A 57,671-nucleotide genomic window follows, 5' to 3' on the forward strand; every position below is an offset into this window, starting at 1 on the left:
GCGTATATTACGCTTTCCTCATTCAGAGTCAAGCGTTTATTTTCGCTTTTCTCTGCCGAAGTGCCCGGAGGCGCCTCGCTGACCGGCCGGCTTATTCGCCGTTGTTCCGTGTCAGTGGTGGCGCATTATAGGGAGTTATTCCGGGCTGACAACCCCTAATTTTAAAAAATCTTTCAAGCGTCTCTTTTTTGTGCAAACCCGCTGTCCATTGCCAGTTTTTCGAGCGATTTAAAGCCGTATCGCTGTAAAACGGGCAGTAACTGTACAGTCTCCGGCGTCACGTCCATGCAATATGCGATATTTTCATCGGAAGATTTCGCATCGGGCGCGTCGTGCTCAAGAAGCCATGCCGTTCGGCGGGCAATCGCCGCCCCGGAATCCACCAGTCGGGTTCCTTCCGGCAACACCTGCAGCAGCTCCTCATGAAGAAGCGGAAAATGGGTACAGCCAAGCACAACGGTATCCGGCGGCTCCGCCATCCGTAACCACGGGCGAAGAATACGGCGCAGCCTGTCGAGGGAGACCGGTTCACCATGCAGCTTCGCCTCAGCTATCTCTACCAGTTCAGACGAGCCCAGCAGTTCAAAATGGCACTCATTAGCAAAACGCTGAATAAGCTCGTGCGTATAAGGACGCTTTACCGTACCGCGGGTTGCCAACAGGCCAACGACGCGGTTGGCGGTGAGGCGTGCCGCAGGCTTAATGGCGGGCACTACGCCCACCACCGGGAAGCCGAACTTCTCGCGCAGGGCAGGAAGCGAGACGGTGCTGGCAGTATTACAGGCAATCACCGCCAGAGAGAGCGGATAGCGCGCCTGAACGGCGGTAACAATCTCTACCACGCGCTCAACGATAAACGCCTCTGATTTCTCCCCGTAGGGGAAAGCAACGTTATCAAACGCATAGATATAATGGAGGTCCGGCAGGAGATGCCGGATCTCATCATAGACGGATAGCCCGCCGACGCCGGAGTCAAACACCAGCACGGTGGGCCTTGGATCAGAAGGTGTAGCTGCCAGAGACGGTGTATTCTCGTCCTGCAGTATGGTAGCCATAAACTGTCTCGTAATCTTTATCGAACAGGTTAGCTATTTTACCACGAACGGTGAACTGTGAGGTGATTGGATACGACACAGCTGCATCCCATAAACTGACGCCGCCCATCTTCACCGTCTGATAGGTGGTGTAGTCCGTATCGTAGCGCGTGCCCAGATAGTGATAGGTTACGCTCCAGTCCAGATCGTAGATCTGCCAGTCGAGCTGATACTTCACCTGCTGCTTCGCACGGCGTGCCAGCGGCTCGTCAGTAAGCGCATTACGCGAATCGACGTAGTCGTAGCTCAGGCTGTGTTCCAGCGGGCCGGTATCGAAGGATGCCGTTGCTTCCACGCCTTTGATACGTGCCTTGCCTACGTTATAGTACTTCATCGCCTGATCGTCATAGTCAATCAGGTTATCTACGTCGTTACGGTAGCCAGAGACGCGCCAGTTCACGCCCGCCGTCAGGCCTTCAAAGGCCCCTTCCCACTGCTTGCTCTCTTCCGGGTTGAGATCGTCATTACCATAGAAGCCATAGAGCTGGCCGAGGTTAGGTGCTTTATACGCCGTGCCGTAGGAGGCGATGAAGCGATAGCCCTCAATAAACTCCCAGCCCGCACTGCTCTGCCAGGTGCCGTGACGGCCAAACTGCGAGTTATCATCACTACGCACCGCGCCTTCCAGCGTAAAGTCACCCAGCTGCTGCAGTCCGGTCAGATAGACGCCAGTGTTGCGCTGGTCATAGCCCTCTTCGACATAGTTGGTTCCCGGTTCGGTGCTCTGCTTCTGCCAGTCGATACCTGCGCCAATGTTGCCCTGGCCGACATCAACGGTATTTGCCCACTGTACGTTGTACTGTTTGATCTCATCCAGCGTGGCGCTGGAGTCGTAGCGGCCGAGGTGCGGATCGTAGTTGAAATCCTTACTGTGGCCATAGCTGGTCAGCAACTGAGAGCGGAAGATATCGCGGTTAAAGCGCAGCCCTGCGTCCCAGGTCTGGCTGTAGAGCTGACGTGTATCTACCAGCACGCCTGGCGTGTAAGCACTGCCATCGTAGTCGGTGCGGTTGTCATAGCCGTAGCCGCGCACGAAGCCGCTCCACTCTTCAGAGAAGCTATGCTCCAGCGCGCCATACAGCGTTTTACTCATAAACCCGTCGCGATCGGGCTGCGCCAGGCCGCCGGTGTTTCCTTCCGCGCCGATATCAAAGCCTTTGGTATAGGTGTAGTCACCTGCCAGCGTCACGCGGGTGCTGTCGCCCAGATCCTGCTGCGTGCTGGCTTCGTAGTTCTGGTAGCCTTTCGACCCGATGCCAGCCGACAGCGTCGTGCCGATTTTCTCGCGTGTAGTGATGATATTCACCACCCCACCGATAGCGTCGGAGCCGTACACTGCTGAACGCGGGCCACGGATGTACTCAATACGCTGCACCAGCGCCAGCGGGAACTGGCTGAGATCGGACGAGCCGCTAACGCCGGCCTGGTTGAGACGCACGCCATCGACCAGAATCAGCACGTGGCTGGAGTTAGTACCGCGAATGAAGAGAGAGGAGGTCTGCCCCATACCGCCGCTCTGTGAGATATCTACCCCAGGCAGACGACGCATCACATCGGTTAAGGAGGTTGACTGCCAGCGATCGATATCCTGGCGGGTGACAATGCTGACCGGCGCCAGTACCGTTTTTACCGGTTGCTGAAAACGGTTTGCGGTGATGACCAACGTGTCCGGATTGCTGTCCTGCGCCCAGCCGGAAAATGCCGTGACGGAGAGCGCCGTCATCAGCGAAGCTTTTTTTATCATTGTAAAAGCATCCACAATATAAGAAGGATGCCGCAGGCCCCATCAATAGCACGCGATGATATGAGCCAAGTGCGACGTATACCGGCAGGTCTTCGGGCTTGGAGATTTTCCGGAGTGATGACTTCCCGCCTTGCAGCAGTGTCTGCTTTCGCTATCACTCCAACTCTCCTTACCGCTGCGCGTCAGCCCCAGATTTTCACTGGATTCCCTTTTAACTCACAGGACCGGAGCGTGGATGCTACCTGTAGGTAGTTATAGATGTCCAGACTGCTAAGATAAGAAAACGCAAAACGTCGGGGCTGGACAATACGCGCACAATCCCTACAATCCCCGCGTAATCTATTTTCACTCAGGACGCATCATGACCCCCGAACACCTTCCGATAGAACAGTACGACGCTCAGCTGGACGAAAAAGTGGTCCGTCTGCAAAAGATGATGACGCCATTTTCCGCGCCTGCGCCGGAGGTGTTTCGTTCTCCTGTTAGTCATTACCGGATGCGGGCCGAGTTTCGTATCTGGCACGACGGAGATGATCTGTACCACATCATCTTCGATCAGCAGACCAAAAGTCGGATCCGCGTGGATAGTTTCCCAGCCGCCAGCGCGCTGATCAACCAGTTAATGGCTGCAATAATGGACAGCGTACGGGGTAATAATGTCCTGCGCTTCAAGCTGTTCCAGATCGATTACCTGAGCACCCTTAGCGGTCAGGCCATCGTGACGCTGCTGTACCATAAAAAGCTGGACGAGGCGTGGCAGGCCGAGGCGCAGGCGCTGCGTGATGCGCTGCGCGAACAGGGTTTAAACGTGCATATCATTGGCCGGGCGACCAAAACCAAGGTCATGCTGGATCAAGATTATGTTGATGAGCGCCTGCCGGTGGCGGGCCGGGAGATGATCTACCGTCAGGTCGAGAACAGCTTTACCCAGCCTAACGCAGCGATGAACATCCAGATGCTGGAGTGGGCGCTGGACGTGACCACCGATTCAACCGGTGACCTGCTGGAGCTTTACTGTGGCAACGGCAACTTCTCCCTGGCGCTGGCGCGCAACTTCGACCGTGTGCTGGCGACCGAAATCGCCAAGCCGTCGGTGGCGGCGGCGCAGTACAACATCGCGGCCAACCAGATCGATAACGTGCAGATTATCCGCATGGCGGCAGAGGAGTTTACCCAGGCGATGAACGGGGTACGTGAGTTTAATCGCCTGCAGGGTGTCGACCTGAAGGGCTATCGCTGCGAGACGATTTTTGTCGATCCGCCGCGCAGCGGGCTGGATAGCGAAACAGAGAAGATGGTGCAGGCCTATCCGCGTATTCTGTACATCTCCTGCAACCCGGAGACGCTGTGCCAGAACCTGGAGACCTTCAGCCAGACGCATCAGGTGGAACGCCTGGCGCTGTTCGATCAGTTCCCCTACACGCACCATATGGAGTGCGGGGTGCTGCTGACCAGAAAATAACCCTGCCACCCGCCGAAAACGCCGGATGGCGCTACGCTTATCCGGCCTACGTGCTTATCTATTCCGTCAGCTCATGCTTGCGGTTACGCAGGCGGTAGCCAATCCAGAATACCAGCACCACCGACAGCACGGCAGGAACAAAGTTAGAGCCAATGGCCGGATACTCGGCCCGTACCACCGCACTGTAGAGCAGCACGCCTAAAATAAAGCAGGCGGCGGCCAGCGCTGGCAGCCCCAGCGGCATGGTGCGATTTTGATAGCGCTGATGCAGGCAGTAGACCGCCAGCACCAGAGAGATAACCGGGAACAGCGAAAACGGCACGATTGAGCTGAAAATCGCCGTAAACGTACCGTTAATCGATAAGCCAGCGATCAGCGCCAGCAGCAACGTACCTTTATCTTGACCTGACTGTTTCATTACTCGTCCTTCACTCATCGGGTTGATGCGACATTCTTTCCTGCTCACGGCGATACCAGTAGTACGCGCCCTTCGAAATCATCCTCAATTGCAGCACCAGGCGCTCTTCCAGCTGGCGGCGCTGCTCTGGACCCACGTCCAGCGCTTCTGCGCCAGCGCTGAATACAATAGTGACCATCGCTTCGGCCTGGGCCTCGGTGAACGCCCGCGGCATATGGCTTTCGATTTCCAGATAGTCGGCGAGTTCCGCGATAAAGTGCTGGATCTCACGGGCAACGGCGGCGCGAAAAGCGCTGGAGGTGCCTGAACGTTCGCGCAGCAGCAGACGAAACGCGTTGGGGTTATTGCCGATAAACTCCATAAAGGTGGAGACGGAGGTGCGGATCACGCTACCGCCTTTGGCAATACGCTGGCGCGCCTGGCGCATCAGCTGGCGCAGCATCAGGCCGCTCTCGTCGACCATCGTCAGGCCAAGCTCATCCACATCGCGGAAATGGCGATAGAATGACGTTGGGGCAATGCCCGCCTCGCGCGCCACTTCGCGCAGACTCAGGCTGGCAAAACTACGCTCAGCGCTTAGCTGACTAAATGCCGCTTCCACCAGCGAACGCCGGGTTCGTTCTTTTTGTTGCGCTCTAACGCCCATCACGATGTCTGAATCCTTCCAAAGGCCTGCTGGCACTATACCAGAGATAAGCTAATCGGTTTGCCTGGCTTTGTGAATGATTGTTTACATGCTGTTGCACCTTTAATGACGTCACTACGGGCGAAAGCAGAATAAAAAAATAGTACGGCAAAAAAACAGAGCGATAATTGGGTTATCCCCTTAACGATGTTACTATTATGTTGTTTTTATGTATAAGAACAGGTAAGCCCTACCATGCCACACACTTACGATTACGATGCAATAGTGATAGGTTCCGGTCCCGGTGGCGAAGGCGCTGCTATGGGGCTGGTAAAACAAGGTGCCAAAGTCGCCGTTCTTGAGCGATACCATAACGTGGGCGGCGGATGCACCCACTGGGGCACCATCCCTTCGAAGGCGCTTCGCCACGCGGTCAGCCGTATTATCGAATTTAATCAAAACCCTCTGTACAGTGACCACTCCCGCCTTCTCCGTTCCTCCTTTGCCGACATCCTTAACCATGCCGACAGCGTGATCAATCAGCAGACGCGAATGCGCCAGGGATTTTATGAGCGTAACCGCTGTGAAATTCTGCAGGGCGACGCCCACTTTGTTGATGCGCATACGCTGGCGCTGGAGTGCCATGACGGTACGGTAGAGACGCTGACAGCGGAGAAGTTTGTTATCGCCTGCGGCTCTCGCCCCTACCATCCGGCAGATGTCGATTTTGCCCATCCTCGCGTCTATGACAGCGACTCAATCCTCAGCATGCAGCATGAGCCACGCCACGTGATCATCTATGGTGCCGGGGTGATTGGCTGTGAGTATGCGTCGATCTTTCGAGGAATGGATGTCAAAGTCGATCTGATCAACACCCGCGACCGCCTGCTGGCGTTTCTTGACCAGGAGATGTCGGACTCGCTCTCCTACCACTTCTGGAATAACGGCGTGGTGATACGCCACAACGAAGAGTATGAGCAGATTGAGGGCACGGACGACGGGGTGATTATGCACCTGAAATCAGGCAAAAAGCTTAAGGCCGACTGCCTGCTCTACGCCAACGGACGCACCGGCAACACCGATAGCCTGCAGCTGGCCAACGTTGGCCTGGAGGCCGACGGTCGCGGGCTGTTGAAGGTCAACAGCATGTACCAGACCGCACAGCCGCATATCTACGCCGTGGGCGATGTCATCGGCTACCCAAGCCTGGCCTCTGCCGCCTACGATCAGGGACGCATTGCAGCTCAGGCGATGGTTAAAGGTGAAGCAACGGCGCATCTGGTGGAAGATATCCCCACCGGGATCTACACCATTCCGGAGATCAGCTCGGTTGGTAAAACAGAGCAGCAGCTGACGGCAATGAAGGTGCCCTACGAAGTGGGTCGGGCGCAGTTTAAGCACCTGGCGCGGGCGCAGATTGTCGGGATGAGCGTCGGTACGCTGAAGATTCTGTTCCACCGCGAGACGAAAGAGATTTTGGGGATCCACTGCTTTGGCGAGCGCGCGGCTGAAATTATTCACATCGGCCAGGCGATTATGGAGCAGAAAGGCGGCGGTAACACCATCGAGTACTTCGTTAACACCACCTTTAACTACCCGACTATGGCGGAAGCCTATCGGGTAGCGGCACTAAATGGCTTAAACCGCCTCTTTTAACGCTCTGTCGAAATGGCCATCCATTGTAGTACGGATGGCCTCAGCCAGCTGCTCATAGCGGCTGCGCAGCGGCGATCCCGGACGGTAGACCAGACCGATGGTGCGCTTCGGCTCCGGCTTGATGCACGGCAGGTAGATAACCCCGTCGCGCTTGCGTTCAGAGGGCACGGCCAGCGCAGGCAGCAGGGTAATGCCGCTACCGGCAGCTACCATGTTACGCAGCGTTTCAAGGCTGGTGGCACGGAAGTGGGTATCTTCGTCAGCGCCTGCCTCAAAGCAGAAGCCCATCGCCTGATCGCGCAGGCAGTGGCCATCCTCCAGCATCAGCAGCTTTTCACCCGCCAGATCGGCCATCGGGACGCGGTCGCGGTTCGCCCACGGGTGATCCTCATAGATCGCCAGCATCATCGGCTCATCAAACAGCGGAACTTCGATAAAGGCTTCGCTCTCTTTCACCAGCGCCAGAATGGCACAGTCCAGCTTGCCGCTGTCCAGCTGAGCCAGCAGCTGTTGAGTCTGCGCTTCATGCAGGTACATCTCTAGCTTAGGGAAAGTTTGGTGCAGCAGCGGAATAATCTGCGGCAGCAGGTAGGGTCCAACGGTCGGGATCAGGCCAATATGCAGCGGTCCAGACATGGTCTCCCCCTGCTGGCTTGCCATCTCCTTGAGCACTTTGACCTCGCGCAGCACCGTGCGCGCCTGATCCACCAGCAGCAGGCCAGCCTGGGTAAACAGCACCTTGCGGCTGGTGCGCTCCAGCAGCATCACGCCCAGCTCATCTTCCAGCTTGCGGATCTGCCCGCTGAGCGTGGGCTGGCTAACGTGGCAAGAGTCGGCCGCCCGGCGGAAATGACGGTGTTCGGCTAACGCTACCAGGTATTCAAGATCACGAATATTCATTATTCATCCTCCGGCGCCACGATAGTTCATGGCGATAGATAGAATAGCAATCAATGATTATCCCTATCAAGCACTCTCTGGCTCCACAGGCCATTTTTTGTATAAAAAAAAGCCGGGTCCAGGCCCGGCGTCGCTGGCTACAGCGTGATTAAATCAGGCGCGTTCTGGCGTCGTTAATGGCCTGGGCGACCTGCGTTGGCGATACGCCGCCTTTCGCCGCACGCTTATCCAGACAGGATTGCAGGGAGAGGATCGGATAGACGTCGTCGCCAATCACGCTGCTGAATTTTTGCAGATCGGCCAGGGCCAGATCCTCCAGCGGTTTACCCTGGGCGATGGCCTCTACAACGGCTTCACCCACAATATGGTGCGCTTCACGGAACGGTACGCCCTTCGCCACCAGATAGTCCGCCAGCTCGGTAGCGTTAGCGTAGCCCTGCTGCGCCGCTTCCTGACAGCGCGGACGTTTCACCTGAATGCCGTCCAGCACCAGCGCGGCCATGTGCAGGCAGTCCAGCCAGGTGTCGAGAGCATCAAACAGCCCCTCTTTGTCTTCCTGCATATCTTTGTTGTAGGCCAGCGGCAGCCCTTTCAGGGTCATCATCATGCCGGTCAGGGCACCCTGCACGCGACCGCATTTACCCCGGATCAGCTCCAGCGCATCCGGGTTTTTCTTCTGCGGCATCAGCGAGGAGCCGGAGGTGACACGGTCGGAGAGCTCAACAAAGCCTGCTTCACCGGTGTTGAAGAAGATAAGATCTTCGGCAAAGCGCGACAGATGTACCATGCCGATAGAGGCGTCAGAGAGCAGCTCCAGCACGTGGTCGCGGTCGGATACGGTATCGAGGCTGTTGCGGGTCGCGCTGGCAAAGCCCAGCCAGCCCGCCAGCTGCTCGCGGTCGATCTCATAGGCCGTTCCGGCCAGCGCGCCGCATCCCAGCGGGCTAACGTCCAGACGCTTCAGGGCATCCTGCAGACGGCTTTCATCACGGGCTAACATCTCAACGTAGGCCAGGCACCAGTGAGCAAAAGTCACCGGCTGCGCACGCTGCAGGTGGGTATAGCCCGGCATCACCGCATCCTGGTTAGCCTGTGCGGTCTCGACCAGCGCGCCCTGCAGCTGACGGTTTGCCGCCAGCAGCTCGGCCACGGTGTCTTTACACCACAGTTTCAGATCGGTCGCCACCTGGTCGTTACGGCTACGGCCGGTGTGCAGTTTTTTACCCAGCGGGCCAACTTTGTCGATCAGCTTGCCTTCCACCCAGCTATGGATGTCTTCGGCGTCGCTCTCGAGGATCTGCTCTGGGTTAAGGCGCACCTCTTCCAGCAGGTTGTTCAGCGCCTCTTCTAGCTGTACTTGCTCATCGGCGGTCAGCACGCCCACCGTTACCAGCGCTTTGGACCAGGCCACAGAGCCGACAATATCCTGCTCGGCCAGGCGGTAGTCGAAGCGCAAAGAGTCGTTGAACTGTTTGAACCGCTGATCCGCTGCCTGTGTAAAACGCCCACCCCAAAGTGCCATAACATCGTTCCTTTATACGTTAGTTCCGCCGGGTGGCGCTGCGCTTACCCGGCCTACGGTCATTCAATAAAAGTTTACGCTAAAATACGCGTGCCAATCGGCGTGCCGTTGAACAGCGCCGGAAGTTGCTCCGCGTGACGCCAGGAGGCGATATCCACCGGGCGGCCCAGCGTGCGGGCGGCGTCCAGCGCGGCGTTGACCTTGACGATCATGCCATCGGTAATAATGCCCTGAGCGATCAGCTGCTCGGCTTTCGCCGCCGTCATCTCAGCGATGCGCTGGCCCTTACCGTCCAGAATGCCGCTCACGTCGGAGAGCAGGATCAGATCCGCGCCGAGCGTTGCCGCCAGCGCCGTCGCTGCCTGGTCGGCGTTGACGTTCATCAGCAGACCATCGTCGGTCACGCCGATAGAGCTGATGACCGGCAGGAAGCCACCTTCCAGCAGCGTGTTAATCAGCGTAGGCGAACCGGGCTGCGCCTGGCCCACGTGACCCAGATCGTCATCAAGCTGGGTGACCTTCACGCTATCGCCGTCGCCGAGGAACAGGCCCACCGAAGCAATCTTATGCTTCTTCGCCCAGGCCAGCAGCGTTTTGTTAGCGGTACCCGCCAGCGCGCCGGTAATAATGTCGATCTGGTCGGCAGGCGTGACGCGCAGGCCATTTTTCTTGGTCACCGGCAGGTTAAGCTGCTTCATCAGCTCATCGACCACGCAGCCGCCGCCGTGAACGATCACCAGCGGACGCTGATGCGACTCACGATAGTTAACCAGGGCGGTAAACAGACGCGCCAGCGCCTCTTCGCTATCCAGCAGTACACCACCGAGTTTGATAATTAATGGATTCATCATCACACCTTAAATAAGAGACTGCGTTTCAGGATAGCCGAAACGAATATTTGCACACTGCATTGCCTGGGCGGCAGCGCCTTTGAGTAGGTTATCCTCTGCGGCGACGATAATCAGATGCGCATCCTGCACGGCAAAGCCGATGTCACAAAACGGTAGCCCGACCACGTTTTTCAGCGCTGGAACGCCTTTGTCATAGAGACGTACCAGCGGCTTATCGGCATACGCCTGCAGGAACGTGCCCGCAACCTGCTCTTTGGTCACGCCCGGCTTCAGGCGACAGGTAATGGTTTCGAGGATCCCACGCGGGAAGCTGCCCAGATGCGGGGTAAAAATCACATCCGTACCGAGATGAGTCGTAATTTCCGGATGATGGCGATGGTTAAAGATGCCGTACGGCTGCAGGCTCACTTCACAGAAGCTGTTTGAGATCGCCGCCTTGCGCCCGGCACCGCTGACGCCGCTGGTGGCGTTGATCACCGGCCACTGGTTAAGATCCAGCAGCCCGGCGTCGATCAGCGGCTTCAGCGACAGCTGCGCCGCCGTCGGGTAGCAGCCCGGTACCGCCACCAGCTGCGCCTCTTTCAGTTTGTCAGCGCTCCACTCCGCCAGGCCGTACACCGCCTGCTCAAGCAGCTGCGGGTGCTGGTGAGTGAAGCCATAGAATTTTTCATAGAACGCAGCATCGTTAACGCGGAACGCGCCGGAGAGGTCAAACACCACACAGCCTGCCGCTAAAAACTGCGGGGCCAGGTCGTGACTCACCTCGTGAGCGGTCGCCAGGAATACCACGTCAACACCCGCAACAAACTCACTGATATCGGACATCGGCTGCAGAGGCAGGTCGACAATGCCTTTCAGCTGCGGGTGCAGATCGGAGATTAATTTTCCTGCATCATTGCTTTGCGCTGACACGGTCAAAGCGGTTATGGTCATATGAGGATGGCGATTCACGTAGCTTACAAGCTCTGCGCCCGCATAACCGCTAGCGCCTACAATCAGCGTATTCAACATCGGGTTCCTTTATGCTCAACGTTAATGTATTTTTATTCACATTTACTGCATGAATATTGATACTATCACGACCTAAGGTGTGTCAACAATGAAAATGAATTTACCGCCATTTATCGAGATCTACCGCGCCCTGATAGCCACGCCGTCCATCAGCGCGACGGAAGAATCGCTGGATCAGAGCAATGCGTCTTTAATCAATCTGCTTGGCGGGTGGTTTGGCGACCTCGGGTTTAACGTAGAGATCCAGCCGGTACCCGACACGCGCAACAAATTCAACATGCTGGCCAGCATTGGCGAAGGCGCAGGCGGCCTGCTGCTGGCTGGGCATACCGATACGGTGCCCTTCGACGATGGTCGCTGGACCCGCGATCCCTTTACCCTGACCGAGCACGATAACAAACTCTACGGCCTCGGCACGGCGGACATGAAGGGCTTTTTCGCCTTTATTCTTGATGCGCTGCGTGACGTGGACGTGACCAAGCTGAAAAAGCCGCTCTACATTCTGGCGACCGCCGATGAAGAGACCAGCATGGCGGGGGCGCGCTACTTCTCTGAGAACGCCGCCATTCGTCCGGACTGCGCGATCATTGGCGAGCCGACCTCGCTGCAGCCGATCCGTGCTCACAAAGGCCATATCTCTACGGCGGTACGGGTGCTGGGCCAGTCGGGCCACTCCAGCGATCCGGCGCGCGGCGTTAACGCCATCGAACTAATGCACGACGCCATTGGCCGCCTGATGCAGCTGCGTGATTCTCTGAAAGAGCGCTATCACTTTGACGCCTTTACCGTACCTTATCCGACGTTGAACCTCGGCAGCCTGCACGGCGGCGATGCCTCAAACCGCATCTGCGCCTGCTGCGAGCTGCACATGGACATTCGTCCCCTGCCGGGCATGACGCTGAACGATCTCAACGGCCTGGTAAACGACGCGCTGGCCCCGGTGAGCGAACGCTGGCCGGGACGTCTGAACGTCGCCGAGCTGCATCCACCAATTCCGGGCTATGAATGCCCGCCGGATCACCAGCTGGTTCAGGTGGTGGAAAAGCTGCTCGGCACCAAGACCGACGTGGTGAACTACTGCACTGAAGCGCCGTTTATCCAGACGCTCTGCCCAACTCTGGTGCTCGGCCCCGGCTCAATCAACCAGGCCCACCAGCCGGATGAGTACCTGGAGACGCGCTTTATCAAGCCCACCCGGGAGCTAATTACCCAGGTCGTGCACCACTTTTGCTGGCACTAAATGCGCTACCCTCTTCTACGGGAGAGGGTAAAACGTCGTCGTTAACATAAGTTCTACTTATCTTCTTTAAAGCGAATTAAATTTCGTAAATTACGCACATTTATTCGTTTGCTGAACCGATTTCGCCGCAATTGACGCACGGGTTTTTACGTGGCTTTATAAAGGACAACTGAGAAAAATGTCCGGCAGATTTCAGATACAGGACATTTATAATTGAGATGGGGTGTCTGGGTTAACATGAACGAACAATATTCCGCTTTGCGTAGTAATGTCAGTATGCTCGGCAAGCTGCTGGGAGAGACCATCAAAGAGGCGCTGGGAGAGAACATTCTCGATCGCGTCGAAACGATCCGTAAGCTGTCTAAATCCTCACGGGCGGGCAACGAAGCCAACCGCCAGGAGCTGCTCACCACGCTGCAAAATCTGTCGAATGACGAGCTGCTGCCGGTCGCCCGCGCCTTTAGCCAGTTTCTGAACCTGGCCAATACCGCCGAGCAGTACCACAGCATTTCGCCGCAGGGCGAAGCGGCCAGCAACCCGGAAGTGATCGCCCGCACCCTTAGAAAGCTGAAGGATCAGCCCGATCTCAATGAAGGCATTATTAAAAAAGCGGTGGAGTCGCTGTCGCTGGAGCTAGTCCTCACCGCCCATCCGACAGAGATCACCCGCCGGACCCTGATCCACAAGATGGTAGAGGTCAACAACTGCCTCAAACAGTTAGATAATAAAGAGATTGCTGATTATGAACGCAACCAGCTGATGCGCCGTCTGCGCCAGCTGATTGCCCAGTCCTGGCATACTGACGAGATCCGCAAGCACCGTCCCAGCCCGGTTGACGAGGCCAAGTGGGGCTTTGCGGTGGTGGAAAACAGCCTGTGGGAAGGGGTGCCGAACTACCTGCGTGAGCTGAACGAGCAGCTCGACGAAAACCTTGGCTATAAGCTGCCGGTGGATTTCGTTCCGGTGCGCTTCACCTCCTGGATGGGCGGCGACCGCGACGGCAACCCGAACGTCACCGCAGAGATCACCCGCCACGTTCTGCTGCTGAGCCGCTGGAAAGCGACCGATCTGTTCCTGAAGGATATTCAGGTGCTCATCTCCGAGCTGTCGATGGTGGAGTGTACCGATGAGCTGAGCGAGCTGGTTGGCGAAGCCGGGGCAAGCGAACCGTACCGCTACCTGCTGAAGGGGCTGCGCGGCCAGCTGATGGCGACCCAGGCCTGGCTGGAAGCGCGCCTGAAGGGCCAGCGTCTGCCGAAGCCGGCTGGCCTGATTAGCCAGAACGAGCAGCTATGGGGGCCGCTCTACGCCTGCTATAAATCACTTCAGGCCTGCGGCATGGGCATTATCGCTAACGGCGAACTGCTGGATACCCTGCGCCGCGTGAAATGTTTTGGCGTGCCGCTGGTGCGTATCGACGTCCGCCAGGAGAGCACCCGCCACACCGAAGCGCTGGGCGAGCTGACCCGCTATCTCGGTATTGGCGACTATGAAAGCTGGTCGGAAGCCGACAAACAGGCATTCCTGATCCGCGAACTGAACTCTAAGCGTCCCCTGCTGCCGCGTAGCTGGGAACCAAGCAACGAAACCCGTGAAGTACTCAACACCTGTAAAGCGATCGTTGATGCGCCGCAAGGCTCCGTTGCCGCCTACGTCATCTCGATGGCGAAAACCCCGTCCGACGTGCTGGCCGTGCACCTGCTGCTGAAAGAGGCCGGGATCACTTTTGCCCTGCCGGTCGCGCCGCTGTTCGAAACCCTTGATGACCTGAACAATGCCAATGACGTGATGACCCAGCTACTGAATATCGACTGGTATCGCGGCTTTATTCAGGGCAAACAGATGGTCATGATCGGCTATTCCGACTCGGCGAAAGACGCGGGCGTAATGGCGGCCTCCTGGGCGCAGTACCAGGCGCAGGATGCGCTAATCAAGACCTGTGAAAAAGCGGGCATTGAACTGACGCTGTTCCACGGTCGCGGCGGCTCCATCGGTCGCGGCGGCGCTCCGGCCCATGCGGCGCTGCTCTCCCAGCCGCCGGGTAGCCTGAAAGGCGGTCTGCGCGTCACCGAGCAGGGTGAGATGATTCGCTTCAAGTACGGCCTGCCGGAAATTACCGTCAGCAGCCTGTCGCTCTACACCAGCGCCATTCTGGAAGCTAACCTGCTGCCGCCGCCGGAGCCAAAAGAGGAGTGGCGTCATATCATGGACGAGCTGTCAGACATCTCCTGCGAGATGTATCGCGGCTACGTACGTGAAAATGAAGATTTCGTCCCCTACTTCCGCTCCGCTACGCCCGAGCAGGAGCTGGGCAAGCTGCCGCTCGGATCGCGTCCGGCAAAACGTCGTGCCACCGGCGGCGTAGAGTCCCTGCGCGCAATTCCGTGGATCTTTGCCTGGACGCAGAACCGTCTGATGCTGCCGGCCTGGTTAGGCGCGGGTGCGGCACTGCAAAAGGTGATGAAAGAGGGTAAACAGAGCGATCTGGAAACCATGTGCCGCGACTGGCCGTTCTTCTCCACCCGTCTGGGCATGCTGGAGATGGTCTTTGCCAAAGCCGACCTCTGGCTGGCAGATTACTACGACCGCCGCCTGGTGAAACAGGCGCTGTGGCCGCTGGGCAGCGAACTACGCCAGCTGCTGGAAGATGACATCAAAGCCGTGCTGGCTATCGCCAACGACTCGCATCTGATGGCCGATCTGCCGTGGATCGCCGAGTCCATCCAGCTGCGTAACATCTACACCGATCCGCTCAACGTACTGCAGGCCGAGCTGCTGCATCGCTCGCGCCAGGCGGAAGAGGAGGGGCGAGAGCCGGATCCTCGCGTTGAGCAGGCGCTGATGGTCACCATCGCCGGCGTCGCGGCCGGTATGCGTAACACCGGTTAATCTGCCCTCCTCTGCTTCCCCCGCTATCCGGTGGGGGAAGCGGTTATTTGCCTTATCCCTCGCCTCGTTAAGGTTAACTTAAGCAACGCTGCTTAATCTTTGCGCGCTACTCCAGCGACTTTGATAAGGCACGTTTTTGTTATGCTCTCTACATCCTCTTCGGCGAATGCCGCTTTTAGCTGGAAGGCCTTACTGTGGGCCTTGCTCTACGTCTGTTACTTCTCTTCCGTTCTGCAGGTCGCCATTATTATTACCGGCTACAGCGGCTCCGTGGGCCTGCGGGACTCTCTGCTGTTTAGTTCTCTGTGGCTTATTCCGCTGCTGCTCTTTCCCCGACAGATCCGCACGTTGGCAGCCATCATCGGCGTGATCCTGTGGCTTCCCTCGCTCGCCGCGCTGGGCTATTACGTTATTTACGGCCAGGAGTTCTCCCAGAGCGTTCTGTACGTCATGTTTGAGTCCAACACCAGCGAGGCCAGCGAATTCCTGAGCCAGTACTTCAGCCTGAAGCTGGTGCTGGTGGCGCTGGGCTATACGGCGGTGGCGATCGTCCTGTGGACGCGCCTGCGTCCGGTCACGGTCCCCACGCCGTGGCGCTGGCTGGTCTGCTTTGCCATCCTCTACGGGCTGATTATTAATCCAGTCGCACATAAGGTGCTGGTTCAGAAGAAGAGCGTCAAACGCGCGCTGATCAGCCTCTCAGGCCGTCTTGAACCTGCCGCGCCGTGGCAGTTTGTGGCGGGCTACGTTGAGTATCGCCACCAGTTGGCGAGCCTGACGAAACTATTAAACAGCAACAATGCCCTGCCGCCGCTGGCGAACCTGCAGGATAGCTCCGGCAATGCGCCGCGTACGCTGGTGCTGGTGATTGGTGAATCAACGCAGCGTAACCATATGAGCCTCTACGGCTACCCGCGTGAAACCACGCCGGAGCTGGACAAGATGCACAAAACCGACAAGAACCTGACGGTCTTCAACCACGTGGTCACCTCGCGCCCCTATACCATTGAGATCCTGCAGCAGGCGCTGACCTTTGCCGACGAGAAAAACCCGGATCTCTACCTGACAAAACCGTCGCTGATGAACCTGATGAAGCAGGCCGGGTACAAGACGTTCTGGATCACTAACCAGCAGACCATGACCGAACGCAACACCATGCTGACGGTGTTCTCGCAGCAGACAGACAAGCAGTTCTATATGAACCAGCAGCGCACCCAGAGCGCACGCGAGTACGACACCAACGTGCTGGAGCCGTTTAAAGAGGTGCTGGCCGATCCTGCACCGAAGAAGTTCATCATCGTGCATCTGCTGGGCACGCATATCAAATATGAGTACCGCTATCCGGAACAGTGGAGCGTCTTTGATGGTAAAACCGAGGGCGCCCCGGCAGGGTTAAGCCCAGAGCAGCTGGCATCGTATAACGACTACGACAATGCTAACCGCTTCAATGACCATGTGCTGGCCAGCCTGATCAATGACTACAAAGCCACCGATCCTAACGGCTTCCTGCTCTACTTCTCCGATCATGGAGAAGAGGTCTACGATACGCCGCCGCATAACATGCAGGGACGTAATGAAGAGGCCCCGACGCGGCATATGTACACTATCCCGTTTATTCTGTGGACCTCGCCGTCATGGCAGGAAGCGCACCCGCGCGACCTCACCGCCGACGTCGACCGCAAGTACAGCAGCTCGCAGCTGATCCACACCTGGTCCGATTTGGCAGGGCTGCGCTACGATGGCTTTGACCCGACACGGTCAATCACCAGCCCGCAGTTTGTACAGGCCACGCGCTGGATTGGTAACCCGTACAAGAAAAACGCTCTGCACGACTACGATGCGTTGCCGTTAGATATAACGCATTAAATAGAGCAGATCTGCCGGGTGGCGCTGCGCTTACCCGGCCTACACACTAAAAAAATCCCCGCACAAGCGGGGATTTTCATATTTAGCGTTTAGCGCAGATCGAAGCGGTCGAGATTCATCACCTTCACCCAGGCGTCGACGAAGGCTTTCACAAACCTCTCGTGGCCGTCATTGCTGGCGTAGACTTCCGCCAGCGCACGCAGGATAGAGTTAGAACCAAATACCAGATCGGCACGGGTAGCGGTATATTTCACCTCGCCACTCAGGCGATCCCGTCCCGCAAACAGCTCAGAGCTATCATCGGTCGCCTTCCACTCGGTGCGCATATCCAGCAGATTCACGAAGAAGTCATTGCTGAGTACGCCCACACGCTGGGTAAAGACGCCGTGCTGGCTGCCATCAAAATTAGCCCCCAACACGCGCAGGCCACCTACCAGCGCCGTCATTTCCGGCGCGGTCAGCGTTAGCTGCTGCGCTTTATCGATCAGCAGCGACTCCGTGGTCGAGGTGTCGAGCGCCGTGCGATAGTTACGGAAACCGTCGGCAATCGGCTTCATCAGTTCGAACATCTCGATGTCGGTCTGATCCTGACGGGCATCCACGCGACCCGGGGCAAACGGCACTTCGATAGCCACGCCCGCCTCTTTTGCCGCCAGCTCAACGCCAACAACCCCGGCCAGAACGATAATATCCGCCAGCGAGGCCTTGTTTGCCGTACGCTGAATGGCCTCCAGAACCGGCAGGGCACGAGTCGCCGTCGCGTTAACGTCCCAATCACGTTGCGGAGCCAGCGCTAAACGCGCCCCGTTCGCGCCGCCGCGCTTATCGCCACCGCGGAAGGTAGAGGCAGAGGCCCATGCCACCGACACCAGTTCGCTTACCGAGAGTCCAGAGGCGGCAATCTCGCCCTTCAGGCTGGCAATGTCCTCCTGAGAAGGATTAAAGATCGCCTGCGGCAGCGGGTCCTGCCAGATCAGATCTTCTTTCGGCACTTCCGGTCCGATGTAGCGCGCTTTTGGCCCCATATCACGGTGCGTCAGCTTGAACCAGGCTCGGGCAAAGGCTTCGTTGAAGGCCTGCGGATCGTTCAGGAAGCGACGGGAGATCTTCTCGAACTCAGGATCAAAACGCAGCGTTAGATCGGTCACCAGCATGGTGGGCTTACGCTTTTTCGCCGGATCGAAAGGATCGGGGATAATTTCCGGAGCATCAACCGCTTCGAACTGGATCGCACCGGCAGGGCTGCGGGTCTGCACCCACTCGTATTTGAACAGGTTCTCAAAGAAATAGTTGCTCCACTGGGTCGGGGTCTGCGTCCAGACTACTTCCAGCCCGGAGGTGATGGCATCCGCCCCGCTGCCGCTGCCGTAGCTGCTGCTCCAGCCCAGGCCCTGCGCTTCAATAGGCGCAGCCTCGGGATCGACATCAACGTGCGTGGCCGCCGCCGCACCGTGGGTTTTACCCAGCGTATGGCCGCCCGCAATCAGCGCCACGGTCTCTTCGTCATTCATACCCATATTGCCGAAGGTAGCGCGAATGGCGGCAGCAGCAGAGATCGGCTCGCCGCTATGGTCCGGACCTTCCGGGTTCACGTAGATCAGGCCCATCTCGGTTGCGCCCAAGGGCGCTTTCGCCAGCGCTTCAGGGTGGCGATGCTTCAGCCAGGTTTTTTCATCGCCCCAGTTAACGTCCAGATCCGGCTCCCAAACGTCTTCACGCCCGGCACCGAAACCAAAGGTGCGGAAGCCGGAGTTCTCCAGCGCCACGTTACCGGCGAGAATAAAGAGATCGGCCCAGGAGATTTTCTGGCCGTATTTCTGTTTGATCGGCCACAGCAGACGACGCGCCTTGTCGAGACTGACGTTATCTGGCCAGGAGTTAAGGGGGGCAAAACGCTGCTGGCCCCGGCCCGCGCCGCCGCGACCGTCGATAGAGCGGTAGGTCCCGGCGCTGTGCCATGCCATACGAATAAAGAGGCCAACGTAGCTGCCCCAGTCGGCAGGCCACCACGGCTGTGAATCGGTCAGCAGCGCTTTGAGATCGCCTTTCAGCGCAGAGTAGTCGAGTTTGCTGAATTCATTGCGGTAGTCAAAATCGTCGCCCAGCGGATTAGAGCGGTTTGAGTGCTGGTTCAGCAGGTCGACGCGGAGCTGTTTCGGCCACCAGTCGCGGCTGGTTGTTCCTGCGCCGGCGCTGCGGTCGGCACCGCCCTGGTGAAACGGACATTTGCCTGTGGAAAGTGTGTTATGGATATCGTCTGATGCACTCATCTATCTGCTCCCAATATGATGTTACCGCTACGATATACACCACTCTTAATGAGAGATAGTTGAATTCATCCACAGATTTGATAGTTAAATCCGTCTGTTTTTATTAGTAATTAAGTGGCAGATATGGGTCCTGACAATGGCATTCATCACCCGAATCAATTGGACAATAAAAAACCGCCGAAGCGGTTTTTTTACAGCGCGGGACGTACGCCCAACGTGTGGCAGATAGCGTAGCTCATTTCAGCGCGGTTCAGGGTATAGAAGTGGAAATCTTTTACCCCTTCGCGGCTCAGGATCTTCACCATATCCATCGCGATGCTTGCCCCTACCAGCTTGCGGGTTTCGGCATCGTCATCGAGGCCGTTAAACATCTGCGACATCCAGGCCGGAATACGCACGTTGGTCATGTCGGCAAACTTCTTCGCCTGCTTGAAGTTAGAGACCGGCAAAATGCCTGGAATGATCTCGACATCAATGCCGGTAGCTGCGCAGCGGTCGCGAAAACGCAGATAGCTCTCAACGTCAAAAAAGAACTGGGTGATGGCCCGACTCGCACCGGCGTCGACTTTGCGCTTCAGGTTGAGCAGATCTGCCTGGGCGCTTTTGGCCTCTGGATGCACTTCTGGATAGGCGGCCACGGAGATATCAAAATCAGCGACCTCTTTTAACAGCGCAACCAGATCGGCGGCGTACATCTCTGGTTTACCGCCGTTTGGCGGCAGATCGCCGCGCAGGGCCACAATATGGCGAATACCGTTGTTCCAGTAATCCTGGGCAATAGCGCGCAGTTCGTTGCGGGTGGCGTCGATACAGGTCAGATGCGGCACGGCCTCAAGGCCGGTACGATCTTTAATGCCCTTGATGATGCTGTGCGTGCGGTCACGCTCGCCGGAGTTCGCGCCGTAGGTCACCGAAACAAACTTTGGCTTCAGGCTGCTTAAGCGATCGATGGAGTGCCAGAGGGTCTGTTCCATTTCACTGGTGCGCGGCGGGAAAAACTCAAAGGATACGTTAATCTGCCCCTGCACTTCTGCCAGGCTCTGATTCAGGGCTTCCCGCTGGTTGGCGTGAAAAAAGCTCATACCTTACCTCATCAATCGCATATCTGGGTTGTTGTTGTGTGAACTTCTATACGTTTAGACGTCCAGATGCCAAAATGACGTAAAAGCCGGATAACGTCAACAGAAATATCGCGGTTATTGGTGAGGAATGTTCAGGGAAGATGAAAAAAGTTCATGCCGGAGGCAGAAGGCCCCTCTCCTGGCAGAGAGGGGATAAATATAAACTACAGCAGCTGCGCCAGACGGTTGATGTCCGACTGAATAGCGCCCGCAGTAACGTCACGCCCCGCGCCTGGGCCACGGATCACCAGCGGGTTATCGCGATACCAGCGGCTCTCAATGGCGAAGACGTTATCGCACGGCAGCAGGGCCGCCAGCGGATGCTCGGGACGCACCGCCTCTACGCCCACGCGCGCTTTGCCGTTGGCGTCAAAACGTGCCACGTAGCGCAGCACCAGGCCCATCTCGCGCGCCGCTTCCAGACGCTGCACCATCTGCTCATTCAGCACGTCGCCGTTTTCAAAGAAGTGATCCACCGATCCCTCTTCGCATCCGGCGGGCACCAGCGACTCAACGCGCACCTGATCCGGCTCGATGTCATATCCCGCCTCACGGGCCAGGATCACCAGCTTGCGCATGACGTCCTTACCGGCGAGATCCACGCGCGGATCCGGCTCGGTCAGCCCCTGCTGCCAGGCCTGATCGACCAGGTCAGTAAAGGGCACCGTACCGTCAAACTGCAGGAACAGCCACGACAACGTTCCAGAGAAGATGCCGCTGATAGAGAGAATTGAGTCACCGCTGTCGATGAGATCGCGCACGGTATGGTTCACCGGCAGGCCCGCGCCCACGGTGGCGTTGTAGAGCCAGCGACGGCCCGTTTTTTCGAAGGCGTCGTGGATCTGGCGATACTTGTCGCTGGTGCTCGCGCCAGCCAGCTTGTTGGCGCTGATAACGTGAAAACCGTGGCTGGCAAAGTCGAGGTACTGATCGGCCAGCTGCTCGCTGGCAGTGACGTCGAGCACCACCAGATCGTCATAGGGGTGCGCCCGCATCCACAGGAACAGGGAGTCCTCTTCGTGCTCCACCGCGTCGTCATTAAAAAAAGCCAGCGCGCGGCTGGCGTCCAGCCCGTCATAGCTCAGCAGGCTGCGGCGACTGTCCACGACCCCTGCCAGGACAAATTCAAAGCCGGTGCGGGCCGAAAGCGCGCTCTGCTCGCGGGCAAACAGCTCCAGCCAGCGCGAACCGATATTGCCTTTGCCGAACAGCACCAGGCCAATGCGCTTCTCGGCGCGGAACAACGACTGGTGCAGGCCCTGGATCAGACTTTCGGTGGGGCCCACGCGCAGCACCGCCACCAGGCTAATGCTGTCGTCAGACTGCCAGATAAACTCTACCGGCTGGCCCTTCAGCTGCTGCCAGAAGCGATGGCTATGAAGTGGATTACGGCACACGCCCGCGCCAACCAGCGCCACCAAGGCTAGCCCCTGACGCAGGCGCAGCTCGCCCGGCAGCCCGGCTTCATCAAGCAGCTTAAGGGCGCTGTCGACGACCTCTGAGGTGTAGCAGAGCTGGAGCAGGTTGCGATCGGTATGCACGCCTACCGCCAGCGGACGCAGCTGGGCGCGCTTAAGGATCAGATCGATCTCTTTATGCGCCAGCTTAAAATCCTGGCTCGGCGGGACCTGGAACTCAATCAGGCAGACGTCGTCGTGGCTGGTAACGATGCGCGCGCCCGTCCCGGAAGCCAGCACGCGCTCAATACGCGTAGAGCCCTGTTCCGGGTTGTAGCTGCAGCGCAGCTGAAGATCGATATCGCTGCCGGAGACCGGCTGGAGCGTGCGGGCATGGAGCACCGGGGCGGCCAGGCGTGCCAGTTCGCTGGCTTCGTCCAGACGCAGCAGCGGCAGCAGGCAGGCATCTTTTACCTTACGCGGGTCGGCACTGTAGACCCCGGCCACGTCGCTCCAGATAGTCACGCGGGAGACGCCGCCCAGCGCGCCAATCTGCGTTGCCGAGTAGTCGGAGCCGTTACGGCCCAGCAGTACGGTCTCACCCGCATCGTTGCGGCAGATAAAGCCGGTCACCACCAGCCGTTTACCCGGGTGCTGCACCATCAGCTGTTGCAGCAGCGGATAAGAGAGGCCTTCGTTAACCTGCGGCTGGGCAGAGCGCTCGGCGCGTAAAAATTCCCGCGCGTCGAGCCAGGCAGCGTTCAGCCCCTGCAGATTAAGCACGGCGGACATCAGGCGTGCAGACCAGATCTCGCCGTGGCCGACCACCTCGGCATAGACCGCGTCGGTAATACCGCTGTCGAGCAGGCTAGCAAGACGCTCCAGGTCGTGAATAAATTCGCTGATTAACCCATCAGCTGTCTCAGGGGGTAATAATCCACTGATAAGCTCGGACTGATAGCGACGCAGCGCCTGTTGAACCTGATGCGCAGAGAGCCTGTCGGACTGGCTGAGCTTCAGCCAGCTGATCAACTGGTTGGTGGTGCTGCCGGCGGCCGAGACGACCATCATATCGCCAGGCTGTGAATACTCCGCCATGATACCGGCGACACGCAGGTAACACTTCACATCCGCCAGACTACTCCCACCAAATTTATGCAGTTGACGACCTTTCGCCCCTGCCTGCGCAATCACACTCATGTTTACCCCTTCGCTGCGATCCGGAATGCATTTTCCAAATCGGCAATTAAATCTTCACCATCTTCAATACCGGTCGAGATGCGTAGCAGCGTCTCGGAGATGCCGGCAGCGGCGCGTGCTTCTGCGGCCATGCCTGCGTGTGTCATGGTAGCCGCGTGGGAGATCAGGCTCTCAACGCCGCCCAGCGACTCCGCCAGCGTAAACAGCGACAGGCCGCTTAAGAAACGACGCAGCGTCTGCTCATCGCCGTCCAGCTCGAAGCTCAGCATCGCGCCGAAGCCTTTCTGCTGGCGGGCGGCAATCTCATGGCCCTGGTTTTCCGGCAGCGACGGGTGATAGAGCTTCTTCACCAGCGGCTGCGTCTTCAGGAACGCAACGATAGCCTGAGCGTTACGCTGGGCCACTTCCATGCGCGGCGACAGCGTACGCAGGCCGCGCAGCAGCAGGTAGCTATCAAACGCGCTACCGGTTACGCCAATATTATTCGCCCACCATGCCAGTTCGGTGACGGTGGCCTCCTCTTTGGCAATCACCACGCCCGCGACGACGTCGGAGTGACCGTTGAGGTACTTGGTACAGGAGTGCAGCACCAGATCCGCCCCCAGCGCCAACGGGTTTTGCAGCGCCGGGCTGAGGAAGGTGTTATCCACCACGCTTATTGCACCGGCTTCGCGGGCCAGCTGACAGATTTTCGCAATATCCACGACGCGCAACAATGGATTACTTGGACTTTCGATCAGCACCAGCTTCGGTTGCTCAGCCAGCGCCGCCTTCAGCGCCTGCTCATCGTTTTGATCGACAAAGAGAACACGATAGCAACCGCGCTTCGCCAGGCTGTCAAACAGACGGTAGCTGCCACCGTAGCAGTCGTGCGGAGCCACCAGCAGATCGCCAGGCTTCAGATAGACCGTCGTCACCAGGTGGATAGCGGACATGCCGGTATTGGTCAGCACCGCACCCGCCCCGCCTTCCAGCTCCGCCAGCGCACGCTGAACGACATCGCGCGTCGGGTTGCCACGGCGGGAGTAGTCATGCGCACGCGGCTCGTTGAAATCGGTGAAATTATAGGTGCTGGAGAGATGAATCGGCGGGACAACGCAGCCGTACTGCTCGTCATCGTTCAATCCGCTACGCACTGCAATGGTGGCCTGTTTACGCGTCATGTGAAGGCTTCCTGGCTTAATGGATGAAAAATCAGGCCACAGAATAGCATTGTGACAATAGACGTCAATACATCTGGACATCTAAACTTCTCTGCGTATAGATTGAGCAAACCGGGAATAGCCGTTAAAATTATCTGCATTAGCGCACATCTGCGGAGCCAATACTCCGTGTCACGGTGGCGTCTCTACGGTAAACTACGCGAGATTACGGCCCTGTCCCTGCGTTTAGTCGGGTTTTGGCCATTTATTAATGAGAAAGAGGATTAAGGTATCTCATGGCTGAATGGAGCGGCGAATATATCAGCCCCTACGCTGAGCACGGTAAGAAGAGTGAGCAAGTAAAAAAAATTACGGTTTCCATTCCTCTGAAGGTGTTAAAGATCCTCACCGATGAACGCACCCGTCGTCAGGTCAACAACCTGCGTCACGCCACGAACAGCGAGCTGCTGTGCGAAGCGTTCCTGCACGCGTTCACCGGTCAGCCTCTGCCAAACGATGAAGACCTGCGCAAAGAGCGCAGCGATGAAATCCCTGAAGAGGCAAAGATTATCATGCGCGAGCTGGGCATCGACCCGGACACATGGGAATACTGACAGAAAAGGGGCTTCGGCCCCTTTTTGCATGATGGCCTGCTATGCCGGGTGGCGGCTGACGCCTTACCCGGCCTACAAAAATTCAGGCACAAAAAAACCGCCCGAAGGCGGTTTTTTCTAAGCAGCGAATGATTACTTGCTGCCTGGGATGCTGAAGCGCTTGTTGAAGCGGTCAACACGGCCACCGGTAGCAACGTCACGCTGCTTGCCAGTGTAGAACGGGTGGCATTTGGCGCACACGTCCAGGTTCAGATCGTGACCCACGGTAGAGCGGGTTTTGATCACATTACCGCAAGAGCAGTTTGCAGTAATTTCAACGTAATTCGGGTGAATACCTTTTTTCATGGAAGAAACCTCAGTTAAGGCCGCGTCGCTCTTCCAGCCCTAACGCCGGACACCACGCGAGATGATTGATTAAGCTTTGGCGGCGGAATGCAACACCAAAGGCGGCGAATCATACAGAAATTAACCGCCGTATGCAAACAGATCCGCATCTGCTCTCTCACAATGTGTATACTATCCCGCCAGTTTCAAGTGCATGGATAAAAAAATGCCCGTTGCTCACGTTGCCCTGCCCGTTCCGCTGCCCCGCACCTTTGACTATCTGCTGCCCGCCGATCTGTCTGCCCGTGCGGGTTGCCGCGTGCGCGTGCCGTTCGGCAAGCAGCAGCGGGTGGGCATCGTGGTCTCGGTGAGTGACAGCAGCGAGCTGCCTCTGGCTGAGCTAAAGAGCGTAGTAGAGGTGCTGGACAGCGAGCCGGTCTTCTCGCCCTCGGTCTGGCGGCTGCTGCTGTGGGCGGCGGAGTATTACCACCATCCGCTGGGCGATGTATTGTTTCACGCCCTGCCCGTACTGCTGCGCCAGGGGAAGCCCGCCAGCGCTGCGCCGCTCTGGTACTGGTTTGCAACCGAACAGGGCCAGGCGGTGGATATCAACAGCCTGAAGCGCTCGCCAAAGCAGCAGCAGGCGCTCTCCGCCCTGCGTCAGGGAAAGATCTGGCGACACCAGGTAGCCGAGCTCGAATTTAACGATGCGGCGCTACAGGCGCTGCGCAGTAAAGGCCTGTGCGAGCTAAACAGCGAAGCGCCCGCCCCCCGCGACTGGCGCGAAGGCTATGCCGTCAGCGGCGAGCGTCTGCGGCTCAACACCGAGCAGGCGACGGCCGTGGGGGCGATCCACAGCGAAGCCAACACCTTCTCCGCCTGGCTGCTGGCGGGCGTGACCGGCTCCGGAAAGACTGAGGTCTACCTGAGCGTGCTGGAGAATATCCTGGCTCAGGGCAAGCAGGCGCTGGTGATGGTCCCGGAGATCGGCCTGACGCCACAAACCATTGCCCGATTCCGGGAGCGGTTTAACGCCCCGGTAGAGGTGTTGCACTCGGGACTGAACGACAGCGAGCGTCTGAGCAGCTGGCTGAAGGCCAAAAACGGCGAGGCGGCGATTGTGATTGGCACCCGCTCGTCGCTGTTCACCCCGTTTAAAAACCTCGGCGTCATTGTGATCGACGAGGAACACGACAGCTCCTATAAACAGCAGGAGGGGTGGCGTTACCACGCTCGCGATCTGGCGGTCTACCGCGCCCACAGCGAGCAGATCCCGATTATCCTCGGCTCGGCCACGCCCGCGCTGGAGACCCTGCACAACGTGCGGCAGAAGAAGTATCGCCTGCTGCGCCTCACTCGCCGGGCAGGCAACGCGCGACCGGCCAACCAGCATGTGCTCGATCTCAAGGGCCAGCAGCTGCAGGCAGGTCTCTCTCCGGCATTAATCAGCCGGATGCGCCAGCACCTGCAGGCCAATAACCAGGTGATCCTGTTTCTTAACCGTCGCGGCTTTGCCCCGGCGCTGCTGTGCCACGACTGCGGCTGGATCGCCGAGTGCCCGCGCTGCGATCACTACTACACGCTGCACCAGGCCCAGCACCAGCTGCGCTGCCACCACTGCGACAGCCAGCGTCCGGTGCCGCGCCAGTGCCCTGCCTGCGGCTCCACGCATATGGTCCCGGTGGGGCTGGGTACGGAGCAGCTTGAGCAGGCGCTCACCCCCCTCTTCCCCGGCGTGGCGATCTCGCGCATCGATCGCGATACCACCAGCCGTAAAGGGGCGCTGGAGCAGCATCTGGCAGAGGTGCATCGCGGCGGCGCGCGTATTCTGATCGGCACGCAGATGTTGGCCAAAGGGCACCACTTCCCGGACGTCACCCTGGTAGCGCTACTCGATGTCGACGGGGCGCTGTTCTCGGCCGACTTCCGCGCCGCCGAGCGTTTCGCCCAGCTCTACACCCAGGTCTCCGGACGGGCCGGGCGTGCGGGCAAACAGGGCGAGGTGATTTTACAGACCCACCATCCTGAGCACCCGCTTCTGCAAACGCTGCTCTATAAAGGCTACGATGCCTTTGCCGAGGAGGCGCTGGCGGAGCGGCAGACGCTTCAGCTGCCGCCGTGGACCAGCCACGTCATCATCCGCGCGGAAGATCATAACAATCAGCAGGCCCCGCTCTTTCTGCAGCAGCTGCGTAATTTGTTGCAGGCCAGCCCGCTGGTGGATAGCCACCTCTGGCTGCTCGGCCCGGTCCCCGCCCTTGCCCCGAAGCGCGGCGGCCGCTACCGTTGGCAGCTGCTGCTTCAGCACCCCTCGCGAATTCGCCTGCAGCATATCGTCAGCGGCGCGCTGGCGTTGATTAATACGCTGCCGGAGGCGCGTAAAGTGAAGTGGGTGCTGGACGTGGATCCTATCGAGGGTTAGCGAGGCCAGGGATGCGAGTCGGATCGAAAAATTCAACCTTCATCACAATTTTCCTGAAAATACTGTAACCGAACTGATTAACGATCTGCTAAAAATGTGGGTAATGTCGCACATAAGGGATGCGCCTGCGCTTGCGGCAGGCATGCGAGGAGAAAGAGTTGAAGGTTAAGAAAGAGGTTGCTGCGGCGACCATGAAAGATGTTGCCCAGAAAGCAAAAGTTTCTACGGCAACCGTGTCCCGGGCATTGATGAACCCGGATAAAGTCTCACAGGCGACCCGTAACCGCGTTGAGCAGGCGGCGCTTGAGGTAGGCTATTTGCCGCAGGCGATGGGTCGCAACATTAAGCGCAACGAATCGCGCACGCTGCTGGTCATCGTGCCGGACATTTGCGATCCCTTTTTCAGCGAAATCATTCGCGGTATTGAAGTGACCGCCGCCGAGCAGGGCTATCTGGTGCTGATTGGCGACTGTGCCCACCAGAATCAGCAGGAGAAGACCTTCATTGACCTGATCATCACCAAGCAGATTGATGGCATGCTGCTGCTCGGCTCGCGTCTACCGTTTGACGCCAGCATTGAGGAGCAGCGTAACCTGCCGCCAATGGTGATGGCCAACGAGTTCGCGCCGGAGCTGGAGCTGCCTACGGTGCACATCGATAACCTGACGGCGGCTTTTAACGCCGTTAACTATCTGCTGGAGCAGGGACACCAGCGAATTGGCTGCATTGCCGGGCCAGAGGAGATGCCGCTGTGCCACTACCGTCTGCAGGGCTACGTCCAGGCGCTGCGCCGGTCCGGCATCACCGTCGATCCGCACTATATTGCCCGGGGCAACTTCACCTACGAGGCGGGAAGCAGTGCGATGGAGCAGCTGCTGGCGCTACCGAAGCCGCCTACGGCCGTATTCTGCCACAGCGACGTCATGGCCCTCGGCGCGCTCTCCTGCGCGAAACGGCAGGGACTGAAAATTCCTCAGGATCTGTCTATTATTGGTTTCGATAATATTTCGCTCGCCCAATTCTGCGATCCGCCGCTAACAACGGTCGCCCAGCCGCGCTTTGAGATTGGCCGCGAGGCGATGCTATTGCTGTTGGATCAGCTACATGGCCAGGTGGTGAGCAGCGGATCGCGCCTGCTGGAGTGCGAATTGATCGTGCGCGGATCGACACAGGCGCTTACGTAACAGCGCCTGCTTTCAGACTTCCGCGTCTGGTCAAAGCCCCGTCGCTTAAGTAACATGACGGACCAATAAACGAATGAATACAGCGAAACGATAGTGGCCCAACGAGATTATGTACGCCGCAGCCAATCGGCTCCTTCGCGGCGAAAAACGAGCACCTCAAGGAAGAAGCAACGTAATACGCCTGCTGTCTCGCCTGCTATGGTGGCGATTGCAGCCGCCGTGCTGGTGGCCTTTCTCGGTGGCCTGTACTTTATTACCCATCACAAAAAAGAGGAGTCCGAGACCCTGCAGAGCCAGAAGGTCACGGGCAACGGGCTGCCGCCGAAGCCGGAAGAGCGCTGGCGTTATATCAAAGAGCTGGAGAGCCGTCAGCCAGGCGTACGTGCGCCAACCGAACCCTCGGCGGGCGGTGAGGTGATGAATCCGGATCAGCTGACCAACGAACAGCGGCAGCTGTTAGAGCAGATGCAGGCCGATATGCGTCAGCAGCCTACCCAGCTTAACGAAGTGCCGTGGAACGAGCAGACGCCGGCCCAGCGCCAGCAGACCCTGCAGCGTCAGCGTCAGGTGCAGCAGCTGCAACAGCAACAAACCCAGCAGCAGCAGTGGGCCAACGCGCCGAAAACCCAGCCGCGTCTGACGGAGCAGCCGCAGACCCGCACGGTGCAGAGCGCGCAGGCGCCACGCCAGACGCAGCAGCCGAAGCCAGCAGCAAATAGCCAGCCGTATCAGGATCTGCTGCAAACGCCGGCGCACACCACCGCGGCCGCGCCGAAAACGCAGCAGGCTGCCCCGGTCACGCGTGAGCCAGAAGCGGCGAAGCCTGCCGCTGAGAAAAAAGATGAGCGCCGCTGGATGGTTCAGTGCGGTTCGTTTAAAGGCGCAGAGCAGGCGGAGACCGTACGCGCGCAGCTGGCATTCGAAGGCTTTGATTCACGCATCACCACTAATAACGGCTGGAATCGCGTCGTCATTGGCCCGGTCAAAGGCAAAGATAACGTTGATGGCACCATCAACCGCCTGAAGCTGGCTGGCCACGCAAACTGCATTCGTCTCGCCTCCGGGGGTTGAAACCCCCAAAATCCCCCCCATCTATAATTGCATTCTGCCCCGTACACCGTGCGGGGCGACTCATCTGATTGCAACAAAGGGGTCTGCTCGTGACAACAATTGTAAGTGTTCGCCGTAACGGTCAGGTAGTGATTGCCGGTGATGGCCAGGCCACGCTGGGCAATACCGTAATGAAAGGCAACGTAAAAAAAGTGCGTCGTCTGTATAACGACAAAGTGATCGCTGGTTTTGCAGGCGGTACTGCAGACGCCTTCACGCTGTTTGAACTGTTTGAGCGCAAGCTGGAGATGCACCAGGGCCATCTGGTCAAAGCCGCCGTTGAGCTGGCAAAAGACTGGCGTACCGATCGTATGCTGCGCAAGCTCGAAGCGCTGCTGGCAGTGGCGGATGAAAATGCCTCGCTGATTATCACGGGTAACGGCGACGTTGTGCAGCCGGAAAACGACCTGATTGCTATCGGCTCTGGCGGCCCGTACGCCCAGGCCGCCGCCCGCGCCCTGTTAGAAAACACCGACATGAACGCGCGCGACATTGCGGTGAAGGCGTTGGATATTGCAGGTGATATCTGCATCTATACCAACCATAACCACACCATCGAAGAATTAAACTCTAAAGCGTAAGGATCTCCCATGTCTGAAATGACCCCACGCGAAATTGTCAGCGAACTGAACAAACATATTATCGGTCAGGACAATGCCAAGCGCTCTGTTGCCATTGCCCTGCGTAACCGCTGGCGCCGTATGCAGCTCGACGAAGAGCTGCGCCATGAAGTGACGCCGAAAAACATTCTGATGATCGGTCCAACCGGCGTCGGTAAAACCGAGATCGCCCGCCGCCTGGCGAAGCTGGCCAACGCGCCCTTCATCAAGGTGGAAGCGACCAAATTCACCGAAGTCGGCTATGTCGGTAAAGAAGTCGACTCGATTATCCGCGATCTGACCGATGCCGCCGTGAAAATGGTGCGTATGCAGTCGATCGAGAAGAACCGCTACCGTGCAGAAGAGATGGCGGAAGAGCGCATTCTCGACGTGCTGATCCCGCCGGCGAAAGATAACTGGGGCCAGGCTGAACAGTCTCAGGAGCCGTCCGCCGCCCGTCAGGCGTTCCGCAAGAAACTGCGTGAAGGCCAGCTGGATGATAAAGAGGTAGAGATTAACCTCGCCGCCGCGCCGATGGGCGTGGAGATCATGGCACCTCCGGGCATGGAAGAGATGACCAGCCAGCTGCAGTCAATGTTTCAGAATCTGGGCGGCCAGAAGCAGAAGCCGCGCAAGATTAAGATCAAAGACGCCATGAAGCTGCTGATCGAAGAGGAAGCGGCCAAGCTGGTGAACCCGGAAGAGCTGAAGCAGGACGCCATCGACGCCGTTGAACAGCACGGTATCGTGTTTATCGATGAGATCGATAAAATCTGTAAGCGCGGTGAATCCTCCGGTCCGGACGTCTCCCGTGAAGGCGTACAGCGCGACCTGCTGCCGCTGGTAGAGGGCTGCACCGTCTCCACCAAGCACGGTATGGTGAAAACCGACCACATCCTGTTTATCGCCTCCGGTGCATTCCAGGTGGCGAAGCCGTCGGATCTGATCCCTGAGCTGCAGGGTCGTCTGCCAATCCGCGTTGAGCTGCAGGCGCTGACCACCGAGGACTTTGAGCGCATCCTGACCGAGCCAAATGCCTCCGTCACCGTGCAGTACAAAGCGCTGATGGCTACCGAGGGCGTCAACATCGACTTTACCGATGACGGTATCAAGCGCATTGCTCAGGCCGCATGGCAGGTGAACGAGACCACTGAAAACATCGGTGCCCGCCGTCTGCATACCGTTCTCGAGCGTCTGATGGAGGATATCTCCTACGACGCCAGCGATCTGAACGGCGAATCGGTCACCATCGACGCCGCTTATGTGAGCAAGCACCTGGATGAGCTAGTAGCAGATGAAGATTTGAGCCGTTTTATCTTATAATCGCGCTCAGCACGTTTTCATTACTGTTGATGGGGCTATATAGCCCCATTTTTATTGGCTGGATCCTATGACTGAATATACCCTGACGCGTACCCAGGCCTGGCTGGAAAGCCTGCGACCGAAGACCCTTCCCCTTGCGTTTGCCGCGATTGTGGTGGGTACCGCCCTCGCCTGGTGGCAGGGCCACTTTGATCTGCGGGTGGCGGTGCTGGCGCTCATCACCGCCGGGCTGCTGCAGATCCTCTCGAATCTGGCTAACGACTACGGCGACGCGGTAAAGGGCAGCGACAAGCCGGATCGTATCGGGCCGCTGCGGGGGATGCAGAAAGGGGCTATCAGTCTGGCACAGATGAAACGTGCCCTGCTGGTTACCGTCGCGCTCAGCTGCCTCTCTGGCCTGACGCTGGTACTGGTTGCCTATCAGACGGTAGCGGATTTTATCGGCTTCCTGGTGCTGGGCGGGCTGTCAATCATCGCCGCAATTACCTACACCATTGGCCGCCGCCCGTATGGCTATCTTGGGCTGGGGGATATCTCGGTACTGCTCTTCTTTGGCTGGCTCAGCGTAATGGGCTGCGGCTATCTCCAGGCGCACACCCTGATCCCGGCGATGTTCTTACCGGCCACCGCCTGCGGTCTGCTGGCGACGGCGGTGCTCAACGTCAACAACCTACGGGATATCGACAGCGATCGTGCCAACGGTAAAAACACGCTGGTGGTGCGCCTGGGGCCGCTGAACGCCCGCCGCTATCACGCCTGCCTGCTGCTGGGTGCGCTGCTCTGCTTCGGCCTGTTCAACCTGCTCTCGCTACACAGTCCGTGGGGCTGGCTGTTCATTCTTGCTGCGCCGCTGCTGGTGCGCCAGGCGCGCTATGTGCTACGCGAGCGCGACCCTGCCGCGATGCCGCCTATGCTCGAGCGCACCGTTAAGGGGGCACTGCTGACTAACTTGCTGTTTGTGATAGGTATTGTGCTCAGCAAAACGCTGCTTTAACTGACAAATATCAATTAACAATTGATGATTTTGCCAACAATGCATTATGCGCGATATACTGAGAGTTCTCGCAGCAACTAAACGTAAATCCTATGAAATACGATACTTCCGAGCTTTGTGACATCTACCAGGAAGATGTCAACGTCGTGGAACCGCTGTTTTCCAACTTTGGTGGGCGGTCGTCGTTTGGCGGACAGATCATTACGGTGAAATGTTTCGAGGATAACGGGTTGCTTTACGATCTGCTCGAACAGAATGGCCGTGGTCGTGTTCTGCTGATTGACGGCGGCGGTTCCGTTCGTCGCGCACTGATCGATGCTGAACTGGCACGCCTTGCCGCCCAGAACGAATGGGAAGGCCTGGTGGTCTACGGCGCGGTGCGCCAGGTAGACGATCTTGAAGAGCTGGACATTGGTATCCAGGCGATTGCCGCGATCCCAGTGGGGGCCGCAGGTGAAGGCATTGGCGAAAGCGATATCCGCGTGAATTTTGGCGGCGTCACCTTCTTCTCCGGCGATCATCTCTATGCCGATAATACCGGCATTATCCTCTCCGAAGATCCCCTCGACATCGAGTAATAAAAAGCCGGGTGGCGCTTCGCTTACCCGGCCTACTTACTCTGTAGGCCCGGCAAGCAATGCGCCGCCGGGCGTTTCGAAAGCAATTATACTTCTTCCATTCTGCCTAACAGCGCCTGAAGGCGATCCTGCCAGCCGTTCTGCTGTTCGCGCAGCTGATGATTTTCACGCTCCAGCTCTTCGCGGTGGTGGTGCGCATTCTGCACTTCCTGCGACAGGCCGTTGTTTTTCTCTTTCAGCTCTTCGATTTCCATCTGCAGTAACGTGATGGTGTCAATCGCCTGCTGTACTTTTGCTTCCAGTTTCTCAAACACTTCTAATGACATGGTCATACCTCTCCTGAATTGCAAGGCGACGCTTTAATATAAACGCGCACAACATAGCCCCGATTGTATGAAGCCCCGTCGCCCCTGTCCAGCGCCAGGGCGCGTAGTTTGCGGTTTGCAACACTTTTCATCCTTCGCCTGGTTTACACCGCTTTCCTTCCCATGATTTGTTAATCGATTCGTTAATGAAATGATTCAGCGCGCAGTTATCCCTTACGAAAAATATGTGCTCTATGGCGCGAAAACGCTCATTTTGTTGACACAGTACACACATTTTGATTTCGATATTTCTCGTTTTTGTTCGTTAACGATAAATTAACACAATGTCTACAGACATCATGGTTGTCTCTGCTCGCCATGCTAACAATAACCATTACACACACTTTAGGATCCGATTATGAGTCAAACATCGACCTTAAAAGGCCAGTGCATCGCCGAGTTCCTCGGTACCGGGTTGTTGATATTCTTCGGGGTTGGCTGTGTTGCAGCGCTAAAAGTGGCTGGCGCCTCCTTCGGCCAGTGGGAGATCAGTATCATCTGGGGTCTGGGGGTAGCGATGGCCATCTACCTGACCGCCGGTGTCTCCGGTGCGCATCTCAACCCGGCGGTAACCATCGCGCTATGGCTGTTCGCCTGCTTCGACGGGCGCAAAGTCGCGCCGTTTATCGCCTCGCAGTTTGCAGGCGCGTTTTGTGCCGCCGCGCTGGTCTACGGCCTCTACTACAACCTGTTTTACGATTTTGAACAGACCCACCACATGGTTCGCGGCAGCGTCGAGAGTCTGGACCTCGCCGGAATATTTTCAACCTATCCGAATCCGCACATCAATTTTGTGCAGGCCTTCGCGGTTGAAATGGTGATTACCGCTATCCTCATGGGCGTGATCATGGCGCTTGGCGATGACGGCAACGGTATTCCACGCGGCCCGCTGGCTCCGCTGCTGATTGGCCTGCTGATCGCGGTGATTGGTGCCTCTATGGGACCGCTGACTGGCTTTGCGATGAACCCGGCGCGTGATATCGGGCCAAAAGCCTTCGCCTGGCTTGCAGGCTGGGGCAACGTCGCCTTTACCGGTGGCAAAGATATCCCCTATTTCCTGGTCCCGCTGTTCGGGCCGGTAGCAGGTGCAGCGCTCGGCGCGTTTGGTTATCGTAAGCTGATTGGCCGCCACCTGCCCTGTGATATCCGCGAGGAAGAAGTGAAAGAGCCAGCTACCACTGCCGCACAACACAAAGCGTCGCTGTAATGTGACTACGGGAAAAAATGATGACTGAGAAAAAATATATCGTTGCGCTGGACCAGGGTACCACCAGCTCTCGCGCCGTGGTAATGGATCACGACGCCAATATCATCAGCGTTTCACAGCGCGAATTCGAACAAATTTATCCTAAGCCAGGCTGGGTTGAGCACGATCCGATGGAGATCTGGGCCAGCCAAAGCTCAACGCTGGTAGAGGTGCTGGCGAAAGCTGACATCAGCTCCGATCAGATTGCCGCTATCGGTATTACCAACCAGCGTGAAACCGTGGTGATCTGGGATAAAGAGACCGGTAAGCCCATTCACAACGCCATCGTCTGGCAGTGCCGCCGTACCGCCGATATCTGCGAGCATCTGAAGCGCGACGGCCTGGAGGATTACGTCCGCGCCACCACGGGACTGGTGATCGACCCCTACTTCTCCGGCACCAAGGTGAAGTGGATCCTCGACCACGTTGACGGCTCTCGTGAGCGCGCTAAGCGCGGCGAGCTGCTGTTCGGCACCGTCGACAGCTGGCTGATCTGGAAGATGACCCAGGGACGCGTCCACGTCACCGACTACACCAACGCCTCCCGTACCATGCTGTTTAACATCCACACCCTCGAGTGGGATGAGAAGATGCTGGAGGTGCTGGATATTCCGCGCGCCATGCTGCCAGAGGTACGTAAATCCTCCGAGGTCTACGGCCAGACCAACATCGGCGGCAAGGGCGGCACGCGTATCCCTATCGCCGGGATCGCCGGGGACCAGCAGGCAGCGCTCTTCGGCCAGCTCTGCGTGAAAGAGGGGATGGCGAAGAACACGTATGGCACCGGCTGCTTTATGCTGATGAATACCGGCGAGAAGGCGGTGGCCTCCGAGCACGGCCTGCTGACCACCATCGCCTGCGGCCCGCGTGGCGAGGTGAACTACGCCCTGGAGGGCGCGGTCTTTATGGCCGGCGCATCTATTCAGTGGCTGCGCGACGAGATGAAGCTGATCAGCGACTCGTTCGACTCGGAATACTTTGCTACCAAGGTGAAAGATACCAACGGTGTGTACGTGGTGCCTGCATTTACCGGCCTCGGCGCACCCTACTGGGATCCCTACGCCCGTGGCGCAATTTTCGGTCTGACCCGTGGCGTCAACGCGAACCACATCATCCGTGCAACGCTGGAGTCCATTGCCTATCAGACCCGCGACGTACTTGAAGCGATGCAGGCCGACTCCGGCATTCGCCTGCACGCCCTGCGCGTGGACGGCGGCGCGGTCGCCAACAACTTCCTGATGCAGTTCCAGTCAGATATTCTCGGCACCCGCGTCGAGCGTCCGGAAGTGCGCGAAGTCACGGCGCTGGGCGCAGCTTACCTGGCAGGCCTGGCGGTGGGCTTCTGGCAGAACCTCGACGAGCTGCAGGAGAAAGCGGTGATCGAGCGCGAGTTCCGTCCGGGTATCGAAACCACCGAGCGTAACTACCGCTACAGCGGCTGGAAAAGAGCCGTGAAGCGCGCGATGGCGTGGGAAGAGCACGACGAGTAATGACCACCCCGCCTCCTCTCTGTCCGGAGAGGGGGCATTACCCTCCGCGCTCTGTGTTAAACTTTGCACAATTTCTTTAATGACGTTCTTTAATGACGAGTGTGCAATGAAACGAGAGCTTGCGATTGAATTTTCCCGCGTGACGGAAGCGGCCGCGCTGGCCGGTTACAAATGGCTGGGCCGGGGCGATAAAAACGTTGCCGACGGCGCGGCGGTTAACGCCATGCGCATTGTGCTCAATCAGGTCAATATTGACGGGACCATCGTGATTGGCGAGGGTGAGATCGACGAAGCCCCGATGCTCTATATCGGCGAGCGTGTCGGTACCGGCCAGGGCGACGCGGTGGATATTGCCGTTGATCCTATTGAAGGCACCCGCATGACGGCGATGGGCCAGGCCAACGCGCTGGCGGTGCTGGCCGTGGGCGACAAGGGCAGCTTCCTGAACGCGCCGGATATGTATATGGAGAAGCTGATTGTCGGCCCTGGCGCCAAAGGCGCTATCAATCTTGACCTGCCCCTGGAGGAGAACCTGCGTAACGTGGCGGCCGCGCTTGGCAAGCCGCTCGACGAGCTGACCGTAACGATCCTGGCGAAACCGCGCCACGATGCGGTCATCGCCCAGATGCAGCAGCTCGGCGTGCGCGTATTTGCCATTCCGGACGGCGACGTGGCGGCCTCCATTCTGACCTGCATGCCTGACAGCGAAGTGGACGTGCTCTACGGTATCGGCGGCGCACCGGAGGGGGTGGTCTCCGCCGCCGCCATTCGCGCGCTGGACGGTGACATGCAGGGCCGCCTGCTGGCACGCCATCACGTGAAGGGCGACAGCGAAGAGAACCGCCGCATCGGCGAGCAGGAGCTGGCACGCTGTAAAGAGATGGGGATTGACGCAGGCAGCGTGCTGCAGCTGGACGACATGGCGCGCAACGATAACGTGATTTTTTCCGCTACCGGCATCACCAAGGGCGATCTGCTCGACGGCATTACCCGCAAGGGCAATATGGCCACCACCGAAACCCTGCTGATCCGCGGTAAATCCCGCACTATCCGCCGGATCCAGTCCATTCACTACCTCGATCGCAAAGATACGGACGTACAGCGCCACATTCTTTGAGGTCATTTGATCAATCGAGCTTTCCGGCCCGCTCGGGCTGGAAAAGTTCGTCTTAAGCGACGAAGATAAGGTTATACAGAACAGGAGACGATCATGGCGGATTGGGTTACAGGAAAAGTTACGAAGGTTGAATTCTGGACCGACGCGCTCTTTAGTCTCACCGTTCATGCTCCCATCCACCCCTTCAAGGCGGGCCAGTTTGCCAAGCTGGGTCTGGAGATTGACGGCGAGCGCGTACAGCGCGCCTACTCCTACGTTAACGCCCCCAGCGATCCGAATCTGGAGTTTTACCTGGTCACCGTCCCGGACGGCAAGCTCAGTCCGCGCCTTGCGGCGCTGAAGCCGGGCGATGAGGTGCTGATCGTGAGCGAGGCCGCCGGGTTCTTTGTGCTGGAGGAGATCCCCGAGTGTGAAACCCTGTGGATGCTGGCAACCGGGACGGCCATCGGCCCCTATCTGTCGATTCTGCAGGAAGGGAAGGATCTGGAGCGCTTTAAAAACCTGGTGCTGGTCCATGCCGCGCGCTATGCCGAAGATCTCAGCTATCTACCGCTGATGCTGGAGCTGCAAAAGCGCTACGAGGGTAAACTGCGTATTCAGACGGTCGTCAGCCGCGAAACGGTAGCCGGCTCGCTACACGGTCGCGTACCGGCGTTGATTGAGAGCGGGGAGCTAGAGCGCGCCGTCGGGCTGACAATGCGCCCGGAAGATAGCCATGTGATGCTGTGTGGCAATCCGCAGATGGTGCGGGATACTCAGCAGCTGCTGAAAGAGACCCGGCAGATGGCCAAACACCTGCGCCGCCGTCCGGGCCATATGACCGCTGAGCACTATTGGTAATTAACGGATCTGGTCACTAACGGAACTTCACGTCCAGCGTCGCTTTACCAAATTTGTTTTCGCCCGGCGTGCCGAGAAACGCGCCGAGGTCCACCAGCAGCATGACCATGATCAGCGTCGGGATAAAGCGCCCCACCGCCCACGTCCAGACGCCGCCTAGCACATCCCAACGCCCGGCCAGCAGCATCCACGCCAGCACCAGCAGCAAGGCCCAGTAGCCTGATTTACCGCGATCGTGCAGCCGTTTTACCACCACACAGGTCGTGGGCCAGAGCAGGCTGACCAGCGCAAAGGCCGCCAGCTGCAGATCCACCAGCCCGCTTCCCGCCAGCGAAAAGAGTGCCACCATCGACAGCGCCCAGAGCGCTATCCAGATCCAGAAGTCACGGCGTCCAATACGCCCTTTAAATGAGAATAACCACTGCTGTATGGTCATGTAAGGTTCCTTATAATCGTAGTGCTGCGTAGTTTACCTTAGTCGGGTCAGCTTTTGACAAGCCAGACGGTTATCGTTTTAATCGGGATAGCTAAACAGAGGGAGAGATCATGAAAAGATGGAGCGTATTACTGGCCTGGCTGGCGTGTTGCCTGCCCGCGCTGGCGGTAGAGGTTCCCCTGGCAGCCACGGCCCCCTATCTGCTGGCGGGTGCGCCAACCTTCGATCAATCTATTAGTCAGTTCCGGGAGAAATTTAACGCCGATAACCCCACCCTGACGCTCAATGAGTTTCGCGCCATTGAATCACGCAACGACCGCGCCAACCTGACGCGGGCTGCCAGCAAAATCAACGAGTCGCTCTATGCCTCAACGGCCCTTGAGCGCGGGACGCTGAAGATCAAGTCGATGCAGATCACCTGGTTGCCAGTCCAGGGACCGGAGCAGAAAGCGGCGAAAGCCAAAGCGCTGGAGTATATGGCGGCGGTATTACGCGCCTTTTCACCGCAGCTAACCAAAGCCAATAGCCTGCAAAAAGTGCAGAAACTGCTGAACAAAGGCAAAGGGAAAGCCTGGTATGCTGAGACAGAGGGCGCGCTGCGCTATGTTGCAGCAGATAACGGTGAAAAAGGGCTGACCTTCGCTGTTGAACCGATTAAGCTGACGCTATCTGATAGTGCTGAAGGTAACAATAAATGATAAAAAGCAAAGCCTTTGCAGGGATGAATCTCTATACTGTTTGACAACCATGCTGCCTGCAAACGGCAGCCATATTCCTTGATTCGCTGACAAAGCGTGGAGAATAAAAATGCGACATCCTTTAGTGATGGGTAACTGGAAACTGAACGGCAGCCGCCACATGGTAAACGAGCTGGTTGCTAACCTGCGTAAAGAGCTGGCTGGCGTTACCGGCTGCGGCGTAGCAATCGCGCCGCCGGCAATGTATCTGGACCTGGCGAAACAGGCCGCAGCGGGTAGCCATATCATCCTCGGCGCGCAGAACGTCGACGTGAACCTCTCCGGCGCCTTCACCGGTGAAACATCCGCTGAGATGCTGAAAGACGTTGGCGCACAGTACATCATTATCGGTCACTCTGAGCGTCGCACCTACCATGCTGAGTCTGACGAGCTGATCGCGAAAAAATTCGCCGTGCTGAAAGAGCAGGGTCTGATCCCCGTTCTGTGCATCGGTGAAACTGAAGAAGAGAACGAAGCGGGTAAAACCGAAGAGGTGTGCGCCCGTCAGATCGACGCCGTGCTGAAAACCCAGGGCGCAGCAGCGTTCGAAGGCGTCGTGATTGCTTACGAACCGGTATGGGCTATCGGTACCGGCAAATCCGCTACCCCGGCGCAGGCCCAGGCGGTGCATAAATTTATTCGTGACCACATTGCGAAAGCTGACGCGAAAGTGGCTGAGCAAGTGATCATCCAGTACGGCGGCTCGGTTAACGCCTCTAACGCAGCTGAACTGTTCACCCAGCCGGATATCGACGGCGCGCTGGTTGGCGGTGCCTCCCTGAAAGCTGACGCGTTCGCAGTGATTGTGAAGGCAGCGGAAGCGGCTAAGCAGGCGTAATCGTCGTTACCGCATTGCAAATGTTCGTGTAGGCCCGGTAAGCGCTAGCGCCACCGGGCTTTTTTACAGCTGTCCCAGCAGCTGATACCACAGATAGTCCAGCGGTAGCAGCACCAGATACGTTGCCACCGCCAGCGCCAGACAGAGCAGCATCCCCGCCCGGGCAGGCACCTTGCCTAGCGCCATCGCCACCACAATCGGCGAGGCCTGATACGGCAGCAGCGGCGTCGAGTACCCCAGTACCTGAATCATAATCGTCGACAGCAGCGGGAAACCGGTGGCGTCAGAGAAACTTTGCGCCAGGCTGGTATAGAGCGCCGGGACGCCGTTGGCGGTCATGATAAAGTTAAGCGCAGTGGTAATGCCGGTCAGGGCGGCAAAGCTGGTAAACGGATTTTGTGGATCCAGCGGCATAATATGCAGCAGCGCGTCACCGACGGCGCGGCCAATGCCGGTCTGCGTTACCGTGATCGCCAGGCCTAAAATCCCCGCCACGTAGATACAGGTGCGGATATTGACCCCGGTGGCGAACTCCTCGCCGTTAATAAAGCCGATGCGCGGCAGCAGCGTGACGCAGGCCGCCGCCAGACCGGTCCATGCCGGGCCAATCCCGTGCCAGCTCTCCGTTACCCACAGAATAAGCACCACCGCCAGCATCCAGGCGAGCCGCTTCTCGTCCCGGCTCATCGGCGTAGCGGGTTCAAGATCCCGCGCCGCATGCGGCTTACCGGGAAAGAGCCAGCAGATAAGCGCAATCAGAATGAGCCCTTTCAGGATGCCCAACACCGGCGTGTGCAGCAGCAGATAGGGAACATAGTTGAGATGAATACCAAATGCCCCTTCCGCCGCGCCGCTCATCACCAGGTTCGGCACGTTAGCGGGCAGGATCGTCGCGGAGAGCTGGAAAGTGCCAAAGCCCACCGCCAATGCCAGGCCAAACCATGCCCGCGTCCCTTCGTGGATCCCGGCTCGCGCCGCCATCGCGGCAACGATGGGCATCAGCAGGGCGATGCGTCCCATGTTTGACGGCATGACAAAGGCCAGCGCATAGCTCAGCAGCACCACGCTGCCCACCATCAATAGCCACGAATCGGTCAGCTTCGCCGAGATGGCCCTTGCCGCCCGGTCCGCCAGCCCGGTTTTGCGGATCGCCACGCCCAGCACAAAGCCGCTAAAGACCAGCCAGAACGCCGACGAGGCAAAGCCGCCGAAGATAACGTCCGCCGGGGCGATTTTGGCCACCATAGCGGCGGCAAAGAAGAGCAGCGCGGTAATGAACTCAGGCAGCAGAGAGGCGGCCCAAAGGACAATAGTGATGCCGATAATCAGTGAGGGAAGGAACAGAGGGTGCGTTAACCAGAGTGACATGCCTGTCTCCTGCTATTTTTTCACCGAGTCTACGGCGACAGGAGGGTTCAGTAAACGCCATTAATGGTGGGGCAAAAAAACGGCCCCGCAGGGCCGTTACGCTTAACGCTTGCTGATTTGGTCGAAGGTACCACCGTTGGAGAAGTGCTCTTTCTGGGCTTTTGTCCAGCCACCAAACTCTTCATCAATGGTGAACAGCTTGAGTTTCGGGAACTCGCTGTCATATTTCTTCGCTACGTCCGGGTTACGCGGACGATAGAAGTTTTTCGCTGCAATCTCCTGCCCTTCCGGCGAGTAGAGATACTTCAGATAGGCGTCAGCCACGGCTTTGGTCTCTTTCTTCTCAACGACTTTGTCGACCACAGAGACGGTCGGCTCGGCGAGAATAGATTCGCTCGGGGTGACAATTTCAAACTTGTCTTTGCCCAGCTCGTTAGTCGCCAGCAGCGCCTCGTTCTCCCAGGCGATCAGCACGTCGCCAATGCCGCGCTCGACGAAGGTATTGGTCGCACCACGTGCGCCGGAGTCGAGCACTTCCACGTTCTTGAACAGCGCTTTCACAAACTCCTGCGCTTTAGCCTGGTCATTGTTGTTGTGGTGCAGAGCGTAGCCCCACGCCGCCAGGTAGTTCCAGCGTGCGCCGCCGGAGCTTTTCGGGTTCGGCGTGATCACCGACACGCCCGGCTTAATCAGATCGTTCCAGTCGTGGATCTGTTTCGGGTTACCTTTACGCACCAGGAAAACGATGGTGGAGGTATAGGGTGCGGAGTTATCCGGCAGGCGTTTGATCCAGTTTTTATCGATGCGTCCACGCTCGGCGATGGCGTCAACGTCATAGGCTAGCGCCAGGGTTACCACATCGGCTTCGATGCCGTTAATAACGGAGGTAGCCTGTTTGCCAGAGCCGCCGTGCGACTGGCGGATCGTCACGTTATCACCGGTTTCCTGCTTCCAGTGCGCGCTGAATGCCTTGTTATACTGCTCGTACAGCTCACGCGTTGGATCGTATGAGACGTTTAAAAGCTGAATGTCCTTTGCCAGAACGCTGCCGGAGGCCAGCAGCAACGTTAACCCTACACCCCATTTGTTCATCGCTCACTCTCTTATATGTTGAGTTGTGTTGTGATGGACTCAGCGTGCCAGAAAGCGAATCAATGATTAAAGAATAAAAAAAGATTGGCTATAACGAAGGGGAATAAAGAGAACGTCCCTCCCCGGTTGGGGAGGGATACCTTGAATCAGTAAAGCTTTTTAGCGCAGTCCAGCCAGTCGCCTTTAAACGGACGCTTCATATTTTCGATAGCGTCGATGATGTCGTGGTGCACCATCTTCTCGTTCTGAATACCGACGCAGCGGCCGCCGTGGCCCTGCAGCAGCAGTTCAATGGCGTAGGCACCCATACGGGAAGCCAGAATACGGTCGTAAGGAACCGGAGAGCCGCCGCGCTGGATGTGGCCGAGAACGGTGGCACGGGTTTCGCGTTTGGTCTCGGACTCGATGTACTTCGCCAGCTCGTCGATATCACAGATGTGCTCGGTAATGGCGACGATAGCGTGCTTTTTACCCTTCGCGATGCCAGCCTTGATTTCGCTCACCAGATCTTCACGATTAAACTCGACTTCTGGCAGGACGATAAACTCGCAGCCACCGGCGATAGCCGCCGCCAGGGTCAGATCGCCACAGTAACGGCCCATCACTTCAACGATAGAGATACGCTGGTGGGAAGAGGAGGTGTCACGCAGGCGGTCAATCGCTTCAACCACCGTATGCAGCGCGGTGAAGTAGCCGATGGTGTAGTCGGTACCGGCAACGTCGTTATCGATAGTGCCCGGCAGGCCGATGCAGGGGAAGCCCATTTCGGTCAGGCGTTTCGCCCCCATATAGGAGCCGTCGCCGCCGATGACCACCAGCGCGTCGATGCCGCGTTTTTTCATGTTTTCGATAGCCACGGCGCGGATGTGCTCTTCACGGAACTCCGGGAAGCGAGCAGAGCCAAGGAACGTGCCGCCACGGTTGATCATGTCAGAGACGCTGTAGCGGTCGAGCTGCACCATACGGTCTTCATACAGGCCCAGATAGCCGTCGTAAATGCCGCAAACTTCCAGACCTTCAGTTAATGCTGCCCGGACTACGCCACGAATTGCAGCGTTCATGCCAGGCGCATCACCGCCACTTGTCAACACACCGATTTTCTTAATCATGACTACCTCTGAACTTAGGAATGCAAAATAAATTCTTGCCCGAAGCGACGCCCTGGGGAGTGAATAGCTATGCTGCGCATAGTATATCAATCTCTCCTGGCTGAATTGATTCAGGTCAGACCAAATGGCGGTAATTTATACACAAAATGCTGGCCTGACTCACCTTTTTACACCTTGTTACCTGGCCTCGATGCCAGACACCGCGCCCTGGGGTACAACGGAACAAGGATCCTGATGGATTATCACATCAGAACCCGGGAAACGGCGCAATATGGCCTCTTCAACCTGCTCGGCCACCAGATGCGCCTGAACAAGCGGGAGGTTGTCGTCCATTTCCAAATGAATCTGAATAAAGCGGGTCGGCCCTGACTGCCGCGTGCGAAGATCGTGCGCCCCGCTGACCCCAGGCCAGCGGGTAACGATAGCAATTATTTCCTGCCGCTCCTCATCGGGCAGGGCGCGATCCAGCAGCGACTGGACCGCTTCATACCCCATGCGTAGCGCGCTATAGAGGATATAAGCGCCGATACCCAGTGCAAAGAGGGCATCCGCCCAGTGCCAGCCATACCAGGACAGGCCCAGCGCGACGAGAATAGCGCTATTCATCATAACATCAGACTGATAATGAAGCATATCGGCGCGCACGGCCTGGCTTTGCGTTTTTCGCACTACCCAGCGCTGAAAAGTGACGAGGATCACAGTACACACCAGCGCGACCAGAGTTACGATGATGCCAATCTGCGGCGCATTCATCGGTTCCGGACGGGCAAGGTGCTGAATACCGGTTAAAAAGAGAAACAGCGCCGAGCCGGAGATAAACATGCTCTGCGCCAGCGCTGCCAACGACTCGGCCTTGCCATGCCCGAAGGTGTGCTCATCATCCGCTGGCTGGAGGGAGTAGCGCACCACCAGCAGGTTGGTCAGCGAGGCGGCGATATCCACCAGCGAATCCACCAGCGCCGCCAGCACGCTCACCGACCCGGTGTACCACCACGCAAAAATTTTGATCACCAGCAGCAACGAGGCCATTACCGTCGCGGCAATGGCTGCCCGGCTCACCAGCTGCCCATACATTTGATTCATACGCACTCCTGTCCGGACACAGGGGTAGTATAACGGATGATAAATCAGGCAATGTGACAAAAAACGGGGGTGTTTTGCTCGCGGCAAGGAGATTAAGGGCAAAAAAAACCCCCTCATCATGAGGGGGAAGACAGGGATGGTGTCTATGGCAAGGAAAACAGGGTTGTTACTGGTTACTACTTACTACCGGTACTGCTACTCGATAACGTTAGCGGAGAGTCCTGCTGCATTTTTGCAACGTCGCGCAGCTGAGCGATCCGCTGTTGGTGCTTGTCATGTAAAACCGCCTGTTGCTCGGGCGTAAGCAGGTGGTACATCTGGTTGCGAACCCGGGCCATTTCGACCTGACGGGCAACCTGCTCCTGCGCCATCTTTTCTGCCTGAGCGCGTACGGCGTTTTCATCAAATTTTTCTGCGGTCACGAGGTCGTGCATAGTCTCGATTTCGCTAACATTAACAGGGGGCAGCTTATGCCTTGCCTGTTGCATCAAATCACGCAGTTGCTGGCGTTGATGCTCGGTTAAACTGATGCCGTCAAACATATGACTCTGGGTATTACGCGGTGCAAGTTCTTCCGACGTATGCCAGTTATCGCCTGTTACGACTTCAGCTGCGTGGCCAACCGTACTTAACGCCAGCGTTGAGGCCATGACGGCAGCGGTAACAATGCGCATCACTTGCTCCCAAAATCGTTTGTGTCGCCAATCAACTGAACTCAGTCTACGATTCAGGCTGCAAACTAGCGTCAGGGGGTGTAAAACAACGTAAAGTCATGGATTAGCGCGCCTTGATGACGTAATTTCTGCCTCGGAGGTATTTAAATAATGAATAAAATTTTGTTAGTTGACGATGACCGAGAGCTTACTTCCCTTTTAAAGGAGCTGCTCGACATGGAAGGCTTCAATGTGCAGGTTGCCCATGACGGGGAGCAGGCGCTCGACCTCCTGGACGACAGCATCGATCTGCTTTTGCTCGACGTAATGATGCCAAAGAAGAATGGTATCGACACCCTTAAAGAGCTACGCCAGACACACCAGACCCCCGTCATTATGCTGACGGCGCGCGGCAGCGAGCTGGATCGCGTTCTCGGCCTTGAGCTGGGCGCGGACGACTATCTGCCTAAACCCTTTAACGATCGCGAGCTGGTGGCCCGTATCCGCGCTATCCTGCGGCGTTCGCACTGGAGCGAGCAGCAGCAGAACAGCGATAACGGCTCACCAACGCTGGAAGTGGACGCCCTGAGCCTCAACCCGGGCCGCCAGGAGGCCAGCTTTGATGGCCAGTCGCTGGAGCTTACCGGTACCGAGTTCACCCTGCTCTATCTGCTGGCGCAGCACCTGGGCCAGGTCGTCTCCAGAGAGCATCTTAGCCAGGAGGTCCTGGGGAAACGCCTGACGCCGTTCGATCGCGCGATCGATATGCATATCTCTAACCTGCGTCGTAAGCTGCCGGAGCGTAAAGATGGCCATCCGTGGTTTAAAACGCTGCGCGGACGCGGCTATCTGATGGTTGCAGCTTCATGATAGGAAGTTTGACGGCACGCATCTTTGCTATTTTTTGGCTAACGCTGGCACTGGTGCTCATGCTGGTATTAATGGTGCCTAAGCTGGACTCCCGGCAAATGACGGAGCTGCTGGATAGCGAGCAGCGTCAGGGCGTCATGATAGAGCAGCACGTTGAGGCGGAGCTGGCCCTCGATCCACCAAACGATTTGATGTGGTGGCGGCGGCTGTTTCGCGCAATTGATAAGTGGGCACCGCCGGGGCAGCGCCTGCTGCTGGTGACCAGTGAAGGCCGGGTGATCGGCGCTGAACGCAGTGAAATGCAGATCATTCGTAACTTTATTGGCCAGGCGGATAACTCTGATCATCCGCAGAAGAAAAAATATGGACGGGTAGAGCTGGTAGGGCCGTTTTCCATCCGCGACGGGGAAGATAACTACCAGCTCTACCTCATCCGTCCGGCGAGCAGTTCCCAGTCCGATTTTATCAACCTGCTGTTTGACCGACCGCTCCTGTTGCTGATTGTTACCATGCTGATCAGCTCTCCGCTGCTGCTCTGGCTGGCATGGAGCCTGGCAAAACCGGCGCGCAAGCTGAAAAACGCGGCGGACGAGGTCGCGCAAGGTAACCTGCGCCAGCATCCGGAGCTGGAGTCCGGTCCGCAGGAGTTTCTTGCCGCCGGGGCCAGCTTTAACCAGATGGTAACCGCCCTTGAGCGGATGATGACAACCCAGCAGCGCCTGCTCTCTGACATCTCTCACGAGCTGCGCACCCCGCTAACGCGTTTACAGCTGGGCACCGCCCTGCTGCGCCGCCGCAGCGGCGAGAGCAAGGAGCTGGCCCGCATTGAGACCGAAGCGCAGCGCCTCGACAGCATGATCAACGATCTGCTGGTCATGTCGCGCAACCAGCAGAAAAATGCGCTATTGAGCGAGACCGTTAAGGCTAATCATCTGTGGAAAGACGTGCTGGATAACGCCGCCTTTGAAGCCGAGCAGATGGGGAAATCCCTTACCGTTAACTTCCCGCCGGGGCCGTGGCCGCTTTACGGTAACCCGAGCGCAATGGAGAGCGCCCTGGAAAATATCGTGCGTAACGCCCTGCGCTATTCACATACCAGGATTGAGGTGAGCTTTGCGGTGGATAAAGAGGGCGTGACGGTTAACGTCGATGACGATGGGCCGGGCGTCAGTGCGGAGGATCGCGAGCAGATTTTCCGCCCGTTCTATCGTACCGACGAGGCGCGCGATCGTGAATCCGGCGGTACCGGGCTGGGGCTGGCGATTGTTGAGACGGCGATTCAGCAGCACCGCGGCTGGGTGAAGGCCGACGACAGCCCGCTGGGCGGCTTACGCCTCACGATCTGGCTGCCGCTGCATAAGCGTTCGTAATATCCAGGCCGGGCGACCCCGGCCTACGCTTTCCTGCCCCACAGTCTGGGCGCAAAGCTCTCAATTTTGCCGCTCAGGCGTCGTTTCTGCATGGTTCTCGCCCAGCTCACCGAGAGGCCAGCGGCAGAGAGCAGACGGTGGTACTGCTCGTCGTCAAACGGCAGATGCCAGGCGATAGCGGCTGCCTCATAGACGCTCACGTCGCTACAGCGGGAAACCAGCTCAAAGGGGGCATCGCCGGAGACGTTGCCCGGGGCAATCACCCGGTAGAGCCAGCCCGTGCGCCCGCTCTCTTGCATCAGGGAAGAGAGATCATGAATGGCAAAATGGTAGTTAACCTTGAAGCAGGGCGAACGCGGTTGGGTCACCTGAATCAGCGCCTCGCCCCAGTGAAAGATATCCCCAATGTAGACGTTTTGCTCAGTTAGCCCCTCGGTAGAGAGGTTCTCGCCAAACGCCGGCGCAACAAAGCGTTCCGCCTGTTCAGGAAATGCGCTTGCCCACTCGCGATAGTGCTCGCGTGGATAGTGGCACAAAGCACGATCCGGCCCGCCGTGGATCTTCTTCTCGGCCTGCTCATCTCCCGCAAGCCCCCGCTCAGTTAACGCCAGCTCGCCGTCAACCTGCACTTTGGCAATGGCGCTTGGCCGACTGCCCTCGTAATTTCTTACTTTTCCGGTAAAAACGTTAACCTGATGGTGCATCACCGCGCCTTATCCAGAGACAAAAAAAGCGAGTCATTAGACTCGCTTTTCACCGGTAGCAATGCAACCTTATTTTTTAGCAGCGAAACGGGCAGCAGCTTCGTCCCAGTTCACCACTTCCCAGAATGCCTTGATGTAGTCCGGGCGTTTGTTCTGGTATTTCAGGTAGTAAGCATGTTCCCACACGTCCAGGCCCAGGATCGGGAAGCCGGATGCGCCAGAAATAGCTTCACCCATCAGCGGGCTATCCTGGTTTGCAGTAGAGACAACGGCCAGTTTGTCGCCTTTCAGTACCAGCCATGCCCAGCCAGAGCCGAAGCGGGTTGCCGCTGCTTTCTCGAACTCTTCTTTGAATTTCTCAACGGAGCCGAAGTCGCGCTCGATAGCGGATTTCAGTTCACCCTGCAGGGTAGTGCCGGTTTTCAGGCCTTTCCAGAACAGGCTGTGGTTGGCGTGGCCGCCCGCGTTGTTACGCAGTACGGTTTTCTTGTCAGCCGGAACCTGATCCAGTTTTGCGATCAGCTCTTCTACCGGCAGGTTAGCCAGCTCCGGCAGGCTTTCCAGCGCAGCGTTAGCGTTGTTAACGTAGGTCTGGTGATGTTTAGTGTGATGGATTTCCATCGTCTGCTTATCGAAGTGTGGTTCCAGTGCATCATAAGCGTACGGCAGTGATGGCAGTGTGTAACTCATAATCATCTCCATTAATTGTCGGGCGGCGATACTGTTAACGCCGCGTAAGCAGTTGGTTCATTATAGTTAATTAAGTAGTGTTGAAAATGTTTATCAATGCCGTAGTTTTTATATGGTTATAACCTTTTGTTATGTGCCCGGGAGTGATCTGCTACGGTGCCGCCACTGGCTAGGCGCCACGCCGGTTTCACGGGTAAAAACCACGGAAAAATAGTTGCTGTCTTCAAAACCACAGCGTGTGGCAATTTCACCGATCATCAGCTCGCTGTGCTGCAGCAGATACTGGGCATGACAGATGCGCAGCTGGCGCAGGTAGTTATTGATTGTCATGCCGGTCTGGGTACGAAACTGCTGACGTAGTGTACGCTCACTACACTGATTTTGCTCACAAAATTGTTCAAGCAAAAAGGCACGGTTAAGGCTGCTGGCCAGGGCAGTAATAAGCTTATCCAGCAACGCTTCGCTGCGGGTCGCCGAAAGATTATCGGTGGCGTAGCGATGGCGCTTCAGGGTTAATATGAGCTGGGCAAACAGGGTCTCCGCCAGCGGATCGGAAAGCGGATCCGCTTTGGCGCTCTCATGCTCCAGCTGGCTAATCACCTGCCGCGCCTGGGCCATGCCGCTGCTGCCGATGCGCCAGTAAGGTATCGGCTCCCCGCCGTCCAGGCCGGGAATATGCGCGGCCCAGTCAAGGTTGAGCGTCAGCCGCTCCGGGCAGTAGATAATATTTTGCAGAACCAGATCGTTTACTGAGGCGTAGGCGTGACGATCCTCGGCACGGATATAGAAGAGATCGCCCCGGGTAATGCGGTAGGGACGATCGTTAAGAATATGCAGGCCGTTGCCGCGCCAGACCAGCACCAGCTCGTTAAACTCGTGGGCGTGTTCAGCAAAGACGTTTTGCGGATAGCGATCGGCCACCGCGACCGCCTGCCAAGGCCTGGCAAAAAAATCCTCTCTCCGCAAAATTAACTGGCCTGCCACAGCGTCACCTCAACTGCCTTCAACCTTCTATATTTAGCTGTTTTTTAGCAAAAAAACGGTGACTGCCTTCTCGTTTACGGCTATTGCAGCGGCGTGTCCCGCCCCTGGCGAATATCCCGCGGTGACCAGCTAAACTCCCGGCGAAAAAGGGTCGAAAAGTGATTGCTGTCGCCGAAACCGCAGCGAAACGCAATGTCAGTAACGCTCTCATCGCTGTGGCGCAACAGGTGGCGGGCTTTAATCAGGCGCAGGCGATTCAAGTAGCGCTGCGGGGTCATTCCCGTGTGCTGCTTCAGCTGACGGTGCAGCGTACGCAGTGAGAGAGCGAAACGGTCGGCAAGAGACTCCCAGCAGACCTCATCCGCAAAGTGATCTTCCAGCCACGCCATCATCTGGTTCAGGCGGGCATCGTTGTTAACAGCGCCCTCTTCAAGGCTGCTCTTACGCAGCAGCACCAGCAGCTGCATAAACAGGATCTCCCGGCTGGCAAGAGCGGCAGTTCCCTCCTCCTCGCCGCTCTGCTCCATCTGGCTGACAATCTGCCGCACCTGCTGTAGCGCTCCCTGGTTAACTCGCCAGTGAGAGGGGTAGTGTCCGTCCTGCTCCTGAGGCAGCAGCTGGTTCAGGCCTGCCAGGAACTGGAACGCCTCTGGCGAGCGGTAGAGCACGTTGGTCAGGCAGAGATTATCCGTGTGCTCGTAAAGGTGTCTGTCATGGTCGCGGATAAAGCAGACGCTCCCCCCGCTGATGGAGTAGGGCTGGCCGTTAAAGACGTGAATGCCCGATCCATGCTCAACGATAACAATCTCATGAAAATCATGGTGATGTTCAGGAAACGCCGACTGGGGAAGGCGCGGCTCGATAGCCACAGGCGTTTTACCTGAAGGAAAAAAATCCACGCTGTGTAGTACGGTCATGATGGCTTCCTGAACTGGAGAACATGCCAAAAAGAGTAATGAAGGGCTGACAATCCCACCTTGAATTTTTGACGTCAAAGCGCGCAAACCCGGTCGCTTTTTCAAGAAACGGTGTGAAAGATCCGGAAATGCGGCTGGCGTCACATCCGCTGTGAGGGGCGCTATTACTGGAAATTGTGAACACTATCACGTTCATCTTTGCTTTCTTGCCAGCGCCCAATTTTGTCTGTCCATAGCAAGAAGGTGCGCCGTTAAGGGGGTTCGTAGACTGTCGCCATTGACTCTCAGAAGGACTCCACTATGACCTTTCGCCATTGTGTCGCAGTCGATCTCGGCGCATCCAGTGGACGCGTAATGCTGGCGCGTTACGACAGTGAACAGCGCGCCCTGTCGCTGCGTGAAATTCACCGCTTCGTCAACTGCCTGCAAAACGTGGACGGCTTTGCTACCTGGGATATCGACAGCCTGGAGAGTGAGATCCGCCTTGGGCTAAACAAGGTCAGCGCGCAGGGCATTCAGATCGACAGCATCGGCATTGATACCTGGGGCGTGGACTATGTACTGCTTGATAAGCACGGCCAGCGCGTCGGTCTGCCGGTGTCATACCGCGACGGGCGCACGCACGGCGTGATGGCCAGCGCTCAGGCACAGCTCGGCAGAGAGACGATCTATCAACGCAGCGGCATCCAGTTTCTGCCGTTCAATACGCTCTACCAGCTGCGTGCCTTTGTCGAGCAGCAGCCAGAGCAGGTAGCGCAGGTGGCGCATGCCCTGCTGATCCCCGACTACTTCAGCTTTCGCCTGACGGGCAAGATGAACTGGGAGTACACCAACGCCACCACCACCCAGCTGGTGAATATCAATAGCCATAACTGGGATGAGGAGCTGCTGGCCTGGACCGGTGCTGACAAAGCCTGGTTTGGCACACCAACCCAGCCGGGCAGGGTGATTGGTCACTGGCTAAGCCTGCAGGGAACGGCGATCCCGGTCGTAGCCGTCGCCAGCCATGATACCGCCAGCGCGGTGATCGCCTCGCCGCTGAGCGATGCGGACAGCGCCTACCTCTCCTCTGGCACCTGGTCCCTGATGGGTTTTGAGAGCCAAACCCCCTATACCAACGAGGCGGCGCTGGCGGCCAATATCACCAACGAGGGCGGTGCCGAAGGGCGCTACCGGGTGCTGAAAAACATCATGGGCCTGTGGCTGCTGCAGCGGGTGCTGAAAGAGCAGAACGTGACCGACCTGCCTGCCCTGATTGCTGATACCGAGCAGCTAACCGCCTGCCGGATCCTGATTAACCCCAACGACGAGCGTTTTATCAACCCGCAAAACATGAGCGCTGAGATCCGCGCCGCCTGCCGTGGATCCGGCCAGCCTGAGCCAGAAGGTCCCGCCGGGCTGGCGCGCTGTATCTTCGACAGCCTTGCCCTGCTCTATGCCGACGTGCTCGGCGAACTGGCAACGCTGCGCGGCAGGCCGTTCAGCCAGCTGCATATCGTCGGCGGCGGCTGCCAGAACCGTCTCCTCAACCAGCTCTGCGCCGACGCCTGCGGCGTCACCGTCGTCGCTGGCCCCGTCGAAGCTTCGACGCTGGGCAATATCGGTATTCAGCTAATGACCCTGGAAGAACTAGACAACGTCGACGCTTTCCGTCAGGTCGTAACGGCCAATTACCACCTGACAACCTTCATTCCACAACCTGACAGTGAAATTGCCCGCCACGCTGCGCAGTTTCAAACCAAACAACAGAGAAAGGAGCTTTGCGCATGACCACTCCAATTGAACAAGCCTGGGAACTGGCTAAGCAGCGGTTTGCCGCGGTAGGCGTTGACGTTGAGGAGGCGCTGCGCCAGCTCGATCGCCTGCCGGTCTCCATGCACTGCTGGCAGGGCGACGACGTGGCCGGGTTTGAGAACCCGCAGGGCGGCCTGACCGGCGGGATCCAGGCCACCGGTAACTACCCCGGCAAAGCGCGCAGCGCCCAGGAGCTGCGGGCGGATCTGGAACAGGCCCTGAGCCTGATCCCCGGACCAAAACGCCTGAATCTGCATGCCATCTACCTTGAGTCAGAGACGCCGGTGGAGCGTAACGCCATCAGGCCCGAGCACTTTACAAACTGGGTGGCGTGGGCAAAAGCGCAGAAGCTGGGCCTGGACTTTAACCCCTCCTGCTTCTCGCACCCGCTGAGCGCCGATGGCTTTACCCTCTCCCACGCCAACGACGAGATCCGCCAGTTCTGGATCGACCACGTTAAAGCCTGCCGTCGCGTCTCGGCGTACTTTGGCGAGCAGCTGGGCACGCCGTCGGTGATGAACATCTGGGTTCCGGACGGCATGAAAGATGTCACCGTTGACCGCCTTGCGCCGCGCCAGCGCCTGCTCGCCGCGCTGGATGAGGCCCTGAGCGAAAAGCTGAGCCTGGATCATCACATCGATGCCGTAGAGAGCAAGCTGTTTGGCATCGGTGCGGAGAGCTACACCGTCGGCTCGAACGAGTTTTACATGGGCTATGCCACTAGCCGGCAGACCGCGCTCTGCCTGGATGCAGGCCACTTCCATCCGACGGAGGTGATCTCCGACAAGATCTCCGCTGCCATGCTCTATATCCCGCGCCTGCTGCTGCACGTTAGCCGCCCGGTGCGCTGGGACAGCGATCACGTAGTGCTGCTGGATGACGAAACTCAGGCCATCGCCAGCGAAATCGTCCGCCACGATCTCTTTGACCGGGTACACATTGGCCTCGACTTCTTTGATGCGTCGATCAACCGCATCGCCGCATGGGTGATTGGCACCCGTAACATGAAAAAAGCCCTGCTGCGTGCCCTGCTGGAGCCGACCGCTCAGCTGCGCGCTCTGGAAGCCGAGGGCGACTATACCGCCCGTCTGGCGCTGCTGGAGGAGCAAAAATCGCTGCCGTGGCAGGCGGTCTGGGAGATGTACTGCCAGCGCCACGATACCCCGGCGGGGAGCCAGTGGCTGGACAGCGTGCGGGCCTATGAGCAAGACGTATTAGCAAATCGCAAATAAAGACATTGCCCGGCGGCGCTCTGCTTGCCGGGCCTACAAACGACCGTAGGCCGGGTCAGCGCAGCGCCACCCGGCATTTTGAAGGAATAGAGAGACTATGCAGACTATCACCAACGCCTGGTTCGTCCAGGGGATGATCAAAGCGACCTCTGACGCCTGGCTGAAGGGCTGGGACGAGCGCAACGGCGGTAACCTGACCCTGCGCCTGGACGACGGAGATATCGCCCCGTTTGAAGCTGAATTCCACGCCAGCCCGCGCTATATCGCCCTGAGCCAGCCGATGCCGCTGCTGGCTAATACGCCGTTTATCGTTACCGGCTCCGGCAAGTTTTTCCGTAACGTGCAGCTCGACCCGGTCGCTAACTTAGGCATCGTTAAGGTCGACAGCGACGGCGCGGGCTACCACATTCTCTGGGGGTTGACCGACGAAGCCGTTCCCACCTCCGAACTGCCGGCGCACTTCCTCTCCCACTGCGAGCGCATCAAGGCCACCGACGGCAAAGACCGTGTGATTATGCACTGCCACGCCACCAACCTGATCGCCCTCACCTATGTGTTGGAAAACGATACGGATGTGATCACCCGCAAACTGTGGGAAGGCAGTACCGAATGCCTGGTTGTGTTTCCTGACGGCGTTGGCATTCTGCCTTGGATGGTCCCGGGCACCGATGAAATTGGCCAGGCCACCGCAGCGCAGATGTCCCGGCACTCGCTGGTGCTGTGGCCGTTCCACGGCGTCTTTGGCAGCGGTCCAACGCTGGACGAAGCCTTTGGCCTGATCGACACCGCCGAGAAGTCTGCCGAAGTATTGGTGAAGGTCTACTCGATGGGCGGCATGAAGCAGACCATCACTCAGGAGGAGTTGATTGCCCTCGGCAAACGCTTTGGCGTGACGCCGATGGCCAGCGCACTCGAGCTTTATAAATAAGAACATCGCGCCCCGCTCACTGAGACGGGGCGAAGCCACACCTGCAAGCCCTACACAACTAACTCAATATCAGTGGAGTAAAAGCAATGAGAATAAAGACAAGCTTGATCCTCACCGTTGCCGCTCTGGCGTTGTCCGGTTCCGCACTAGCAGAAGTCAAAATTGCCCTGGTCGCAAAATCCCTCGGCAATGGTTTTTTTGAGGCAGCAAACGTCGGTGCCCAGGAGGCGGCCAAAGAGTTAGGAGATGTGAAAGTCATTTATACCGGCCCGACCACCACCACGGCGGAGGCGCAGATCGAAGTGCTGAACGGTTTGATCGCCCAGGGTGTGGATGCGATCGCCATCTCGGCAAACGATCCGGATGCGGTCGTGCCGGTGTTGAAAAAAGCGATGCAGCGCGGCATCAAAGTGGTGTCGTGGGACTCCGGCGTGGCGAAAGCGGGTCGCCAGATCCATCTCAACCCATCAAATAACGCTCTGATTGGTGAAACTAACGTTAAGCTCGCCGCCGAGGCGTTGAAGGCGTTGAACGTGGAGAAGGGCGACGTGGCGATCCTTAGCGCGACCCCAACTTCGACCAACCAGAACATCTGGATTGAAGAGATGAAAAAGGTGCTGCCGAAGTACCCCTCCGTTAACCTGGTGACGGTGGCCTACGGCGATGACCTCTCCGATAAGAGCTACCGCGAAGCGGTCGGCCTGCTGAAGACCTATCCGGACCTGAAGGTGATCGTCTCTCCATCCTCGGTGGGCATCGTGGCCGCTGCCCAGGCGGTGAAAGATCAGGGCAAGATTGGCAAGGTGTACGTGACCGGATTAGGCCTGCCGTCGGAGATGGCGGGCGCGGTGAAGTCTGGCGCAACCAAGAGCTTTGCTATCTGGAACCCGATCGATCTGGGCTATGCCGCGACCTACCTGGCTGACGATCTGGTCAAAGGCACGGCCACCAAAACCGAAGCCAATATGGGCAAGCTTGGTAAGGTGAAGCTGGATGCTGACGGCAGCGGCGCAATGTCCGAACCGTTCGTCTACGATGCCAGCAATATTGATAAGTTTTCCAAAATTTTCTGATGTGATTTGTACGCCGGATAAGCGTAGCGCCATCCGGCATACAAAGTCCCCCGTGATGGAGAACTATCATGACACCACTGCTTCAGCTCAAGGGGATCACCAAGGTGTTCCCCGGCGTGCGCGCCCTTGAGAACGTACAGCTTGACCTCTGGCCTGGCAAAGTCACCGCGCTGATTGGTGAAAACGGCGCAGGCAAATCCACGCTGGTTAAGGTGATGACCGGCATCTATCAGCCTGAAGAGGGCGAAATCCTCTATAAGGCGATCCCCATTCAGCTTCCGACGCCAGAATCCGCCCATCGGGTGGGCATCACGGCGATCCACCAGGAGACCGTGCTGTTTGATGAGCTGTCGGTGACGGAGAACATTTTTGTCGGCCAGTATCTATATAGAGGCTTTTTGAAAAAGCTCGACTGGCCCGCTATGCACCAGAAGGCACGGGATATCCTGGACCGCCTTGAGGTGCAGATCGATCCCCACGCGACCCTGAAAACACTGAGCATCGCCCAGCGCCACATGGTCGCCATTGCGCGTGCCCTCTCCTTTGATGCGCAGGTAGTGATCCTCGACGAACCCACCGCCGCGCTCTCCCAGCATGAGATTCTGGAGTTCTACCAGATCGTTGAGCGCCTGAAGCAGGAGGGCAAAGCGATCCTGTTTATCTCCCACAAGTTCGACGAGATTTTTGAGCTGGCGGATCACTACACCATCCTACGCGACGGGGTGTACGTTGGCTCCGGGGCGATGAGCGAGATCAGCGAAGAGCGAATGGTGGCGATGATGGTAGGCCGCGCTATTACCCAGACCTATCCCAAGATCGCCTGCGATCCTGGCGAAACGGTGCTGGAGGTGAAAGATCTCTGCCATCCCACCGAGTTTGCCCACATCAGCTTTACCCTGCGCAAGGGTGAGATCCTCGGCTTTTACGGGCTGGTCGGCGCAGGCCGTACCGAGCTGATGCAGGCGCTCTCCGGCGTATCGCGCCCCTCCTCCGGCGAGATTGTGCTTAACGGCAAGGCGGTGCAGTTTCACCAGCCTGCAGACGCTATTCGGGCCGGCATCGTCTGCGTACCGGAGGAGCGGCAGAAGCAGGGAGCGATCATTGCCCTGCCCATCGCCCAGAACATCAGCCTGCCGCAGCTCAGCAGGCTCAATCCAAACGGCGTGCTGCACGACGACC

General features: G+C 57.9%; 50 protein-coding genes and 1 riboswitch (1 of these 51 running past the window's edge). Of the genes, 26 read left to right on the top strand and 24 right to left on the bottom strand.

Going from position 1 to position 57,671, the window contains the following annotated elements; translation table 11 throughout:
- Positions 1-173: 173 nt before the first annotated feature.
- Both murI and btuB read right to left on the bottom strand, forming a co-directional pair.
- A complete protein-coding gene (gene murI, locus RTX96_RS17925; RefSeq protein WP_103821646.1) occupies positions 174-1,055 on the bottom strand; it encodes a glutamate racemase in 882 nt (293 codons plus the stop codon).
- On the bottom strand, positions 1,000-2,838 hold the full coding sequence (gene btuB, locus RTX96_RS17930) for a TonB-dependent vitamin B12 receptor BtuB (protein ID WP_312671712.1): 1,839 nt from the start codon (positions 2,836-2,838) through the stop codon (positions 1,000-1,002). The genes murI and btuB overlap by 56 nt, the downstream gene beginning before the upstream one ends.
- 65 nt (positions 2,839-2,903) lie before the next feature.
- A riboswitch (cobalamin riboswitch) is annotated at positions 2,904-3,082 on the bottom strand.
- 117 nt (positions 3,083-3,199) lie between these two features.
- On the opposite strand from btuB, the gene trmA reads away from it, so the two are divergent.
- Positions 3,200-4,300: a tRNA (uridine(54)-C5)-methyltransferase TrmA gene (gene trmA / locus RTX96_RS17935; protein ID WP_312270059.1), complete on the top strand. Its 1,101-nt coding sequence runs from the start codon at positions 3,200-3,202 to the stop codon at positions 4,298-4,300.
- Between the two features lie 58 nt (positions 4,301-4,358).
- On the opposite strand, the gene RTX96_RS17940 is transcribed toward trmA, so the two are convergent.
- Together RTX96_RS17940 and fabR are read right to left on the bottom strand one after the other, a co-directional pair.
- Positions 4,359-4,718, bottom strand: coding sequence for a YijD family membrane protein (locus tag RTX96_RS17940; RefSeq protein WP_103821649.1), 360 nt, complete (start codon positions 4,716-4,718; stop codon positions 4,359-4,361).
- A 10-nt stretch (positions 4,719-4,728) separates the two neighbouring features.
- Positions 4,729-5,367 (bottom strand): HTH-type transcriptional repressor FabR, encoded by a 639-nt coding sequence (gene fabR / locus RTX96_RS17945; protein WP_141092983.1) that lies wholly within the window; start codon positions 5,365-5,367, stop codon positions 4,729-4,731.
- Positions 5,368-5,598: 231 nt separating this feature from the next.
- Between fabR and sthA the strand changes: the two genes are divergently transcribed.
- A complete protein-coding gene (gene sthA, locus RTX96_RS17950; protein ID WP_312671713.1) occupies positions 5,599-6,999 on the top strand; it encodes a Si-specific NAD(P)(+) transhydrogenase in 1,401 nt (466 codons plus the stop codon).
- Here sthA and oxyR read toward each other — a convergent pair.
- The 4 genes from oxyR to argC all read right to left on the bottom strand — a co-directional run bounded on the left by oxyR (position 6,982) and on the right by argC (position 11,283).
- The gene (gene oxyR, locus RTX96_RS17955) at positions 6,982-7,899 is read right to left on the bottom strand and encodes a DNA-binding transcriptional regulator OxyR (RefSeq protein ID WP_103821652.1); all 918 of its coding nucleotides are present in this window, start codon (positions 7,897-7,899) and stop codon (positions 6,982-6,984) included. The genes sthA and oxyR overlap by 18 nt on opposite strands.
- 148 nt (positions 7,900-8,047) lie before the next feature.
- Entirely contained in the window at positions 8,048-9,421 is a 1,374-nt protein-coding gene (gene argH, locus RTX96_RS17960; RefSeq protein ID WP_312671714.1) for an argininosuccinate lyase, read from the bottom strand.
- Between the two features lie 74 nt (positions 9,422-9,495).
- Positions 9,496-10,272 (bottom strand): acetylglutamate kinase, encoded by a 777-nt coding sequence (argB, locus tag RTX96_RS17965; RefSeq protein ID WP_103821654.1) that lies wholly within the window; start codon positions 10,270-10,272, stop codon positions 9,496-9,498.
- 6 nt (positions 10,273-10,278) lie between these two features.
- Complete coding sequence (gene argC, locus RTX96_RS17970; RefSeq protein WP_103821655.1) at positions 10,279-11,283, bottom strand: N-acetyl-gamma-glutamyl-phosphate reductase; 1,005 nt, start codon at positions 11,281-11,283, stop codon at positions 10,279-10,281.
- A gap of 88 nt (positions 11,284-11,371) precedes the next feature.
- Between argC and argE the strand changes: the two genes are divergently transcribed.
- From argE to RTX96_RS17985, 3 genes are all read left to right on the top strand, one after another.
- Positions 11,372-12,523, top strand: coding sequence for an acetylornithine deacetylase (gene argE / locus RTX96_RS17975; RefSeq protein WP_312269569.1), 1,152 nt, complete (start codon positions 11,372-11,374; stop codon positions 12,521-12,523).
- Between the two features lie 237 nt (positions 12,524-12,760).
- Positions 12,761-15,412 (top strand): phosphoenolpyruvate carboxylase, encoded by a 2,652-nt coding sequence (ppc, locus tag RTX96_RS17980; RefSeq protein WP_312671715.1) that lies wholly within the window; start codon positions 12,761-12,763, stop codon positions 15,410-15,412.
- 141 nt (positions 15,413-15,553) lie between these two features.
- Positions 15,554-17,278: a phosphoethanolamine transferase CptA gene (locus RTX96_RS17985; RefSeq protein ID WP_312671716.1), complete on the top strand. Its 1,725-nt coding sequence runs from the start codon at positions 15,554-15,556 to the stop codon at positions 17,276-17,278.
- Positions 17,279-17,367: 89 nt separating this feature from the next.
- Here the strand turns inward: RTX96_RS17985 and katG are convergent, their stop codons facing one another.
- From katG to metB, 4 genes are all read right to left on the bottom strand, one after another.
- Positions 17,368-19,548, bottom strand: a complete 2,181-nt coding sequence (gene katG / locus RTX96_RS17990) for a catalase/peroxidase HPI (protein ID WP_312671717.1) — start codon at positions 19,546-19,548, stop codon at positions 17,368-17,370.
- A gap of 191 nt (positions 19,549-19,739) precedes the next feature.
- A complete protein-coding gene (gene metF, locus RTX96_RS17995; protein WP_103821660.1) occupies positions 19,740-20,630 on the bottom strand; it encodes a methylenetetrahydrofolate reductase in 891 nt (296 codons plus the stop codon).
- Positions 20,631-20,833: 203 nt separating this feature from the next.
- Positions 20,834-23,266, bottom strand: a complete 2,433-nt coding sequence (locus RTX96_RS18000; RefSeq protein WP_103821661.1) for a bifunctional aspartate kinase/homoserine dehydrogenase II — start codon at positions 23,264-23,266, stop codon at positions 20,834-20,836.
- Between the two features lie 2 nt (positions 23,267-23,268).
- The gene (metB, locus tag RTX96_RS18005) at positions 23,269-24,429 is read right to left on the bottom strand and encodes a cystathionine gamma-synthase (protein WP_312269566.1); all 1,161 of its coding nucleotides are present in this window, start codon (positions 24,427-24,429) and stop codon (positions 23,269-23,271) included.
- A gap of 275 nt (positions 24,430-24,704) precedes the next feature.
- Here metB and metJ point away from each other — a divergent pair, with 275 nt between their 5' ends.
- Positions 24,705-25,022, top strand: a complete 318-nt coding sequence (gene metJ, locus RTX96_RS18010; protein ID WP_012133855.1) for a met regulon transcriptional regulator MetJ — start codon at positions 24,705-24,707, stop codon at positions 25,020-25,022.
- A gap of 132 nt (positions 25,023-25,154) precedes the next feature.
- Here the strand turns inward: metJ and rpmE are convergent, their stop codons facing one another.
- Positions 25,155-25,367, bottom strand: a complete 213-nt coding sequence (gene rpmE / locus RTX96_RS18015; protein WP_103821663.1) for a 50S ribosomal protein L31 — start codon at positions 25,365-25,367, stop codon at positions 25,155-25,157.
- A 205-nt stretch (positions 25,368-25,572) separates the two neighbouring features.
- Between rpmE and priA the strand changes: the two genes are divergently transcribed.
- From priA to rraA, 7 genes are all read left to right on the top strand, one after another.
- Complete coding sequence (priA, locus tag RTX96_RS18020) at positions 25,573-27,768, top strand: primosomal protein N' (RefSeq protein ID WP_103821664.1); 2,196 nt, start codon at positions 25,573-25,575, stop codon at positions 27,766-27,768.
- Positions 27,769-27,926: 158 nt separating this feature from the next.
- Positions 27,927-28,952: a DNA-binding transcriptional regulator CytR gene (gene cytR / locus RTX96_RS18025; protein WP_103821666.1), complete on the top strand. Its 1,026-nt coding sequence runs from the start codon at positions 27,927-27,929 to the stop codon at positions 28,950-28,952.
- 93 nt (positions 28,953-29,045) lie between these two features.
- Positions 29,046-30,023, top strand: a complete 978-nt coding sequence (gene ftsN / locus RTX96_RS18030) for a cell division protein FtsN (RefSeq protein WP_312269564.1) — start codon at positions 29,046-29,048, stop codon at positions 30,021-30,023.
- An 89-nt stretch (positions 30,024-30,112) separates the two neighbouring features.
- A complete protein-coding gene (gene hslV / locus RTX96_RS18035; protein ID WP_061706448.1) occupies positions 30,113-30,643 on the top strand; it encodes an ATP-dependent protease subunit HslV in 531 nt (176 codons plus the stop codon).
- 9 nt (positions 30,644-30,652) lie between these two features.
- Positions 30,653-31,984 carry an HslU--HslV peptidase ATPase subunit gene (gene hslU, locus RTX96_RS18040; RefSeq protein WP_103821669.1) on the top strand — a complete coding sequence of 444 codons (1,332 nt, stop codon included), beginning with the start codon at positions 30,653-30,655 and terminating at the stop codon, positions 31,982-31,984.
- Positions 31,985-32,051: 67 nt separating this feature from the next.
- Positions 32,052-32,978, top strand: a complete 927-nt coding sequence (gene menA / locus RTX96_RS18045) for a 1,4-dihydroxy-2-naphthoate polyprenyltransferase (RefSeq protein ID WP_312671718.1) — start codon at positions 32,052-32,054, stop codon at positions 32,976-32,978.
- Positions 32,979-33,070: 92 nt separating this feature from the next.
- Positions 33,071-33,556 carry a ribonuclease E activity regulator RraA gene (gene rraA / locus RTX96_RS18050; RefSeq protein ID WP_103821671.1) on the top strand — a complete coding sequence of 162 codons (486 nt, stop codon included), beginning with the start codon at positions 33,071-33,073 and terminating at the stop codon, positions 33,554-33,556.
- Between the two features lie 86 nt (positions 33,557-33,642).
- Here rraA and zapB read toward each other — a convergent pair whose 3' ends face one another.
- Positions 33,643-33,888 (bottom strand): septal ring assembly protein ZapB, encoded by a 246-nt coding sequence (gene zapB / locus RTX96_RS18055; RefSeq protein WP_103821672.1) that lies wholly within the window; start codon positions 33,886-33,888, stop codon positions 33,643-33,645.
- A 391-nt stretch (positions 33,889-34,279) separates the two neighbouring features.
- Here zapB and RTX96_RS18060 point away from each other — a divergent pair, with 391 nt between their 5' ends.
- The 4 genes from RTX96_RS18060 (at position 34,280) to fpr (ending at position 38,614) form a co-directional block, all read left to right on the top strand.
- Positions 34,280-35,128 carry an MIP/aquaporin family protein gene (locus RTX96_RS18060; protein WP_268106366.1) on the top strand — a complete coding sequence of 283 codons (849 nt, stop codon included), beginning with the start codon at positions 34,280-34,282 and terminating at the stop codon, positions 35,126-35,128.
- Positions 35,129-35,148: 20 nt separating this feature from the next.
- The gene (gene glpK / locus RTX96_RS18065) at positions 35,149-36,657 is read left to right on the top strand and encodes a glycerol kinase GlpK (protein ID WP_103821674.1); all 1,509 of its coding nucleotides are present in this window, start codon (positions 35,149-35,151) and stop codon (positions 36,655-36,657) included.
- A gap of 106 nt (positions 36,658-36,763) precedes the next feature.
- Positions 36,764-37,774, top strand: a complete 1,011-nt coding sequence (gene glpX, locus RTX96_RS18070; RefSeq protein ID WP_312269561.1) for a class II fructose-bisphosphatase — start codon at positions 36,764-36,766, stop codon at positions 37,772-37,774.
- Between the two features lie 93 nt (positions 37,775-37,867).
- Positions 37,868-38,614 (top strand): ferredoxin--NADP(+) reductase, encoded by a 747-nt coding sequence (gene fpr, locus RTX96_RS18075; protein ID WP_103821676.1) that lies wholly within the window; start codon positions 37,868-37,870, stop codon positions 38,612-38,614.
- 16 nt (positions 38,615-38,630) lie between these two features.
- Here the strand turns inward: fpr and RTX96_RS18080 are convergent, their stop codons facing one another.
- Positions 38,631-39,050, bottom strand: coding sequence for a DUF805 domain-containing protein (locus RTX96_RS18080; RefSeq protein ID WP_042394584.1), 420 nt, complete (start codon positions 39,048-39,050; stop codon positions 38,631-38,633).
- Between the two features lie 110 nt (positions 39,051-39,160).
- Here RTX96_RS18080 and RTX96_RS18085 point away from each other — a divergent pair, with 110 nt between their 5' ends.
- Together RTX96_RS18085 and tpiA are read left to right on the top strand one after the other, a co-directional pair.
- On the top strand, positions 39,161-39,748 hold the full coding sequence (locus RTX96_RS18085; protein ID WP_103821678.1) for a DUF1454 family protein: 588 nt from the start codon (positions 39,161-39,163) through the stop codon (positions 39,746-39,748).
- Between the two features lie 109 nt (positions 39,749-39,857).
- On the top strand, positions 39,858-40,625 hold the full coding sequence (gene tpiA, locus RTX96_RS18090; RefSeq protein ID WP_042394578.1) for a triose-phosphate isomerase: 768 nt from the start codon (positions 39,858-39,860) through the stop codon (positions 40,623-40,625).
- Positions 40,626-40,688: 63 nt separating this feature from the next.
- Here the strand turns inward: tpiA and RTX96_RS18095 are convergent, their stop codons facing one another.
- The 5 genes from RTX96_RS18095 to cpxP all read right to left on the bottom strand — a co-directional run bounded on the left by RTX96_RS18095 (position 40,689) and on the right by cpxP (position 45,951).
- Entirely contained in the window at positions 40,689-41,993 is a 1,305-nt protein-coding gene (locus RTX96_RS18095) for an SLC13 family permease (protein WP_312671719.1), read from the bottom strand.
- A gap of 102 nt (positions 41,994-42,095) precedes the next feature.
- On the bottom strand, positions 42,096-43,085 hold the full coding sequence (locus RTX96_RS18100; RefSeq protein ID WP_103821680.1) for a sulfate ABC transporter substrate-binding protein: 990 nt from the start codon (positions 43,083-43,085) through the stop codon (positions 42,096-42,098).
- 146 nt (positions 43,086-43,231) lie between these two features.
- Positions 43,232-44,194 (bottom strand): 6-phosphofructokinase, encoded by a 963-nt coding sequence (pfkA, locus tag RTX96_RS18105; protein ID WP_103821681.1) that lies wholly within the window; start codon positions 44,192-44,194, stop codon positions 43,232-43,234.
- A gap of 177 nt (positions 44,195-44,371) precedes the next feature.
- Positions 44,372-45,277: a CDF family cation-efflux transporter FieF gene (gene fieF, locus RTX96_RS18110; RefSeq protein WP_312671720.1), complete on the bottom strand. Its 906-nt coding sequence runs from the start codon at positions 45,275-45,277 to the stop codon at positions 44,372-44,374.
- 176 nt (positions 45,278-45,453) lie between these two features.
- Positions 45,454-45,951, bottom strand: coding sequence for a cell-envelope stress modulator CpxP (gene cpxP / locus RTX96_RS18115; RefSeq protein WP_103821683.1), 498 nt, complete (start codon positions 45,949-45,951; stop codon positions 45,454-45,456).
- 150 nt (positions 45,952-46,101) lie between these two features.
- Between cpxP and cpxR the strand changes: the two genes are divergently transcribed.
- Positions 46,102-46,800, top strand: coding sequence for an envelope stress response regulator transcription factor CpxR (gene cpxR, locus RTX96_RS18120; RefSeq protein ID WP_042394556.1), 699 nt, complete (start codon positions 46,102-46,104; stop codon positions 46,798-46,800).
- A complete protein-coding gene (gene cpxA, locus RTX96_RS18125; protein WP_103821684.1) occupies positions 46,797-48,170 on the top strand; it encodes an envelope stress sensor histidine kinase CpxA in 1,374 nt (457 codons plus the stop codon). The genes cpxR and cpxA overlap by 4 nt, the downstream gene beginning before the upstream one ends.
- A 23-nt stretch (positions 48,171-48,193) precedes the next feature.
- Here the strand turns inward: cpxA and yiiM are convergent, their stop codons facing one another.
- From yiiM to rhaS (RTX96_RS18145), 4 genes are all read right to left on the bottom strand, one after another.
- Positions 48,194-48,874, bottom strand: coding sequence for a 6-hydroxyaminopurine reductase (gene yiiM, locus RTX96_RS18130; RefSeq protein ID WP_312671721.1), 681 nt, complete (start codon positions 48,872-48,874; stop codon positions 48,194-48,196).
- Positions 48,875-48,943: 69 nt separating this feature from the next.
- Entirely contained in the window at positions 48,944-49,564 is a 621-nt protein-coding gene (sodA, locus tag RTX96_RS18135) for a superoxide dismutase [Mn] (protein ID WP_103821686.1), read from the bottom strand.
- Positions 49,565-49,693: 129 nt separating this feature from the next.
- A complete protein-coding gene (gene rhaR / locus RTX96_RS18140) occupies positions 49,694-50,548 on the bottom strand; it encodes an HTH-type transcriptional activator RhaR (protein ID WP_312671722.1) in 855 nt (284 codons plus the stop codon).
- A gap of 80 nt (positions 50,549-50,628) precedes the next feature.
- A complete protein-coding gene (rhaS, locus tag RTX96_RS18145; RefSeq protein ID WP_312671723.1) occupies positions 50,629-51,465 on the bottom strand; it encodes an HTH-type transcriptional activator RhaS in 837 nt (278 codons plus the stop codon).
- Between the two features lie 300 nt (positions 51,466-51,765).
- On the opposite strand from rhaS (RTX96_RS18145), the gene rhaB reads away from it, so the two are divergent.
- The 5 genes from rhaB to RTX96_RS18170 all read left to right on the top strand — a co-directional run.
- Positions 51,766-53,235, top strand: a complete 1,470-nt coding sequence (rhaB, locus tag RTX96_RS18150; RefSeq protein ID WP_312671724.1) for a rhamnulokinase — start codon at positions 51,766-51,768, stop codon at positions 53,233-53,235.
- The gene (rhaA, locus tag RTX96_RS18155; protein WP_312671725.1) at positions 53,232-54,491 is read left to right on the top strand and encodes an L-rhamnose isomerase; all 1,260 of its coding nucleotides are present in this window, start codon (positions 53,232-53,234) and stop codon (positions 54,489-54,491) included. Before rhaB ends, rhaA begins: the two co-directional genes overlap by 4 nt.
- A 97-nt stretch (positions 54,492-54,588) precedes the next feature.
- On the top strand, positions 54,589-55,419 hold the full coding sequence (gene rhaD / locus RTX96_RS18160) for a rhamnulose-1-phosphate aldolase (protein WP_312671726.1): 831 nt from the start codon (positions 54,589-54,591) through the stop codon (positions 55,417-55,419).
- Between the two features lie 86 nt (positions 55,420-55,505).
- Complete coding sequence (gene rhaS / locus RTX96_RS18165; RefSeq protein ID WP_103821692.1) at positions 55,506-56,492, top strand: rhamnose ABC transporter substrate-binding protein; 987 nt, start codon at positions 55,506-55,508, stop codon at positions 56,490-56,492.
- A 68-nt stretch (positions 56,493-56,560) separates the two neighbouring features.
- Positions 56,561-57,671, top strand: the 5' portion of a protein-coding gene (locus tag RTX96_RS18170) for a sugar ABC transporter ATP-binding protein (protein WP_312671727.1). Its footprint extends 392 nt past the window's final position; 1,111 of the gene's 1,503 nt are visible here — the first part of the coding sequence; the start codon lies at positions 56,561-56,563; its stop codon lies off the right edge, out of view.

Source organism: Pseudescherichia sp., from assembly GCF_032052675.1.
Taxonomy (GTDB): domain Bacteria; phylum Pseudomonadota; class Gammaproteobacteria; order Enterobacterales; family Enterobacteriaceae; genus Pseudescherichia.

What these genes read in the sequence shown, in the direction of transcription:
- glpX (WP_312269561.1), top strand. Translation starts at nt 36,764, where the DNA reads ATGAAACGAGAGCTTGCGATTGAATTTTCCCGCGTGACGGAAGCGGCC.
- RTX96_RS18060 (WP_268106366.1), top strand. Translation starts at nt 34,280, where the DNA reads ATGAGTCAAACATCGACCTTAAAAGGCCAGTGCATCGCCGAGTTCCTC.
- cpxR (WP_042394556.1), top strand. Translation starts at nt 46,102, where the DNA reads ATGAATAAAATTTTGTTAGTTGACGATGACCGAGAGCTTACTTCCCTT.
- metJ (WP_012133855.1), top strand. Translation starts at nt 24,705, where the DNA reads ATGGCTGAATGGAGCGGCGAATATATCAGCCCCTACGCTGAGCACGGT.
- cpxP (WP_103821683.1), bottom strand. Translation starts at nt 45,951, where the DNA reads ATGCGCATTGTTACCGCTGCCGTCATGGCCTCAACGCTGGCGTTAAGT.
- rraA (WP_103821671.1), top strand. Translation starts at nt 33,071, where the DNA reads ATGAAATACGATACTTCCGAGCTTTGTGACATCTACCAGGAAGATGTC.
- yiiM (WP_312671721.1), bottom strand. Translation starts at nt 48,874, where the DNA reads ATGCACCATCAGGTTAACGTTTTTACCGGAAAAGTAAGAAATTACGAG.
- rhaD (WP_312671726.1), top strand. Translation starts at nt 54,589, where the DNA reads ATGCAGACTATCACCAACGCCTGGTTCGTCCAGGGGATGATCAAAGCG.
- sthA (WP_312671713.1), top strand. Translation starts at nt 5,599, where the DNA reads ATGCCACACACTTACGATTACGATGCAATAGTGATAGGTTCCGGTCCC.
- argH (WP_312671714.1), bottom strand. Translation starts at nt 9,421, where the DNA reads ATGGCACTTTGGGGTGGGCGTTTTACACAGGCAGCGGATCAGCGGTTC.
- hslU (WP_103821669.1), top strand. Translation starts at nt 30,653, where the DNA reads ATGTCTGAAATGACCCCACGCGAAATTGTCAGCGAACTGAACAAACAT.
- fpr (WP_103821676.1), top strand. Translation starts at nt 37,868, where the DNA reads ATGGCGGATTGGGTTACAGGAAAAGTTACGAAGGTTGAATTCTGGACC.
- trmA (WP_312270059.1), top strand. Translation starts at nt 3,200, where the DNA reads ATGACCCCCGAACACCTTCCGATAGAACAGTACGACGCTCAGCTGGAC.
- btuB (WP_312671712.1), bottom strand. Translation starts at nt 2,838, where the DNA reads ATGATAAAAAAAGCTTCGCTGATGACGGCGCTCTCCGTCACGGCATTT.
- priA (WP_103821664.1), top strand. Translation starts at nt 25,573, where the DNA reads ATGCCCGTTGCTCACGTTGCCCTGCCCGTTCCGCTGCCCCGCACCTTT.
- ppc (WP_312671715.1), top strand. Translation starts at nt 12,761, where the DNA reads ATGAACGAACAATATTCCGCTTTGCGTAGTAATGTCAGTATGCTCGGC.
- rhaS (WP_103821692.1), top strand. Translation starts at nt 55,506, where the DNA reads ATGAGAATAAAGACAAGCTTGATCCTCACCGTTGCCGCTCTGGCGTTG.
- katG (WP_312671717.1), bottom strand. Translation starts at nt 19,548, where the DNA reads ATGAGTGCATCAGACGATATCCATAACACACTTTCCACAGGCAAATGT.
- rhaS (WP_312671723.1), bottom strand. Translation starts at nt 51,465, where the DNA reads ATGACCGTACTACACAGCGTGGATTTTTTTCCTTCAGGTAAAACGCCT.
- argC (WP_103821655.1), bottom strand. Translation starts at nt 11,283, where the DNA reads ATGTTGAATACGCTGATTGTAGGCGCTAGCGGTTATGCGGGCGCAGAG.
- RTX96_RS17940 (WP_103821649.1), bottom strand. Translation starts at nt 4,718, where the DNA reads ATGAAACAGTCAGGTCAAGATAAAGGTACGTTGCTGCTGGCGCTGATC.
- fieF (WP_312671720.1), bottom strand. Translation starts at nt 45,277, where the DNA reads ATGAATCAAATGTATGGGCAGCTGGTGAGCCGGGCAGCCATTGCCGCG.
- rhaA (WP_312671725.1), top strand. Translation starts at nt 53,232, where the DNA reads ATGACCACTCCAATTGAACAAGCCTGGGAACTGGCTAAGCAGCGGTTT.
- RTX96_RS17985 (WP_312671716.1), top strand. Translation starts at nt 15,554, where the DNA reads ATGCTCTCTACATCCTCTTCGGCGAATGCCGCTTTTAGCTGGAAGGCC.
- RTX96_RS18080 (WP_042394584.1), bottom strand. Translation starts at nt 39,050, where the DNA reads ATGACCATACAGCAGTGGTTATTCTCATTTAAAGGGCGTATTGGACGC.
- sodA (WP_103821686.1), bottom strand. Translation starts at nt 49,564, where the DNA reads ATGAGTTACACACTGCCATCACTGCCGTACGCTTATGATGCACTGGAA.
- murI (WP_103821646.1), bottom strand. Translation starts at nt 1,055, where the DNA reads ATGGCTACCATACTGCAGGACGAGAATACACCGTCTCTGGCAGCTACA.
- argE (WP_312269569.1), top strand. Translation starts at nt 11,372, where the DNA reads ATGAAAATGAATTTACCGCCATTTATCGAGATCTACCGCGCCCTGATA.
- rpmE (WP_103821663.1), bottom strand. Translation starts at nt 25,367, where the DNA reads ATGAAAAAAGGTATTCACCCGAATTACGTTGAAATTACTGCAAACTGC.
- glpK (WP_103821674.1), top strand. Translation starts at nt 35,149, where the DNA reads ATGACTGAGAAAAAATATATCGTTGCGCTGGACCAGGGTACCACCAGC.
- menA (WP_312671718.1), top strand. Translation starts at nt 32,052, where the DNA reads ATGACTGAATATACCCTGACGCGTACCCAGGCCTGGCTGGAAAGCCTG.
- metF (WP_103821660.1), bottom strand. Translation starts at nt 20,630, where the DNA reads ATGAGCTTTTTTCACGCCAACCAGCGGGAAGCCCTGAATCAGAGCCTG.
- metB (WP_312269566.1), bottom strand. Translation starts at nt 24,429, where the DNA reads ATGACGCGTAAACAGGCCACCATTGCAGTGCGTAGCGGATTGAACGAT.
- rhaB (WP_312671724.1), top strand. Translation starts at nt 51,766, where the DNA reads ATGACCTTTCGCCATTGTGTCGCAGTCGATCTCGGCGCATCCAGTGGA.
- RTX96_RS18085 (WP_103821678.1), top strand. Translation starts at nt 39,161, where the DNA reads ATGAAAAGATGGAGCGTATTACTGGCCTGGCTGGCGTGTTGCCTGCCC.
- zapB (WP_103821672.1), bottom strand. Translation starts at nt 33,888, where the DNA reads ATGACCATGTCATTAGAAGTGTTTGAGAAACTGGAAGCAAAAGTACAG.
- argB (WP_103821654.1), bottom strand. Translation starts at nt 10,272, where the DNA reads ATGATGAATCCATTAATTATCAAACTCGGTGGTGTACTGCTGGATAGC.
- cpxA (WP_103821684.1), top strand. Translation starts at nt 46,797, where the DNA reads ATGATAGGAAGTTTGACGGCACGCATCTTTGCTATTTTTTGGCTAACG.
- tpiA (WP_042394578.1), top strand. Translation starts at nt 39,858, where the DNA reads ATGCGACATCCTTTAGTGATGGGTAACTGGAAACTGAACGGCAGCCGC.
- RTX96_RS18100 (WP_103821680.1), bottom strand. Translation starts at nt 43,085, where the DNA reads ATGAACAAATGGGGTGTAGGGTTAACGTTGCTGCTGGCCTCCGGCAGC.
- RTX96_RS18095 (WP_312671719.1), bottom strand. Translation starts at nt 41,993, where the DNA reads ATGTCACTCTGGTTAACGCACCCTCTGTTCCTTCCCTCACTGATTATC.
- oxyR (WP_103821652.1), bottom strand. Translation starts at nt 7,899, where the DNA reads ATGAATATTCGTGATCTTGAATACCTGGTAGCGTTAGCCGAACACCGT.
- pfkA (WP_103821681.1), bottom strand. Translation starts at nt 44,194, where the DNA reads ATGATTAAGAAAATCGGTGTGTTGACAAGTGGCGGTGATGCGCCTGGC.
- RTX96_RS18000 (WP_103821661.1), bottom strand. Translation starts at nt 23,266, where the DNA reads ATGAGTGTGATTGCGCAGGCAGGGGCGAAAGGTCGTCAACTGCATAAA.